This window comes from Bradyrhizobium sp. CCBAU 11430 (genome assembly GCF_028128855.1).
GTDB lineage: Bacteria > Pseudomonadota > Alphaproteobacteria > Rhizobiales > Xanthobacteraceae > Bradyrhizobium > Bradyrhizobium ottawaense.
The window spans coordinates 1-44,718 of sequence record NZ_LBJV01000038.1; the positions used below are offsets into that span (position 1 = coordinate 1).

Consider the following 44,718-nt stretch of genomic DNA (forward strand, 5'->3'; position numbering starts at 1 on the left):
CGCGGCGGCGGCCGCGGGAGCTGCTGGCGGAGCGGCAGCAGGCGCAGCCGCTGCCGGCGTCGCCGCGGGTGCGGCTTGCGTCGCAGCTGCGGGCTTTGCGGCCGGGGTCTGCGACCATGCTGCGCCGGTCATCGCAACCGACATCGCGCTTGCCAAAATCAGTCCTGCCGCCACACGCATGGTGTTGTCCTCGAGATTGATCCCGTTGTTCCGCCGCTGCTTTTCGCCCCCGGCAAAAACCGTCCTGCCCCAAACGATCCTAGCCTAGATGGTGGGCCATCGCCATTGCAACGGCTGTTTGGCATCCCGCCACAATTGTGCCCAGCCGGATTGGGGCGCCGCGCGTCAACTGTCGGCCAGCGTCCTGGCAATGGCCGTCTTGATCCGCGTGTCGGCCGGTTCGACCGCGGACGGAAAGACCTCGACGATGTAGCCGTCGCGGCCGATCAGATATTTGTGGAAGTTCCAGCGCGGAACTTCGCGCGGGCGCGCATCGGCGGCCCATTTGTAGAACGGATGCGCCTTTGCTCCGACGACGTTCACCTTGGCTGCGATCGGAAAGGTAACACCATATTGGTGGTGCGCGGTCTCGGTGATCTCGCTGCTGCCGCCCGGCTCCTGGCCGCCGAAATCGTTGGAGGGCACTCCGATCACGGTGAGCCCGCGCGCACGAAACTCGTTCCAGATCTCCTGCAGGCCGGCATATTGCGGCGTGTAGCCACAGAGCGATGCGGTGTTGACCACCAGCAGCGGCTTGCCAGTGAAGGCGGCAAGGCGGATGTCGTCGCCGGACAAAGCGGGGAAGGAAAAGGCATAGGCCGAGATCCGGCTCATGCCGCCATCGGCGAGTGCGCGCGTTGTCGGCGTGAGCATGCCTGCAAGCGCCGCGGTGAGCACGGTTCTGCGATTCATCATGACGGCGTCCCCCGAAATGATCCGGGCCGGATGTTACTCCGCCGCTGCGACCTGCCTCGTCAACACCGCGTTATCGACGCGTCGTGAAACAGGTCAGTACAGGCGGACGATGAAGTCGGTGCCTTCGCCGGTCTCGCCCTGGTTGATGCCCTGATCCGAGATGATGATCGAGCCGCCGGATGTCAGCATCTCGTTGATCTTCGCCATGGTGTCGGCGGGGATAGAGACGCGGTCGAGGGCCGCGGCCGGGCTGTCCGGCGTGACCACGGGCTTGGCAGCCACAGGCTTGGCGGCGACGGGGATCACCGCAGCGTCACCCTTGCGGCGCGTGAGGCGGCTGTCGTCCTCGCGCGCCGCGGAACGGGCGGAGACCGGCAGCGACACCACCGACCAACGCAGCGCATTGGAGTCGGTCTTGTCGAGCTCGGCGGTGAAGATATGCGTGCCGAGCGGACGGTCGCTCGTGGCGATCGTGATCGGGACCTCGAACAACGGCGCGAAATTCTGCCGTACGTAGAGCTTGGAATCCTTGCGGCTGATGAAGACGGCGATCTGGCCGGCCCGCTTGGGCGCTTCCGGCTTTGCGGCCGCCGCCGGTTCGGCAACGCGGCCGTCATCCTTCTTCGCGTCGGGCGAGGCGGCGAGCGCAGGTGCAGTGGCCGGCGCATCGGGCGTCTTCGCGGAGTCCGCGGCTTCCGTCTTGACCGGCTCGGTCTTGACAGCTTCGACCTTGTCGGTGGCGGGCTTGTCGTCGCTAGCCGGCTTGGCGGCTTCCTCCGATTGAGGCTTGGCCGCGTCGAATGCCTCGGCCGTCCTGGTCTTGTCGGCCGGCACGGCGGCTTCGTCGCGGGCTGACGCATTGCCCGTGGTCACATCCGACATCACGACGTGTCCGACGGACGTGCGCAGCTCGAGCACGCTGTCGGCGCTGGCAGTTTTGGTCTCGGCGCCTTTGGTCAGCGCGGCGCCCTTGTCGGCCTTGTCGCCGGCATTGGTCTGCGGCTCGAGGCTGGCGGCAGGCTGCGGGGGCACGCGCACGGAGGCGAGCAGGGGATGGGAGAAGCTGTGCGGCGTCATCTCGCCGGGCGCGACGATGACGCGCGCGCCCATCCTGGTCCAGTTCCACATCTTCACCGCGAACGCCATCGGCATGCGGATGCAGCCATGCGAGGCCGGATAACCCGGCAGCACGCCGGCATGCATGGCGACACCGGACCAGGTGATCCGCTGCATGTACGGCATCGGCGCGCCGCTATAGATGTTGGAGTGGTGGAATTTGTGCTTCTGGATGACGCTGAACACACCCATCGGCGTCGAATGGCCCTTCATGCCTGTCGACACCGGAGATTCCGCGAACACGCCGTTGGTGTCGTAGACCGTGACCTTCTGCCGGTCGATCGAGACGACGATGACCAGCGGCCCTTGGGGCTTGGTCCCGGCTTCCTTCCCGGCGACAGCTTCCTTCTTGACGGCAGCGCCGCGCTTCTGCGGCTTCTGGCGCGGTATTTCGGGATGCCGGTCCTGCCGGGCGTAATAGGACCCGTCGGAATAATCCGTCCAATAATAAAATGCAGCGCCTGCCTGGCTGGTCGCGCCGATCACACCCGCCGCCGTCAAAATGGCGACCTGCCACAGCCGCGCCGGCTTGGCAGAAAAACCCGACCCGTTCACGCTGTTCATCCTCGAATCCATAATCCAAATCAGAAGTTAGTCTCGCAGAGGGGATACGCGTTCACCAGCAGGGCGGTTCTGCCATCAGCTACATTTGTCCAAGTCGTAGCAAAAAAGCCTCACGGAGCGGTAAACGGCGGCCGCGCCCGTCTGTCCGTCGTCTTCCTGAGCGGCTGCCTCATGCCTACATTGTGGCGACTTGTTAGCGGAGAACTTCATGTCATCTCGTTTCCTCGGTCTTTCTGGCATCCGATTGAAAGGCCTAGCTTTCTTCCTCCTGGCCCTGGTCGTTCCGGCGGCGTCCGCTTCGGCTGCCGACGAGCCCGATCTGATCTTCCGCCGCTCCACCGTGTTCAAATGGATGAGCCCGAACGACAAGCTCGCGACCTATGGTCTCGACGATCCTGAAGTCGAGGGCGTCGCCTGTCATTTCACCGTGCCGGAGAAGGGCGGCTTCAAGGGTTGGCTGGGCCTTGCCGAGGAGGTCTCGGACATCTCGCTGGCCTGCCGCCAGGTCGGCCCGATCAAGTTCAAGAACAAAATGGAGCAGGGCGACGACATGTTCCGTCAGCGCCGCTCGCTGTTCTTCAAGAAGATGCAGATCGTGCGCGGCTGCGACTCCAAGCGCAACGTGCTGGTCTACATGGTCTATTCGGACAGGCTGATCGAGGGCTCGCCGAAGAACTCGACCTCGACCGTGCCGATCATGCCGTGGGGACCGACGGACGCAAACGTCCAGAAGTGCGGCGAGTTCTTCACTCAGTGACGCGCTTGCGTTCACTCAGTGCCGCGCTTGGGTTCACTCAGCGCGGCTGGCCCGCGGTTTGACAAGGTGCGAGCCGGTCAGGCGCACGAGCGCTTGTGGCGCGGCTTCAAAGCCGCGGCCAGACTGCAACGACATTGCGCCGGCTGAGGCGACGCGATTCGATCGTTGATCTCCGCGGTCCGTCCGTTGGTCCGCCTCGCGCGGCATTGCGCGATCTTGCGCCACCATAATGGCCATCCCTCAAGTAAACGCGCCCGGTGATCCGGGCGTCCTGGCTTCGATGGCTTGGGTCGCGGCCGACGTGCCCTCGGTTCGACCCAGCCTTCGTTTGCCGTTCCATTCAGCAGAAAAACGTAAAATGCGTGTGAAGCGGGTAAGGCGCGAGCATGACGGCGGCTGCGTCCGGTGTGGTCGCGCACCGCAGCCGGAACTTGGCAGGCTACTTTGATCTGCGGCGAGACCCATCTGAAATGATTGGTCTTTTCGGAGAATTATGTCGTCGTCCCGGGCCGGACGAAACAATTCTCACCCAAGATGAAACCATTTTGCGCTTTTGGCGCCTCACGCGCGAAACCGCCCATGGTTATCAGATTCCAACGAACGACGGCGCATCGCCGGCCACCGAATTCGGAGACAAGACCATGCGCGCGCTCAGCTTCATCCTTGCCTTCGGTTTCGTGATCGCAGGCTCTTCGTTCGCGGGCGCGCCGGACGGCAATCTTCCCGGTGTCGGCACCTTCCAGTACAGCGGCTCGCCGATCACCCCCACGACGTCGCAGTCGATCGTGGTTGCTGCGCGCTTCTGATCGATAACAAGAAAATCAGCCGATAAAGGCCATCATGATCGTTCGATTTTGCGCCGCTGCGTTCGTGTCCGTTCTGACGATCAATGCCGCCCAGGCGCAGGTGCGCGCTCCCACCAGGTTACCGGATCCCCGCACTGAGTTCGTGCGTCAGTGCGCTCCGCGGATGCTTGGGCGGTGGGAACATCCCGAGGAAGTCTGCGGCTGCCTGCACGATCACGCCGCGGCGGCCGTCGAGGACCGCGATCTGCGCGAAGCGCTGTTGCGCGGCATCAGCGAGACCGGCGTGCCCACCATCGAGACCGACTGGGTGCCGACGTCCAAGCAGGGCGAGATCGGTCCGACCTTCACCAAGATCGCCAAGCCGACCTTGCAGTGCATGTTCGATCCGGCGAAGCAGTAATTATTTCGTCTTCGGACCGTAGCGCGGCACGCAAGCGCTGGTGCGCGCGACGCCCTTGTCGGTCATCTTCGTTCCGCGCACTTCCTTGACCTGTCCGGCGGGGCAGGTTCCGTCGTCCACCTGCACGCGCTGACCTAGCTTGAGATCGACGATGTCCTGCTCGCGTCCGACCGTGACGGCGTGCGCCGTCGTCACGAGCGCGGCGGAGATCAGGACTGAGAGGCAAGCTGCACGGCGGAAAGGCATGGCGAAAGATCCCGGCATTGATACCGCAATGTAAGGACGGGCTCGCGATTCTGATAGTGAACCTTTGTCAGGGCCCCCGGGCGGATCTGTTCCTCGTGCGCAGGGCGGTGCGCGATTCCCGCGCGAGCCGTTCGGCGGAGGCGATGAGCTGTGGAACCGCGTGGCCGGAAAATCCCAGCACGAAGCCAGGCAGAGGGGGCGCGCGCGAATAGGTGTCGGCCAAGAGCCAGCCTTCCGCGCCGGCCGCCTGCTTGGCCCGCGCTGCCACCGAAAGGTCGACCGAGCGATCAAACCGGGCGACCAGATGCAGGCCCTGCGATGGCACTGGTACCGAGAGCGCGCCATCGGATGCGGCTTCCAGCGTTTTGGCCAGCACATCGCGGGCGTCGCGATAGAGTTTTCGCACGCGCTTGAGGTTGGCGGCGAAGGCGCCGGAGTTGAGCATGTCGGCGACCGCACCTTCCATCAGCGTGCCGGGAAAGCGGTCGAGCGCCGCGCGCGCAGCCGTCACGTCCGCGATCAGGCGTTCGGGCAGGGCGCAATAGCCGATGCGCAGGCCGGGAAACAGCGTCTTGGCAAACGTGCCGAGGTAGATCACGCGCTGGAGGCGATCGATGCCGGCGAGCGACATCAGCGGTGCGCCGTCATAGCGAAACTCGCTGTCGTAATCGTCCTCCAGTACGAATGCGCCGGCCTGCCTGGCCCAGTCCAGAAGCTCGAGCCGCCGCGGCATCGACATCTGCACGCCCAGCGGAAACTGATGCGACGGCGTGACATAGGCCGCGCGCGCGTTGGAGCCGGCAGTGCGTCCCTTGGCGACCTGCATCCCGTGCTCGTCGACCGGAACCGGCACGGCGCGATAGCCGCAATGCGCGATGGTTTTTCGCGCGGCGGGGTAACCTGGGTCCTCGCACCAGACCTGGTCGTTGGGCTTGAGGATCGCGCTCAGCACGATGCGCAGCGCATGCAGCGTGCCCGACGTCAGCATGATCTGATCGGGGTCGCAGCGCAGGCCGCGCGCCGACAACAGATGATCGGCGATCGCCGCGCGCAGCTCGCGGCTGCCGCGGGGATCGCCATAGTGAAGGTGCTCAGGCCCGAAGGCGCGCATGCGTCGGCCGACGAAGGCGCGAAAACGCTGCACCGCGCGTTCGTCGATATGGGTGCAGCCGAGCGCGAAGGCGCCTTGCCCAGGCGTTTCGACGATGGCCTTCGGCCTGTCCGGCTCGGCCGTGCGCGCAGGAATGCGCGCGGCGACGAACGTTCCGGAGCCGACGGTCGCCTCGGCGAAGCCGTCGGCGATCAGGCGCTCATAGGCGATGACGACGGCGTTGCGCCGAAACCCGGTCTGCCTGGCCAGCGTTCGCGACGGCGGCAGCGGCTCGCCGGGCTTGACGAGGCCGGAGACGATCATCTCGCACAGCGCCTGATAGAGCCGGTGTGCGGCGGAGGCGCCTGGCGTGACGTGCGGGCCTGTGAGGTCGAGCGGCAGCTCGGTCTTTGTCGGCAAGGAAGGCCTGGCCGGTGAGGGGAGAGAATTGGTCGGAATATTTCGCATGGAATTGGAACTATCGCAGACCAAATGCGCCGCTACAACTGCTTCCAGATTTCTTCCAATCCGAGCAGGAGCGGCCGTGAGCCAGACCGAGACCTCGAATTCCTATCCGACCTCAGTGCGCAACCAGGTGAAGCGCCGGCACGACCGCGGCTTCTACGACCACGCCACGGTTCATCGCATCCTGGATTCCTCGATGCTCTGCCACGTCTCCTACGTGATCGACGGCCAGCCCTATTGCACGCCGACCTTCTTCTGGCGCGAGGGCACCAAGCTGTACTGGCATGGCTCGAGCGCAAGCCGGATGCTGCGCAGCCAGACCAAGGGCGAGCGCGTGTGTCTCACAGTCGCCCATCTCGACAGCCTCGTGCTCGCGCGCTGCGGCTTCAATCACTCCGCCGACTACCGTGCGGTGATGGCGTTCGGCACCGCCTATCTCGTCACCGACCCCGAGGAGAAGGAGCGCGCGGTGATCGCGATGGTCGACCGCTTCTTTCCGGACCGCACGGCGAGCCTGCGGGCCAGCAACACGCAGGAGATCAAGGCGACCTCCTTCATTGCGATGGAGATCGAGGAGGCCTCGGCCAAGGTCCGTGCCAAGGGTGTCGCCGACGACGACGAGGACTATGCGCTGCCGATCTATGCCGAGCGCATCCCGGTGCGCACCGTGCTCGGCGCGCCGGAGCCGTGCCCGCGCCTGCTCGACGGCGTCAGCCGGCCTGCGACGCTGAATGGCTATTCGGAAGGCCGCCTGCTCGAAGATGCATTGCGGGATGCTTATTTTGTGGAGTACCCGAACGGCTGAAATCGGCTAGCTTGCGCGCTCCTTGGGAACCATTGGAATGCCGGGAGTTGCCTGATGAATGCCGGAACGCAGCAGAGGATTCTTGACGCCGTCGATGCCGGCTTCGAGGCCCAGCTCGCCACCACACGCGATTTTGTCGCAATCCCTTCGACCCGCGGGGCGGAGGGGCCGTGCCAGGACATGATCGGCGACCTCCTGCGCGCGCGCGGCTACGAGGTCGACGACTGGCACATCGACGTCGACGATCTCAAGGATCTGCGCGGCTTCGGCCCCATCGAGCATGACTTTTCCAAGGCGCGTTCGGTGGTGGGCACCTACCGTCCGCAAACGAATGGCGGCAAATCGCTGATCCTGCAGGGCCACTGCGACGTCGTGCCCGCAGGCCCCCTGGAACTGTGGGACACGCCGCCGTTCTCGCCCGTCATCAAGGACGGCAAGATGTTCGGCCGCGGTGCCTGCGACATGAAGTCTGGCACCATCGGCGCGCTCTATGCGCTGGATGCGATCAAGGCCGCGGGCTTCAAACCGACGGCACGGATTCACTTTCAATCCGTGATCGAGGAGGAGAGCACCGGCGTCGGCGCGCTGTCGACGCTGCAGCGCGGCTATCGCGCGGACGCCTGCTTCATTCCGGAGCCGACCGGCGGCAAGATGGTGCGTTCGCAGGTCGGCGTGATCTGGTTTCGCCTGCGGGTGAAGGGGCACCCGACCCATGTCGCGTTTGCCGGCTCCGGCGCGAACGCGATCATGGCCGCCTATCATTTGATCCAGGCGCTGCAAAAGCTCGAGATCGAATGGAACGAGCGCGCCAAGGCTGACAGGCACTTCAAGACGCTGAACCATCCCATCAACTTCAACCCCGGCATCATCAAGGGCGGTGATTGGGCCTCCAGCGTGCCGGCCTGGTGCGATGTCGATTGCCGGATCGCGGTGTTGCCGGGCTGGTCGATTGCCGATCACCAGAAGGAGATCACGGCCTGCGTCGCCGCTGCCGCGCGCAACCACCGCTTCCTCGCCAACAATCCGCCGGAGATTGAATGGTCCGGCTTCCTGTCGGAGGGCTATGAACTGACCGACGCGGCGGCACCGGAAGCCGCGTTCGGCAATGCGTTCGACAAGGTTTATGGCGGCATGCCGGAGGATCTCGTCTTCACCGCGCTCACCGACACCCGCTTCTACGGCCTCAACCACGGCATCCCGAGTCTCTGCTTCGGCGCCAGCGGCGGCGAGATGCACGGCTTCAACGAATATGTCGAGCTGGAGTCGCTGAGGAAGACGACCAAGGCGATGGCGCTGTTCATCGCGGAATGGTGCGGGGTGGAGAAGGCGTAAAGGTCTGGTGTCCCGGACGCGGGGCAGCGCGAAGCGGTGCGCCGCCGAGCCGGGACCCATGTTGCGGCAGAGGCGCTGGACCCCGGTTCAGCAGCGCATCGTTGCACGCTGCGCTGTGCCCGGGGAACGTGCCCAACCAATCGTCGTTCGATCTGCTAGATGCTTTAAGCTTAAAAGAAAGACTAGGATGCTGGGCGTCCCGGTGGCAGACTGGCGTCCGGTTTGCTGGACGAGTCCGTGGGAGTGACAATGCGCGATTGGGATGATGCTTACGCCAACTCGGCCCACATCCCCGGCTCGGACAAGATGCCTGGACAATGGGCCGAGCGGGCGGCCGCCTACCGCGCCGGGCTGAAGGATTTTCGCGCCGACATCGCCTATGGCGCCGGCGAGCGTCAGCGCCTCGACCTGATCCTGCCCGACGGCGACAGCAAGGGCCTCGTCGTCTTCGTCCACGGCGGCTACTGGATGCGCTTCGACAAATCGACCTGGACTGATCTGGCCGAAGGCGCGCGCCAGCATGGCTGGACGGTGGCGTTGCCGAGCTACACGCTGACGCCGGCCGCACGCATCTCCAACATCACCGCCGAGATCGCCGCGGCGATCGCCAAGGCGGCTTCGCTCGTCTCCGGGCCGATCCGGCTCGCCGGCCACTCCGCTGGCGGCCATCTCGTCACCCGCATGCTGTGCGACGACAGCCGGCTGGAGCCCGCCGTCTACAACCGTATCGCCGGCGCGCTTTCGATCAGCGGCCTGCATGATTTGCGTCCGCTGCTGAAGACGAAGATGAACGAGACGCTCGGCATGACCATGGAGGAGGCGACGCTCGAAAGCGCGGCGCTGCATCTGCCGCGCGGGCATTCGCCCGTCACCGCCTGGGTCGGCGGCAGCGAGCGGCCGGAATTCATTCGTCAGTCCGACCTGATGGCCAATCTCTGGACCGGCTTCGACGTGCCGACGCGCCTCGTCGTCGATCCCGGGCTGAACCATTTTACCGTGATCGACGGACTGAAGGATCCGTCATCGCCGATCACCGCGCGCCTGATCGGCCTCGACTGAGCAAAGCCGGGGAAGATCGATCGAAAGGGCCTGCCCATGACGTCCAACGATTACGATCCCACGAGAGAAGGCGCCGAGACCGATTTCGCCCGGCGGATGTCCTACGGCGACTACCTCGCGCTGGATGCGATCCTGGGCGCGCAGCATCCGTTGTCGGAAGCGCATGACGAGATGCTGTTCATCATCCAGCATCAGACCACGGAGCTGTGGATGCGCCTCGCCATCCACGAACTCAGTGCCGCACGCCGTGCCATCGCCGGGGACGAGGTGCAGCCCGCCATGAAGATGCTGGCGCGGATGTCGCGGATCTTCGAGCAGCTCAACAACGCCTGGGACGTTCTGCGCACGATGACGCCGAGCGAATACACGCGCTTCCGCTCGCAGCTCGGACAGTCCTCCGGTTTCCAGTCGCGGCAATACCGGCTGATCGAATTCCTGCTCGGCAACCGCAACCACGCCATGCTCAAGCCGCACACGCACGATGTGGAGACGACGAGGCTGCTCGAAGCTGAACTTTCGACGCCCAGCCTCTACGACGAGGTGCTCAGGCTCGCCGACCGCAACGGGCTGAAGATGCCGGCGGCGGTGCTCGCGCGCGACGTCCGCGAGACCCACAGCTTCAACGAAGGCGTGCTGCAGGCCTGGCGCGTCGTCTACGAGGCGCCGGAGACGCATTGGATGCTCTACGAGCTCGCCGAAAAGCTGGTGGATTTCGAGGATTACTTCCGTCGCTGGCGCTTCAACCACGTGACGACGGTCGAGCGCGTCATCGGCTTCAAGCGCGGCACCGGCGGCACTGGTGGCGTCAGCTATCTCAAGCGCATGCTGGAGGTCGAGCTATTCCCCGAACTCTGGCGCGTCCGCACCATTCTGTAGAAATGCCCAAGAAATATCCATGACCAGATATCGCGTCTATGACGACACCAAAGCGCTGTTCCATCTGCCTGAAGGCGTGATCTATCTCGACGGCAACTCGCTCGGCGCGCTGCCGCTGGGGGTGGCCGAGCGCGTCAACCGCGTCATCACGACCGAGTGGGGCAATGAGCTGATCCGCGCCTGGAACAGTGCAGGCTGGTATGCGCAGCCGCGCCATGTCGGCGATCGCATCGCGCGGCTGATCGGCGCGGAAGCCGGCTCGGTGATGGTCGGAGACACGCTGTCGCTCAAGGTCTACCAGGCGCTGGCCGCTGCGCTCGACATGAACGCGTCGCGCAAGATCGTGCTGTCGGACACCGGCAATTTCCCGACCGACCTCTACATGGCCGAAGGCCTGATCGCGACGCTCGGGCGTGGCCATCAATTGCGTCTGGTGGCGCCGGAGGAGATCGAGGCTGCGTTGTCGGAGGAGGTCGCGGTGCTCTACGTCACCGAGATCGACTATCGCACCGGTCGCCGCCACGACATGGCGAAGCTCACGGCAAAGGCGCATGCGCTCGGCATCGTCACGGTCTGGGATCTCGCGCATTCCGCCGGCGCGCTGCCGGTCGATCTCGCCGGGAGCGGCGCCGATTTCGCGGCGGGGTGCACCTACAAATATCTCAACGCCGGCCCCGGCGCGCCGGCCTTCCTCTATGTCGCGCCACGCCACGCCGACAGCGCGCGCGCCGCTCTGTCGGGATGGATGGGGCATGCAAAGCCGTTCGCATTCGAGCTTGGCTATGCGGCCGCAGGTGGCGTCGAACGCATGCGCGTCGGCACACCCCCGGTGCTGGCAATGGCGGCGCTGGAGGCCTCGCTCGACATCTGGGACCGTGTCGATATGGCAGAGGTCCGTGCGCGCTCGCTGGCGCTCGGTGACTTGCTGATCGCCGAAGTCGCGCGCCGCTGCCGGTCTCTGAAGCTGGTGACCCCGCGCGCGCATGAGCACCGCGGCTCCCAAGTCTCCTTCGCCTTCGACGGCGGTTACGCCGCCATGCAGGCGCTGATCGCCCGCGGCGTCATCGGCGATTTCCGCGCGCCTGACATCATGAGGTTCGGGATTACGCCGCTGTATATTGGTGAGACCGAGGTGCTGAAGGCGGCCGAGATCATCGAGGAGGTGATCGCGGGCGAGGTCTGGCGGCGGCCGGAATATCAGGTGGTGAATGCGGTGACGTGAGGGAAGCCGTGGCCCGGACGCGGCGCGGCGCGCCGCACTTGCGGCGTGATGCGCTGCAGAGCCTGGGCCCACGCCGCACCGTGCTCCGTCGCGAGATGGGTCCCGGCTCTGCGGAGCAACGCTGGGGCGTTGCAGCGCGTCCGGGACACGAGAGCGTCGGCGGCCGCGCTATCGGCGCTTATCCCACAACGCCGTCACGATCGCATCCAGCCCGTCCGTCAGCGCCGCCGGTCCCGGTTGCAGAATGATCGGCGACCTGATCTCGACGATACGATCGTCGCGCACGGCGGGGATATCACTCCAGCCCTCGCGCGCGCGGATGCGGGCAGAGACGACCTTCTTGCCGCACCAGGAGGCGAGGATGATTTCGGGCGCTGCCTCGCGAACCGCCTCCGCCGCAACGATGCGATCCTTCGCGGCCTGCTGATGTCTCAGCTCCGGAAAGATGTCCGTTCCGCCCGCGATCTCGATCAACTCCGACACCCAACCGATGCCCGAGATCAACGGATCGTCCCATTCCTCGAAATAAACTCTCGGTCGCGGCAAGGGGCGGGGTGTCGCGGCGATCGCTGCAAGGCGCCGCTCAAGGCCTTGCGCGAGTTCCTCCGCGCGTTTCGCCGCGCCGACCAGCGCACCGAGCGTGCGGATCATCGCCAAAATCCCGGCGACGTCGCGCTGGTTGAAGACGTGGACGTCGATGCCTGCGCGGACGAGATCGGCGACGATGCCGGCCTGGAGATCGGAGAAGGCCAGAACAAGGTCCGGTTCCAGCGCCAGGATCTTTGGAATGTCCGCGGACACGAACGCCGACACCCGCGGCTTCTCGCGCCGCACCTGCGGCGGACGAACCGCGTAGCCGGACACGCCGACGATGCGATCCTGCTCGCCGAGCAGGTACAGCGTTTCGACGGTCTCTTCGGTCAGGCAGACGATGCGGCGGGGCGGGAAGTGGCGCATGGCGTTCCATATGCGCAAGTGCCGGGCGATGTCACGGCGGCCCATGACCTCTGACGTCATTGCTTTGCCGCCCGAAGCAATTCACGTTTGGACAACAATCAATTGGGAGGACTTTTGATGACGCCGCTCGAGAAACTTAAAGCGATGAAGATGCCGTTTGCCGAGCTCAAGGGCGTCGAGTTCGTCGAGGCCGGGAAGGACCGCGTGGTGGCGCGGATGATGGTCCGACCCGATCTCTGCACGCTTCATCACACCATCCATGGCGGCGCTGTGATGGCGCTGGCCGATTCCGTCGGTGCGGCCGCGACCGTGATCAACCTGCCGGAGGACGCCAAGGGCACGACCACGCTGGAGAGCAAGACCAATTTCATCGGCGGGGCCAAGGAGGGAACCACGGTCATCGCCACCGCGACCCCGGTCCATCGGGGCCGGCGGACCCAGGTTTGGACCACCCGGCTGGAGACCGAGGACGGCAAGCTGGTCGCCGTTGTCACCCAGACCCAGCTGGTCCTGTAAGACTACGGGGCGTTGATTTTATTAACGAATTGGTCGTCTCCCGTGCCTCTAAGTTGGGCAGATCCTCTTCTTGTAAAAGATGCTGCGATGCACAATATACGGGGTCTAGGGATTCGAACGCCTCCTCGAGGGACACCAAGAGGAGTTTTAACTTGTCACTCGAAGATTTGGCCCTTGAGGCCACCACCCGCACAATCCACGTTCCGGGCTATGTGCGGACCTTGAGCCAGCAGGAAGAATTGCCGCTCCTGCGCGATCATCTGCTGCGGCTGGATGCCGGAAGCCGGCACGACCGCTTTAACGGCTTTCTCGACGACTCATTCATCGAGCGTTACGCCGCCCGCTGCGCCGAGGACGGCACCGTGATCGTCGCCTATATCGTCGACGGCGTGGTCCGTGGTGCTGCCGAGTTGCATCCGCCGGAAGATGGTTCGCTGCCTGAAGTCGCCTTCAGCGTGGAAGCCACCGCGCGCCGCCAGGGCGTCGGCACGGTCTTGTTCAGCCGCCTGATCGCTGAAGCGCGCTGGAAAGGCTATAAGAGCCTGCGCATCACCACGGGCGCCGAGAATCACGCCATGCGGGCGCTCGCCAGGAAGTTCGGCGCGCATCTGGCTTTCCGCCACGGCGAATCGACTGGCACGATCGACCTCGCCAAGACGCCTGAGGCCGAACTCGCCGATCTCGCGGCCTCGCCGTTCAGGGCCGGCCGCGCATTGCTCAGCTTCAACTCGACCTGCTGGAAGATCATCTCCAGCATGTACGGCCATCGCGCCGCCTGAGTTCAGGAAACTGTCGGGAATCAAAAAGCGGACCGGCAAAACCGGTCCGCTTTCGTATTGGGAGCAGGGGAATGAAGCCCTTTAGGTGCCAGTGCGTGTGGCGGCGCTGAAGCGGCGGACGACGCGGCGTTCGACCACGACCGACCGCTGCGCGCCCTGTTCGCCGGCGATCACGCGCGTGGCGGTGATGCGGCTGTTGGTGCGCGCCTGCTTCTTGACCTCGGCTTGCACGACATCAAGCGGCATCCCCATCAGAGCTGCGGCGATCTCGGCCTGCTGCTCATGGTCGTCGGTGATGCCGACGGCGGCGAAGATCGCCTCGTCCAGGGTGGGCGGATCATGGCGGACGCGCCGCGTGCCATATTTGGTATTCCAGTCTGCGCTCATAACGGCCTCGTTTTGATGCCGGGATACCTAGTGCCGCAAATGTTGCATTGCAATATGAAATTAGTGTGGCATCTCAGCTATGCACCGGTCGGGTGTCAGGGCGGTGATGCGACTCCGGCATCGATCTCAATCCGTTGTTGCGGCCAGCGCTTCAGGGCGGCATGCCCGGCCTCGGTGAGCCCGTAGATTCCCCGGTCGGCCCGTTCGAACCAGCCATACACATTGTTAAGCAAGATCTTGCCGGCGTCAGGGCAGCGCTCGCGCAACTCGCGCACGGGCCGCGGCCCGTCGGCGAGCGCCGAGGCGCAGGCCAGAGCCTGCTGCCGATAGGCCGTCATGATCGGTGCGCGGGTGCTGCCGCCGAGCACGGGATCGCCCTGGCGGCGCTGGTGCTCCGCGACGAGACGCGACCGTACCTTCGGCTCGCGGCGGGGCGCCGCGGTCGGCGGCTTCACCAGCACCTCGACCTGGCCGCGATCGGTCACGCCGAGCATGCCGAAGCCGAGGCGGCGGCAGAGATTGCGATAGCGCGCATCGCTTTCACGCCCCTTGCCCCGGATCGACATCTTTGCCGCAATCCAGACCTCGTCGCCGGCCGGCGCGCGGTCGACCGCCTGGAGGATCAGCTCGAGATTGAAGGCGAGCTTGAGCTCGCCGATCACCACCACGGGCGGATCGCCGGCGCTGAGGCCCACGAGATCGCAGCCGCCGATCTCGCCCTTTACGGTGAAGCCGAGCTCTTCGAGGAAGCGTTTGACGGGCAGGTAAAGCGCGGTTTCCAAAGAACGTGTCCGAAGCTTGCGTTTCGATCGGAGAATCAGTTGCGGGCAGTCTAGCCCGGATCGGACACGGCCAGAGGGCCACGTTTCAGCCTACGAGCCGATCATAGTCGGCGTGGGAGCCGATCCAGAACCAGACGTAGGCGTCGTTCGTCTCGACCGCCAACGCTCTATAGCGAAGGCCGACTCTAGCCGACCAAAATCGTCCGACTTTCTTGAATTGCAGCGATGGGTGGGTGGGATCGCTTTTCAAGAGCGCGAAATTCGCGTTTGCCAATTTCCTAACATTAGCAGGCAAGGCCGCGTAAGCTTTCCAAAATCTTGGCGAAGCCGCGTGTTTCACAAGTCGCGCGTCTGCCCTGTGCGGTAGGCGTTCAGCGCTTCCTCGGCGAACGCATCGAGCCTTCCTGCTTGAGCGTCGCGCTCCAGGGCTTGATCAAAGCGCTGTGCATCAAACTGCTCGAACCACGCGCGAAAGCGTGCCAGTTCGCTTGGCGTCAGCAGCTCTACCGCTTTCTCAATATCTTCGGTCGTCATGACTTAAATATAGCAATTTCTGCTTGCTACGAAAAGACGGGCCGAACCTCTTCGATTAAACCCGCCCGCCGACCGGGATCAGCGCGCCGGTGATGCCGCTCGCGGCGTCGCTGGCGAGGAACAGGATCACCTCGGCGAGTTCCCGCGGCGTTACCCATTTGGAGAAGTCTGCTTTCGGCATGTCGGCGCGGTTGGCGGCGGTGTCGATGATCGACGGCAGCACCGCGTTCACGGTGACCTTGCCTTTCCACTCGTTGGCCAGCGACTCGGTGAGGCGATGCACGCCCGCCTTCGACGCCGCATAGGGCCCCATGCCGGAGCCTGCCTGGATCGCGCCCATGGCGCCGATATTGACGATGCGGCCGGCCCTGGACGTTGCGAGATGCGGCAGCGCCGCGCGCGAGGCGTTGAGCGCGGTCAGGACGTTCAGTGCGTACATGCGCTGCCAGGTCTTGACGTCGCCATCGCCCACGGTCTCGAAGGCGAAGCCGCCGGCGATGTTGATCAGCGCATCGAGCCTGCCGAAATGCTTGGCCGCCGCATCAATTGCCGTCTTCGCCTGGGGCGCCTCGGACAGGTCGACGCCGCCGATCTCGATGCTCTCGGGCGTTGCGGGAATCTGCGATGGCGCGTGATCGATGCCGGCCACGCGCGCGCCGCGCGATCGTGCGATCTCCGCAACCACCTTGCCGAGCGCGCCGTGTGCGCCTGTCACGATCAGGACCTTGTCTTGCATCATCGTTCTCCGGGCACGGCTGTCTATGATTGCAGGTAGCGCGCCTGCAGCGCGGTCCGCTCCGCCGTGCCGAGCTTGAGGGCGTCGCGCAAATAGGTTTCGAGATCGCCATATTCACTGCCGATGGCTTCGAATGCAGCGGCAAGGTACGAGGCTTCGACGCTGCCGATGGCATTGCGTACGTCCTCCGGCAGGTCGAAGGCGGCCGTCGCATCGCGTTTGTAATGCCGGTTGGTGAGCAGGTAGTCCTCGGCAATGATTTCATCGGGTACGCCGAGCGCATGCAGGATCAGCGCGCTGGCGAAGCCGGTGCGGTCCTTGCCCGCAGTGCAATGGATCACCAGCGGCGCGCGATCTTCGAGGAGATGGCCGAACAGGTTGCGAAAGCTGTTCGTGTGGTGGCGAACGTAGTTGCGATAGGATTCGCGCATGAGCTCCAGCGCGACCGGTGCAGTCAGCGTGCCGCTTGCGAGTTCGGTACGCAGCGCAGCCACGACGCTCGGTTCGATCGGCAGCGAATGCACCGTGATCTCGCTGACGACGCAGACGCCGGCCGCGCGCTCCTCAACCCCACGGAAATCGAAAGCGCTCCGCACCCCGAGCGCCCTGACGATCTCGATATCGGCGGCGGTGAGCTGGCCGAGATGGTTGGAGCGGAAGATGTGCCGCCAGCGCGTGGTGCGGCCGTCGTTGGTCGGGTAGCCGCCGAGATCGCGAAAATTGCTGGCGCCTTGCAGGGCGAGGTGACGGGCAGGGGAATCTGACATGGGATCGGCTTCGGTTATGGTTCCATTGGGCGCACGAGGGGGCGTCCTTGAAAGCTATTACAGGGGGCGATCATGGGCCGGCACAAGGCCATTCTTTTGACGACCGCCATGCTGGCAGCTGGAATGACCAGTGCCGCTGTGCCGATGGTACGCAGTTCGTCGTCGGGTTTTATGACGACGACAAGCGCGCCTTTCTCCAGATCGACGGCGAGCCGGTCACGCTCGCCAAGCGGCTGTCGGTCGCCGGAAAACGCTATTCGGGGGCGGGTATCACGCTGACCATCGGAAGGACCGCGGGCACCACGGTCAAGCATCTGAAGCGGCCGGTGACGGCCTGCGCGGTGATCTGAACGGCGTGGTTCACGCGAGCATCAAAAAGGGCCGAAACATCGCTGTTTCGACCCTTTTCGAGCTGCCGCCGGGCGCCTGCGAGACGCGGCGGTTTCAAACCGACCATAGGCATTAGCGATCCCATTTCGGCTTGGCGTCGTCGACCGCGTCCTGGTGGTACCAGCTGTCGCTGCAGATCGAGACATTCGCCGGAAGCGAAGCGTGATCGGCAGGAAGGCGGGTCTCGCCATAGCGGCGTCCCGCGAGAGCCGCGCGGCCCCCGACCGGGAATTGGTAGATCGTTGCCGATCCGTGACTCAGACCATTGTTCATCATTGCGATTTCTCCTTGGTCGAAGCGCCTTGGCCTCCATGGTGCGCCCGACTCGTTCGATTGTGGTTATTGGAATCCCCATATCGGCCGCGCATCCCGAAATGCAAAGTGCTGAAAACGAAATCAGTTTCCGCCTAATTTGTAGGCATGCGGCCTGCTGCATCCCCTAAGGCACCGTTTCGGTGGCCAACGACTGGGCCATTCCAAAGGTTGCTAGGCGGGGGTGTGGAGCTTTGCGAAAATTGCTGGACGTTGATGCGCGTTTCATCGGCAACCTCCGGCGCGGGCCGTCCTGCTTCAGAATCGGGCGCTTTTCACGGGATTTTTGCGGTGCAGCTACACGCAAAGGTGCGCGGCTATGACGCACGACGAGGTCGACATCGCCTCGACGCCGGGCCGGGGACAGTCCCGGTGGAGAACCTCCCGCGCTGCGGCCTTTTGGCACGTTAAATGCTTGTAAAGGGCCGGCCGATGATGGCCGGGTACAAAACGTTCGGGGGCCGCCAGGCCCCCAACCTTTCGCATCATCTACAGAGAGGCTCAATGACCAAGTATAAGCTCGAGTACATCTGGCTCGACGGATATACGCCGACTCCGAACCTGCGCGGCAAAACTCAGATCAAGGAATTCGCGTCGTTCCCGACGCTTGAGCAGCTTCCGCTCTGGGGCTTCGATGGCTCCTCCACCCAGCAGGCCGAAGGCCACAGCTCCGATTGCGTGCTGAAGCCGGTCGCCGTCTTCCCGGACGCCGCGCGCACCAACGGCGTGCTCGTGATGTGCGAAGTCATGATGCCCGATGGCAAGACCCCGCACGCCTCCAACAAGCGCGCCACCATTCTCGACGACGCCGGCGCCTGGTTCGGCTTCGAGCAGGAATACTTCTTCTACAAGGACGGCCGTCCGCTCGGCTTCCCGACCTCGGGTTATCCGGCGCCGCAGGGCCCGTACTACACCGGCGTCGGCTTCTCGAACGTCGGCGACGTCGCCCGCAAGATCGTCGAAGAGCACCTCGACCTTTGCCTCGCTGCCGGCATCAACCATGAAGGCATCAACGCGGAAGTCGCCAAGGGCCAGTGGGAATTCCAGATCTTCGGCAAGGGCTCCAAGAAGGCCGCTGACGAAATGTGGATGGCCCGCTATCTGATGCTGCGCCTCACCGAGAAGTACGGCATCGACATCGAATTCCACTGCAAGCCGCTCGGCGACACCGACTGGAACGGCTCCGGCATGCACGCCAACTTCTCGACCGAGTATATGCGCAACGTCGGCGGCAAGGAGTATTTCGAGGCCCTGATGGCCGCCTTCGACAAGAACCTGATGGACCACATCGCCGTCTACGGCCCGGACAATGACAAGCGTCTGACCGGCAAGCACGAGACCGCGCCGTGGAACAAGTTCAGCTACGGCGTTGCCGACCGCGGCGCTTCGATCCGCGTGCCGCACTCCTTCGTCAACAATGGCTACAAAGGCTATCTGGAAGACCGTCGTCCGAACTCGCAAGGCGACCCATACCAGATCGCTTCGCAGATCCTGAAGACGATCGCCTCCGTGCCGGCCGACAAGAAGGCTGCGGCCTAAGATCCTCCCGGCCCGGGCTGGGGGCTGGCCCGGGTTGGCTCTCAATCCGCCGGAGCTGAAAGGCTCCGGCGGATTTTTAGCATCTTGATGACAGCCATTCCCGTGACGCAGCAGGGCTGCGTCGCGTGAAGCCTGTCCATATCGGCCCAAAGCGGGATAGAGTGCCCGCAGGATGCGCGCAGGGCCGGGGACGGCTGGTGTTTGAAGGCTTCTACAAGGTGAAATTTCAGCTCGGCGACGCCGTCGGCCGGAGCGTGATGCATGCCGGCAACGGCAAGATGCTGGGCGGCAACTCGGCCTTCGCCCATATCGGCACCTACGAGAAGACCGACAGCGGCGTCGACGTCGTGATCAGCACCGTCCGCCATAACCCCGATCCGAACTACCGCGCCATGGCAGGCACCGACGATGCGACCTTGCTCGCCAAGGGCTGGGCGGATGGCGACCTCTATCGCTTCAAGGGTGAGCTGAAGGAGCTGCCCGGCATTCCCTTCCAGTCGGTGATGACGCCGATCACGGAAGACGAGGTGCCGATCGCCGGTGGCGTCGGCGAAGCCGGCATCGCGGACGGCCTCTACTCAATCCATCTGCGCATGCTCGACGGTCTGGACGGCGGCCTCACCGGCGTGATGCTGCTCAACCGGGGCCGCATCCTCGGCGGCGATGCGGCATTCTACTATCTCGGCAGCTACACCGCCGCGAACGGGCGCTGGAAGGGCCAGATACTCAACCAGGAGCACACGCCGGCCAAGGACGACCCGATCTTCGGCGGCCACGAGGTCGGTATCGGCTTCTCCGGCAGCTACGATGCGGAGCAGGCGGTGCTGGAGGCGACTGCGCTTGCCGGCAAGCGCAGCCTGCGCCTGACCGCCGCGCTCAAGCTGATGCATCGCGCCTGATCGCGACGGAAATCGCTCATGGAAATCCTTCGCATGCTTTCGACGCTCGGCCTGATGGGTGCGATGCGCAGCCTGTCGTCCGCGTACGAAGCCGCAACCGGCGTCCGCATCGACGCCGACTTCGCGCCGACCCTCGCTCTGCTGAAGCGCCTGCGCGACGGCGAGGCCGCCGATCTCGTGATCCTCACGCGCGAGGGGCTGGACGAGATGATCGCGGAGGGCCGCGTGCTCTCAGAGAGCGCCGCCGATCTGGCGCGCTCCTATGTCGGCATTGCCGTGCGGGCAGGGCAGGCGCATCCCGATATCGGAAGCGAAGCGGCGCTGCGCAGGACGCTGCTCGCAGCGCGGTCCATCGCCTATTCGCGGCTGGGCGCGAGCGGCGTCTACTTCGCCCAGCTGATCGTGCGGATGGGGATCGCAGCCGAGATCAACGCAAAGGCGACCATCGTCGAGCAGGGCTTTACAGCCGAGCGTCTCGTCAGCGGCGAGGCCGACCTCGCCGTGCAGCAGATCAGCGAGCTGAAGCAGGTCGGCGGCATCGAGGTGGTGGGACCGATCCCGCACGAGCTGCAGACACCGGCGGTGTTCTCCGCCGGCCGCATGGCAGGGGCGAAGCACGCCGACGCCGCGGACCGTCTGCTGCGCTATCTGGCATCGCCCGAGGTCGTACCCGTCCTGCGCCAATCGGGACTCGAGCCTTGAATTTGCCGGGGCGGGGACGCAACGTGACGACCATGCGGACTTGTCTCCTTGCCATCGTCCTCGTGCTTGCCGCGCCGTTGGCGGCGCGCGCGCAATCGGCCGATCTGGTGTTGTGCGACCGGGTCGCGGCCGATCCCAGCGATCCCGACAAGCCGGCTGACGTGAAGGGCGTCGCGGAGATCGCGTCTTCCGACGTCGCGACGGCGATCAGGTTCTGCAAGCAGGCCGCGCCGTCCTCGCGCCGCGCGATGTTCGCACTCGGCCGCGCTTACGCGGCCAACCGGCAGACGGCGGAGGCGATCGCTGCCTGGCGCAAGGCCGCCGACAAGGGATCGAGCGCGGCGATGGTCGAGCTCGGTGTTGCCTATGGCACCGGCTCCGGCATCGCCAAGGACGAGGCGCAGGCGCGAAAACTGTTCGAGAAGGCGGCGCAATCAGGCAACCCCCGCGGCGTCAGCAACCTCGCTGCGCTCGGCGGCGCAGGGGGCGCCGCGCCGGCCGATCCCGCGCAGGCGCGCGCGCTGCTCGGCAAGGCTGCCGAGACCAATGCGGAGGCGCAGTACCAGCTCGGCCTGATGCTTTCCGAAGGCACGGGCGGTGCGAAGGACGACGTCGCGGCGCGTGCGCTGTTCGAGAAAGCGGCGGCGCAAAATCATCCCGGCGCGCTGGAGCGGATGGGGGCCTTCGCACAGGAAGGCCGCGGCGGCGCAAAGGACAAGGACGCCGCGAAGACCTATTACGAGCGCGCCGCCGCGCTCGGCGACGAGGACGCCAAGAAGGCGCTGGAGCGGCTGCGCTGCCCCTATGCGATCAAGGACAAGCAGGGCAAGCTCGTCACCACGCTGTGTTTCTGAGCAGAGCCGCACGCGACGGAACCTCAATCGCGTGGACGCCGTTGATCTCAAGACACAACGGAGCGCGATCATGATCCGTAAACTGGCGTCGGGCGAATACCGCCTCTATTCACGCAAGGTGAATCCGAAGACCGGCAAGCGTCGTAACCTCGGGACCTTCCGGAGTCGCGCGGCCGCCGAGAAGCACGAGCGCGAGGTGCAGTATTTCAAGCGTCACTGAAGCGGGACGCCGTCCGCCGGAACAAAAATGTCGAAAACAACCCCATGCACAGTAGGCGGGGCCTTGAAATCGCAGCGGAATTACGCGCGATGGATTTTGCGAAACCCGCTTTGACCCGTCGGGCAAAACAGGAGCATGATGGCATTGTGGCGGGGAGGCGCCCCGCAAGGGCCCTGCGCGAAAAAGCCGGATGGCCTGGCTGGGGCAGCAGTGCTAGGTAGCCCACGATTCTTTTCCGATTTTGCGGGTTCATTGCGTTGCTGGACGGGCTCTACAAGGTTGAATACGGCGTCAACGATGCGTTCGGGCGCAGCATCATGTGCCTGCACGACGGCAAGATGCTGGGCGGTAATTCGGCCTTCGCGCATCTCGGCACCTATGTCGAGCGCGATGGCGAGATCATTGCCGAGGTGATCACCGAGCGGCATAACGAGGATCCCCATTACAAGCCGCTGATGGGCGCCGACGTCGCCAGGATCGGCGCGCGCGGGCGGCTGCACGGCAACCAGATCCGTCTTGCCGGCGGCGCGGATACCATGCCGGGCGCCGGTTTCTGGGCCAATCTGACTAGGCTCGACGATGGAGCGCTGCCGCCCCGCGGCACGATCGGGCAGGGCGGCATCGCCAACGGGCTCTACGGGATGGGTCTGCGCGCGCTAGACGGTGTCGATGCAGGGCTCTCCGGTGTCATGCTGCTGATCGACGGCCGCATCCTCGGCGGCGATGCGTTCTTCTACTATCTCGGCTCCTATTCCTCGGCGGACGGCCGCTGGAAGGGCGAGATGCTCAACCAGGAGCACACGCCGGCGAAGGGCGAGAACCCCGTGTTTGGCGGCTATGAGGTCGGGATCGGCTTCTCCGGGACCTGCAACGAGGATAGCGGCGAGCTCGAAGGCATCGCGCTTGCCGGCAAGCGCAGCTTGCGGCTGGCGGCTTCGCTGAGGTTGATGAGAAGGGCTTAGGACGTTTGCCGGGCGGATGTCCGGTTGCTGAGGTGAAGCGGCCCTCGACGCGTCGGCGCGGCGATGTCAGCTAGTGACCCGAAGCAGACGTCGCGGCCGATTGGGTGTCACCATCGATTCCCTCAATCGCTTCCTACCGGCCGTGCGGCGGTCGAGCACATCAATTTTCGACTGAATTTCGCTGGCCTGACGCGGAATGAGGTGCGACACTCGCGTCGCGCGGTTTTTGTCACGCAGTAGGCCAGCATGGCTGACATCCCGGCCACTCGCTATGTTAAAAGTGACGACGTCCATATTGCCTATCAGGTGATTGGTGACGGTCCGCGCGACCTGCTGTTCGTCCCGGGTTTTGTCTCCAATCTTGAGGCGCTCTGGCAATCGCCGGCGCGCACCGCCTTTTTCTGCAGGCTTGCAAGGTTTGCGCGGATCATCATGTTCGATAAACGCGGCACCGGAATGTCCGATCGCGGCTCCCAGATATTCACGCTTGAACAGCGGATGCACGACGTGCAGGCAGTGTTGGACCAGGTCGGCTCCCGACGGGCCACCTTGTTCGGAATATCAGAGGGCGGTCCGATGTCGTTGCTCTATGCGGCGACCTATCCCGAGCGCACGTCGGCTCTGGTGCTTTACGGCACCTATGCACGACGCTCGTGGGCGCCTGACTATACATTCGCATGGACAGATGCGCAGTGGAGCACTTTCCTGGATGACATAGAGCACCACTGGGGCACGACTGATGCAATGAGTTTGCTGATGTGGGCGCCCAGCGTTGCCGGGAACAAGCACGCAGTCGAGCAAATTGCTGCCTACTTCAGGGCCTCGGCAAGCCCAGGCGCGGCATCTGCAATCATGCGTATGAACCGGGACATCGATGTCAGAGATATCCTGCCTGTCACGCGCGTACCGACGTTGATTTTGCATCGCACCGACGACCGCGTCATCGACGTAAAGCATGCCCGCTACATGAGCCAGCGGATTCCGCGCGCCAAACTGATTGAGCTCAACGGCGAGGACCATATGGTCTGGGTTGGCAATCAGGATGCAATTCTTGACGAGGTCGAAGAGTTCGTCACCGGGCATCGGCAAACAGCGGAGCCCGACAGGGTGCTTGCGACTGTGCTGTTCGTCGACATTGCGGGATCGACGGAACGCGCCGCCGCACTCGGCGACGGCGCCTGGCACGTGCTGCTCGATGCGTTCTATGCCAAAGCGCGGGGCGCGCTCGGCCAGTATCGAGGGCGCGAAATCAACACCGCCGGCGACGGGTTTCTTGCCACGTTCGACGGCCCGGCCCGCGCCGTGCGTTGCGCCAGCGCAATCCGTGATGCGGTGCGCCCGCTCGATCTGAAGATCCGTTGCGGTTTGCATACCGGCGAATGCGAATTCGTCGCTCACGACATTGTCGGCATTGCTGTACATATTGGCGCGCGTGTAGCGGCGCTAGCTGCCCCGGGTGAAGTTCTGGTCTCGCAAACGGTCCGCGATCTCGTGGCAGGATCCGGATTGGCCTTCGAAGAGAAAGGTACTCACCTGCTCAAGGGAGTCCCCGACCGTTGGCGTCTGTTCCGCGCCGTAACGGGCGAGCGCTTCGGTTGACGGCCTCTTTCATATTAGGCCAAGTCTGCGATGTCGCTTGTTGGCCCAAAGCCACCATGCAGCTCCGCCGGCTTCGATGTCGCCTTCCAACCGCAAACCGGACACAACGAACCGACGCGTGCGTGCCTCAAATCACCCCCGCCATCCGCAGCGCCACCCCGGCCGCGCATGAGCCCGCAAGCACGGTCAGCATCCCCAGCTTGAACCGGAAGATCGCAGTTGCTGCCGCGATTGCCAGCACCAGTGCGGGCAGATCGACGCTCGTCAGCACCGGCCTGTCGAAATCCAGCGGAAACGCATGCACCGGCACCGTCTCGCGGAACAGCGTGTGCAACGCGAACCAGATCGAGAGGTTGAGGATCACGCCGACGACGGCGGCGGTGATTGCGCTGAGCGCGCCGGCGAGGCCCGTGTTGCCGCGGAGCCGCTCGATATAGGGCGCGCCGACGAAGATCCAGAGGAAGCAGGGCGTGAAGGTGACCCAGGTCGCGAGCAGTCCGCCATACGTCGCAGCCAACAACGGCGACAGGCCGCCCGGATCGCGGAACGCGGCCATGAAGCCCACGAACTGGAGCACCATGATCAGCGGGCCCGGCGTGGTCTCGGCCATGCCGAGGCCGTCGAGCATCTCGTGCGGCTTCAGCCAATGATAGTGCTCGACCGCCTGTTGGGCGACATAGGCCAGCACGGCATAAGCGCCGCCGAAAGTCACCAGCGACATTTTGGAGAAGAACAGCGCGATCTGGCTGAACACGTTGCCTTGCCCGAGCGCGAGCAGCAACACGACCACCGGCACGAGCCAGAGCGCCAGCCAGAACGCGCCGACGCCGATCGCGCGCGCGGTGTTGGGACGCACATGCTCGGGCACGGCTTCGCCGAGCATGCTGTCGATCAATGCCGTGCTGTCGCCATGGCCGTGACCGGCGGGGGCGAATTCGCCACGGCCGCTCCGCGCGCCAGCGTAGCCGATAAGGCCGGCGGCGATGATGATGATCGGGAAGGGGACGGCGAAGAAGAAGATCGCGACGAAGGCGATTGCCGCCAGCGCGATCATGACGCGGTTCTTCAACGCGCGCTTGCCGACGCGCACCACGGCCTCGACGACGATGGCGAGCACGGCGGCCTTCAGCCCGAAGAACAGCGCCTCGACGAAGCTGACATTGCCGTAGATGGCGTAGATGTAGCTGAGGCCCATGATGGCGATGATGCCGGGCAGGATGAACAGGCCGCCCGCCATCAGTCCGCCGGCGGTGCGATGCATCAGCCAGCCGACATAGGTCGCGAGCTGCTGGGCCTCCGGTCCCGGCAGCAGCATGCAGTAGTTCAGCGCATGCAGGAAGCGGCCTTCGGAGATCCATTTCTTCTCCTCGACCAGGATGCGGTGCATCACCGCGATCTGGCCCGCAGGCCCGCCGAAGCTCAGGCAGGCGACGCGGAGCCAGACGCGAAAGGCTTCACCGAAGCTGATGCCGTGACCGGCATCAGCCCCAGCTTGAACGTTACGGGTGTCCATTAAGCCTTCACCTTGTTGGTCGGCCAGTTGTGGGTCTCGGTGGTGGCGTCGCGGCACCAGCGGTAGAAGGCGTCGTACAGCGTCATGCCGGCCTCGAGCTGCGCGAGGTCGTCGTCATACATCCGCGACAGCCCGAGCGAGGCCGCGAGCAGGCCGGGCGCCTCCGGCGCGAGGTCGGGCCGCGCGGTGTCGGCGCCGCGCACCAGCGTGGCCAGCCGCAGCAAAGGCGGCGTTGCAATGCCGAACTCCTCGATCATCACGTCGAAAGTGCAGAGCTCGCCGCGGTGGCTCCAGAACACGTTCTCGATGTCGAAGGGGGCAGCATTGAATCGCTCGCCGACGGCGACCACCTCGGACGGCGCCACGTACAGGAACACCGCATTGGGATCGACGAAGCGGCGGATCAGCCAGGGGCAGGCGATGCGGTCGACCTTGGGTCGGGCCCGCGTGACCCAGACGGTGCGGCCCTTGGCATCGCGTGGCGGCAGCTTGCGGGCGTCGACCAGCGGCAGCTTGGCCGCCTTCCAGCCCTCGAAGCCGCCCTCCAGCGTCTCGGCCTCCACGCCGAGCTGGCGGAGCCAGGCCGCCGTGCCCTGCGCGAGCTTCTCACCGCGGAAGCACGAGACGACGGCCCGGCGGCCGGCGAAGTCGCCGCCCCAGTCCGTCACATTGTCGTGGCTGAGCTTGATGGAGCCGGGGATCAGCCGTCGGTCGGCGGCAAAATCCTCGTCGGTGCGCACATCGATCAGGGCAGGGCCGTTCGCCGTGCCGATCAGCCGTGCCAATTTGTCAGATGATATGGTCGTGAACGTAGACATGATGCGTCCTCGCATAAATCGAACGGGACGCGATACTTGGGCATGTCGCCTCGTGGGGAGATCGCTCAAATCCCCATGGCGCGGATTACAGCGAAACTAAGAAGCACTGTCAATCCGTGGGATGATTGGACCTTCGAAAAGTGATGCACGGCGACTATACTGTCCGCCAACAGAGCTGAATCTCCTGGAGAATTCGATGCATTCCCATTCCATCGAACAATGGACCCACGACCACGCCTTCCTCGGCCAGAAGCACGACGAGAACGAGCGGCGCACCTGGTTCGTGGTCGTCCTGACGCTGGTCATGATGGTCGGGGAGATCGTGGCGGGCTCGCTGTTCGGCTCGATGGCGCTGCTGGCCGACGGCTGGCACATGGGCACGCATGCCGCCGCGCTCGGGATCGCCGCCTTCGCCTATCGATTCGCGCGGCGGCACCTGGGGAATGCGCATTTCACCTTCGGCACCGGCAAGTTCGGCGATCTCGCCGCCTTCGCCAGCGCAATCATCCTCGGCCTGATCGCGGTCGAGATTTCCTATGAGAGCGTGCTGCGGCTGATCAATCCGGTGCCGATCGTCTATGGCGAGGCGATCGCGGTGGCCGCCCTCGGACTGTGCGTCAATCTCGCCAGCGCGTGGCTGCTGCGCGACAGCCACGATCATCACCATCACGGCCACAGCCATGCACATGACGCCCACGACCATGATCACCACGGCCATCACCATCATCACGACAACAATCTTCGCGCGGCCTATGTCCATGTCATGGCCGATGCCGCGACCTCGGTGCTGGCGATCGCAGCTCTTGCTGTCGCCATGTATTCGGGATGGGTCTGGGCCGATCCGGCGGTCGGCCTGATCGGCAGCGTGGTGATCGCGAGCTGGGCGTTCGGACTGATCAAGACGTCAGGCGCGGTGCTGCTCGACGTGCGCGCCGACGAGAAGCTGGAGCGGGTGATCCGGGCGCGCATGGAGGTCGGCGACGACCGCGTCACCGACCTGCATCTCTGGCAGGTCGGCCCCGGCCATTGTGCCGTCCTGCTCTCGGTGGTGTCCGACAAGCCGAAGCAGCCGGCGGTCTACAAGCGGCGGCTCGCCGGATTGAAGGGCCTCAGCCACATCACGGTGGAGGTCGAGACATGCCCGCATTGACGTGAACCGCGCAAGCGGAATTCCGCGGCGCGGCCGGGGTTGATCCTCGGTCGCAGCCCGCATAGCTCTACCGGAGGAACAATGATGCCCAGGATCACGTTCGCTGTCGCCATCGCTGCACTCGCTTTGTCCGGTTCCGCGGCGCTGGCGCAATCGGAAAAGGCCGGCGTCGAGAAGCTCTATGTGCTCAACTGCGGCGAGGGCACCGCAGGCGATATCTCGCGCTGGACGCCAGGCTTGAACGAAGGCAAGACGATGGACTTCGTCGACACCTGCTATCTCGTCAAGCACAGCAAGGGCTGGTTCCTGTGGGACACCGGCATCGCCGATTCCGTCGCAAGCATGCCCAATGGTCTCGTGCCCGCCGATCCCAAGGCCGTCACCTCGCGCCGGCCGAAGACGCTTGCCGCCCAGATCGAACAGCTTGGGCTGAAGCCCGATGACGTCAAGGCGATGGCGGTCTCGCACACGCACCCGGACCACACCGGCAATGTCGAGCTGTTCCCGCAGGCGACGCTCTACGTGCAGAAGGCAGAATATGATTGGCCCGGCGCCAACAACGAGCCGCGCTTCAAGCCCTCGCACCCGGTGGAGCTGCTCACAGGCGACAAGGACGTCTTCGGCGACGGCAGCGTGACCATCCTGTCGACGCCCGGCCACACGCCCGGACACCAGTCGCTGCTGGTGAAACTGCCGAAGACCGGCGCGGTGGTGCTGTCGGGCGACGCCGTCCATTTTAAGGATAATTGGGACAACCGCCGCGTCCCCAGCATGAACGTCAACAAGGACCAGAGCGCAGCCTCGATGCAGAAGATCGCCGACACGCTGGCCAAGGAGAAGGCGCAGCTCTGGATCAACCACGACAAGGCCCAGCGCGACAGTCAGAAAATGGCGCCGGAGTTTTACGATTAGCCGGCTTAGGTTTTTGGTGCCGTCACTGTGGGCGGGCTCGCGTCCGGCGTCTTCTTGGGCTTGAGGGTGCCGGCGTAGAATGAGATCAGCCAGATCAAGAGGAGGGCGAGGAGGTAGACGCCCCAGGCCTGCGGCGGGGTGGTGGCCCAGCGCAGGAGGCTTTTGAATGTGCGGGGCGGGCCAGCGTCCTCGGTCATGGCCCGCTTGTGCTTGAAACCTCGGGCATGGTCAATCGGGCCGCGGCTTGGTGCGAACCAGGAACAGCGCCGCCAGCGCCGACAGGCTGAGCGCGGACGAGACGATCAGCACCTTGGCGCCCATGAGGTCGATCAGCAGGCCGAAGGTCAGCGGCGCCACCGCCTGCGCCATGCGTGCCGGCGCGCCGATGATGCCGAGACGGTAGCCGAAATCCTTCGGGCCGAAAATCGACAGCGGCAGCGTGCCGCGCGCGATCGTCAAGATGCCGTTGCCCGAGCCGTGGAACAGCGCGAACGCGCTCGCCGCGGCGCCGCCGAAGATCGCAACGATCACCGCGCCGATCGGGTGGGTGAGGCAGGCGAGCCGGGTCGACCACAACGGATGGAAGCGGCTGAGGAAGCCGGCCTCCAGGATGCGCGCGCCGACTTGCGCCGGGCCGATCAGCGCGCCGGCCGCGATCGCCTCGACCGGCGTTGCGCCCGTCGTCTCGAGGATGCGGGGGAAATGCGCGGCCATCGCGCCGGTGACGGTCCAGACCGCCGCGAAGATGAAGGCGAGCAGGATCATGGTGCGGTCGAGCGGCAGATGCGGTTTTTCCGCCGTGGCCGCCGCCTGCTTGGCGCCCTTGATCGTCGGCAGCACGAAGAAATTGAGCGGCAGGCCGATCAGGATGTTGGCGGCCGCCCAGGCAAAGCAGGTCTCGCGCCAGCCGATATGCGACAGGCCCCAGGCCGTGAGCGGCCAGCCGACGGTGGAGGCGAAGCCCGCCATCAGCGTGATACCCGTGATGGGCCTGCGCGCCTCGGTGCCGTAAATGCGCCCCAGGGCGGCGAAGGCGGCGTCGTAGAGCCCCATCGCCATTCCGATTCCGAGCACGAGCCAGGCGATCACCATCACCGGGACGGAATGCGCGAAGCCAAGCAGCGCGAGGCCGGCGGCAATCGTCAGGTTCGAAGCCGACAGCACCTGCCGGCCGCCGACAAGATCGATCTGACGCCCGATGCGCGGGCCGAGCATCGCCGAGATCACCAGCGAGGCCGAGAACGCGCCAAAGATCCAGTTGGAGGAGACGCCGAGGTCGCGCGCCATGGGATCGGCGATCAGCGCCGGCAGATAATAGCTGGACGCCCAGGCCAGGGTCTGCGTGGTCCCGAGCGCCAGGATGATCGGAAGCTGGCGCTGGCTCATAGTCTTGTATTTCTGGTCGGCAGGGACATCGGTTCCATTTGCAGCCGGCACGACAGTGCGTCAACAGCGGTTGCGGCATATTCGACCTGCTGCAGGCGGGCGCCTTGGTTGCATGACGTTCGCGCGTGGCCTTCCGCTCGTCACGAATGCACGCCATAATGGCGTATGCAATTGACCTCGCGCCTTGCGCTGATGAACTGGCTGACCGGCCAGGGGCTCACGGGCCTTCCCGAAATCGACCTGCTCCGCGGCTTCTGCGAGCGCTGCCGCGCCGAAGGGCTGGAGCTGTCGCGTGCGCTGGTCGTGATCGACACGCTGCATCCGATCTACGAGGGCCGCGGCTTCCGCTGGAGCGACCGTCCCAGCAACGAGAGCGACGCGTTCGAATACGGCTCGACCGCCGAGGGCGACGCCGCCGCAAGCTGGCGCCGCTCGGTGTTCTTCCACATGCTGGAGCACGGCCACGACGAGATGGTGATCGATCTGGCCGACGCGCCGTCGATGGATTTCTCGCAGATCGGCGAGCTCGCCGAAAAGGGCCACAAGCACTATCTCGCCTTCGTGCACCGCTTCGGCGAGAACGGCGCGCTCGGCCTGATGGACTGCCTCTATTCCTGCTGGACCACGCGCCGCGACAGCGGCTTCAGCGAGGGTGAGCTGGAGGCGCTGCGCGATCTCGTCCCGGTGCTGGGGCTCGCGATCAAATCGGCGCAGCAGGTCGACATCGCGCGCACGCTCGGGCGCGTCTATCTCGGCCGCGACGCCTCCGAGCAGGTGCTGCGCGGCCGCATCTCGCGCGGCGTCACCGAGCGCATCAACGCCGTGCTCTGGTACTCCGATCTGCGCGGCTCGACCGGAATCAGCGAGAGCATCGGCCCCGACGAGATCATCCCGTTCCTCAACGATTATGCGCAGGCCGTGATCGACGCGATCCACGAGGCCGGCGGCGACGTGCTCAAGCTGATCGGCGACGGCGTGCTCGCGATGTTCTGGGGTGAGGACATGGCGGATGCGCGGCGCGCTGCGCTCCGCGCCGAGCATCTGTTCCGCAAGAACGTCGCGGCGCTGAACCGGCGGCGGGAGGCCGACGGCCGTCCCACCACGTCGGCCTATATCGGCCTGCATGTCGGCGAGGTCTTCTACGGCAATATCGGCAGCGAGGACCGGCTCGATTTCACGGTTGTCGGGCCGACGGTGAACGAAGTCAGCCGCATCGCCTCGATGAGCCGCTCGGTCGACCGCGAGCTGCTGGCATCGGCGGAATTCTACAAGGGCCTGGATGCCGCCGGCCGGCGCTATCTCGTGTCCACCGGCCGCTACGCGCTACGCGGCATCGGCCGCGCGCAGGATCTCTACACGCTCGATCCCGAGGTCGATGCCAGCGAGCCTGTGACGGGGAGCTACGAGCGATATCTGGCGAATTAGCCCGGCTGCAGCAAACACACACCGTCAGTGCGAGCGCAGCGAAGCAATCCAGGGTCTTTCTACGGAGGGATTCTGGATTGCTTCGTCGCGAAGAGCTCCTCGCAATGTCGGCGTAACTAGCAGCGCACCGCCACCTCATCCCCCACCATGTCCGGCTGCCGGTCCAGCGCCACGGCCGGCGACAGCCAGATCACCAGCGCCTGCACGCCGAATACGGCGGCCGCGAGATAAAGGCAGGCTTCCGCGCTCCAGAGGCCGCCGACGATCGCGCCCAGCGCCGAGCCGAGCGGGCGGGCACCGTAGCTCATGATGTTGATGGCGGAGACGCGGCCCAAGAGGCGCGGCGGCGTCACCGACTGGCGCAGCGTCGTGGTCGAGATCACCCACAGGATCGGCCCGACGCCGAGCAGGAAGAAGCTCAACGCCGCGAGCCAGGGCGAGGGGATCAGTACCGTCAGCGCCATCACAACAGCTGCAACGAAACCCGTGACCGGGCCGAGGCCGACGACGGTGCCGAACGCGAGCCGCTGCATCACGCGCGTTGCGAACAGCGCGCCGATCACCATGCCGACGCCGTACATGGTCAGCACCGTGCCGACGCCGGCGGCGGTGAGGCCGAGATGGCGCACGGCATAGGGCACGAACACCGCGATCTGCAGGAACCAGCCGGTGTTGAAGATGAACTGGGTGATGAACACCGGCCGCAGCAGCGGATGGTGGAATACGAAGGCCGCGCCTTCGCGAATGTCCTGGAGCGGATGGCGCCGCGGGGCGGGGGCACGCGCGGGTTCAAAGATGCCCGAGAGCAGCACGACAGCGATGGCCGAGAGCGCCGCGGCAAAGCCGAAGGCCGGGCTGGCGCCCCACCATCCCACCAGTGCGCCGCCGAGGGCGGGTCCGCTTGCGAAGGCGACGGTTCGCGCCAGCTCGATGCGCGCATTCGCCGCCGGCAGGAGGTCGGAGCTGACCAAGGACGGCACCAGCGCCGGCGCGGCCACGCTGTAGACCACTGTGCCGCACACGGCTGCGAAGCCGAGCAGCGCCAGCAGCGGAAGATTGAGGGCGCCGAGCGCGAGCAGCAGCACGATTGTCCCGAGGGCCACCGCCCGCAGCGCCTCGGCCCCGGCCATCAGCGAGCGACGCGAGATGCGGTCGGCGAGCAGGCCGGCCGGGATCGCGAACAGCACGAAGGGCAGGGTCAGTGCGGTCTGCAACAGGCCGGTCTGGCCTTCGGCGACCCCGAGCGTGAGCACGGCGACGATGGGAGCTGCGGCCAACGCGATCTGCTCGGCTGACTGCGCCGCGAGGTTGGACCAGGCGAGGCGGCCAAAGGTGTCGGGGAGGCGAGGCGGGTTTGACATGGCTCATTTCCTGCAAAGTCGGGTAGGCGCCAGTATCCGGCGCCAACGGCCGTCAAACCCACCCGCTTCCCGACACGGCGGCGAATAACGGCAGGAACGGGAACCCATGCCGCTAGATGCAGTTGCAAATGAGTTGCAATAAGACTCGATTTCGGTATTCTCGCCCCATGGATGCCCGATCGCCTGATTTGAGTCCCGACGCCGCCGGCTGGCGCGCTGATGCGCCCGTCACCAAAAGTCTCGCCGAGGTCAACGCCACGGTCGCCGTTCCGGCCGCTGGCCGCTGGTGGCGCCGGCTGCTCGCCTTTGTCGGCCCAGGCTATCTGGTCTCAGTCGGCTACATGGACCCCGGCAATTGGGCGACCGACCTCGCCGGTGGCTCCAAATTCGGCTACACGCTGCTGTCGGTCATCCTGCTTTCGAATTTGATGGCGATCCTGCTGCAGTCGCTGGCGGCACGGCTCGGCATCGTCACCGACCGCGACCTTGCGCAGGCCTGCCGCGCCACCTATTCGCCGGCGGTGAATTTGCTGCTCTGGCTGGCCTGCGAGGCGGCGATCATCGCCTGCGATCTCGCAGAGGTCATCGGCACGGCGATCGCGCTCAAACTCCTGTTCGGCATTCCCCTGATCGGCGGCGCGCTGCTCGCGGCGCTCGATGCCTTCCTGCTGCTGCTCCTGATGAACCGCGGCTTCCGTTTCCTTGAAGCCTTCGTCATCGCGCTGCTGGCGGTGATCGCGGTCTGCTTCGCGGTCCAGATCGTGGCTGCGGCGCCGCCGGTGGCGGAGGTCCTGCACGGCTTCATGCCGAAGAGCGAGATTTTCACCAACCCGGAAATGCTCTACATCGCGATCGGCATCATCGGCGCGACGGTGATGCCGCATAATCTCTATTTGCATTCCTCGATCGTGCAGACGCGCGCCTATGAGCGCAACGACACCGGCCGGCGCGAGGCGATCAAATGGGCGACGACGGACTCGACCATCGCCCTGATGCTGGCGCTGTTCATCAATGCCGCGATCCTGGTGGTCGCAGCCGCAACCTTCCACAAGAGCGGCCATTCCGACGTTGCCGAGATCGGCCAGGCCTTCGAGCTGCTATCGCCGCTGCTCGGCCTCGGCATCGCCTCGACGCTGTTCGCGGTGGCGCTGCTCGCCTCCGGCCTCAACTCGACGGTGACGGCGACGCTCGCCGGCCAGATCGTGATGGAAGGCTTTCTCGACCTGCGTCTGCCGAGCTGGGCGCGCCGCCTGCTCACGCGTGGCATCGCCATCGTTCCGGTGATCGTTGTTACGGCGATCTATGGCGAGCGCGGCACGGCGGATCTGCTGGTGTTCAGCCAGGTCGTGCTGTCGATGCAGTTGCCCTTTGCGGTGATCCCGCTGGTCCGCTTCGTCTCCGACCGTCGCAAGATGGGGCAGTTCGCGATTCCGGGATATATCGCGGCGATCGCGTGGATCGTCGCGGGCGTCATCGTGATTTTGAACGTGAAGCTGCTGGTGGATACGCTGTTCGGGTGAGGGCGGCGGCTATCTGTCCGGCCCGTTCAAGTGAGCCTTGCCCGGACGGCCCCCCGATCAGGCAGCGAGCATGACCTTTGCGAAAGCGAGCGTCTGCCCGGTTTGATGTGTTGGCTGGCGACGTTGCTTCCGTTTCGCGCGCAGGGGTTGCAAAACCTGGCGTCGGAACTCGATTTGGCAAACTGTCACTTTTCAATCTGTGCGGCGCGCGTATACTAGTTGCAATTGCTGACCGGGCGTACAATAATAACCCCTGTTTCAGCATTGATTTTGCTTCCGGCGGGATGATCGGCGGGTCCTGCGCCGGACCAAGAGCGGCCACTGCAAATCTCCGGGCTCATCTATCGGTTGTGCGCGAATATAGTTGGCGCACGAAATTTTTGGTTTGATCGTTTGGATTGATCGACAGCTTGTTTTTCTGCTGAGCGGGTTCGCGCCCCGAAGGGGCGATGTTCAAGCCAGAACGCGTTGGTAATTTCGTTCAAGTCATTGATGAGTGTGTGCTGCCGTGACCAGGTGTCCCGCTTGTTCAGCCCGTATTTCCCGCGAGCATCGCTTCTGCTCTCAATGTGGCGCGAGTCTCAATCGTAACGCGGAGGAGCCGGGCGCCCCGGAGCGCGATGCGCACGTCGTCCAGCTGCACCATCATCTTCCCGTTCGCTCGCAGATGCTGACTGAAAACAAGCAGGTCAGCGTGCTGTTCGTCGACGTCTGCAACTCGACCTCCCTTTTGCAGCATGTCGACCCCGAGGAAGCCCGCGCCTATCTCGGCAGGGCACTGGACCGGCTGGCTGAGGCGGTCGAGACCTATGGCGGCACGGTGAGCCAGTTGCTCGGCGACGGCCTCGTCGCCTTGTTCGGCGCGCCCGTGGCGCAGGAAGACCACGCCCTGCGGGCGTGCCTTGCCGCTCTCAAGATGCAGAGAGCATCCATTCCGGCCCATGACGTCGGAGGCGTTGTGAGCCCGACGCTGCGCATCGGTATCAATTCGGGCGAGGTGCTGGTCGGTATCGTCGGACAATACCGGTGGTCCCATTACGGCGCGGACGGAAAGACAATCCATCTCGCCTCGCGGCTTGAGAAGATGGCGCCGCCCGGAGGCATCCTGATCAGCGCCGCGACGCAGCGGCTGGTCGCGCAGCAGATCGACACGCGTACGGCCGGCGTGCGGATCGTGCGCGGACTGGATGATCCGATCGAAGTGCATGAAGTCGTGGTCGAGACCGAAAGTTCGGCGGCAGCGCCGTTGACGCGGAAACAGCGCTGGGCGCCTCTGATCGGACGCGAAGACACGTTGAGGATCCTGGAAGGGGCCCTGGAGACCGTTCAAAGGTCCGGAATGCGAACCGTCGGGTTGTGCGGCGATGCCGGGATCGGCAAGTCGCGCCTGATCGTCGACTGGATGGACAGCCTCGCGCGGGAGGGGGTTGAAGTCTGCTTTTCCCAGGCGAGAGGATATGCGAGCACGCGGGCCTACAGCACCGCCACCGATCTGACCGCAAGTTTGGTCGGGCTTCCGCAAACCAGCGCGGCGGACATTCGGCATTCCGCCAAGCAGACGTTGATCGCGAAATGGCCCGATGACGGCGCCGAGCATCTGGCGGCGGTCAATGATCTCTTGGGACTTGCGGCGCCGGATGAGGCCTGGCTGGCGCTGAACCCGGCGCAACGACGGCGCCGGATCGGCGAGGCGCTGCTCTGGCTCGTGCGCAGACGCGTGCGGTCCGGCGCGTTCCTGCTCGTGCTCGAGGACGTCTTCCTGGCCGACCGCGAGAGCCGGCGGCTGTTCGAGGGCCTGCTTCCCAAACTTCAGGCGCTGCCGGTCCTGATTTGCGTCACCTATCGCCCGGATTTCGACCATCAGTGGCGTCGAGCATCCTGGTTTTCCGAGCGCGTGATCGAGCCGCTGGGCGACGGAGAAATGCTCCAGCTCGCGCGCGCCTGTCTCGGCGATGATCCGTCCGTGCTCGGCGTCATGACCGAACTGGTCGCGCGTGCCGACGGCAATCCCTTCTTCCTGGAGCAACTGGTCTTCACGCTGATCGATGACGGGTCGTTGGAAGGGACCCCGGGCGCCTACCGTTTGCAGAGGCCTTTCGGAGAGCTGCGCGTGCCGGGCTCCATTGCGGCGGTGATCGGGGCGCGGGTCGACAGGCTGCCCGAAGCCGCAAAATCGGCGCTCGAAGCTGCGGCCATCCTGGGCGATCCCATCACGCACGATTTGGTTGCGGCGATGCAGGCCGTGGACCTCGAGCGCGCCGAAGAACTGCTAGGCCTTTGTGTCGCGTCCGGATTGCTGACGAGTCCGGATCAGGCGAGGGGCTCGCACGGATCGCACGCCTTCGCGTTCCGCCATGCGCTGGTCCGTGACGTCGTGCTCGGGGTGCTCACGCGCGCCAGGCTCAAGGCACTTCATCGCCAGGCCTTCCTGGCGCTGCACGCCCAGCCCGGGGCCGCCGATGTCGATGCCGCGCCGGCACTGGCGCATCATGCCTTCGGGGGCGAGGAATGGGAGCAGGCGGCAAGATTCGCCGTCAAGTCGATGGCTCGTGCCATCTCGCGCTCGGCCAATCAGGAGGCCGTCCAACTGCTGGAGAAGGGCATCCAGGCGGCACGGCGCGTCGAGGGCGCGACGACCGCCCAGACCCTGGAGCTCGCGCTTCGGCTGGAGGCCATTGGCGCAATGCTGGCTCTCGGGCAGATCGACGAGATCTTCGACAACATGGAGCGGGCTGAAGCCATCGCCGTGCAACTGAACGATCAGCGTGCAAGGGCGGCGGTTTCGACCGAGACGGCGGTGTTTCTGTGGATGCGCGGACGTTTCGAGCAAGGTCTGGGCTACGCTTCGCAGGGACTGGAAGCGGCTCGCCTCGCACAGCGTCGTCACATGATGATGGCGGCGCATCAGACCCGCCTCATGCATCTGCATGCGCTCGGGCGGTACGCGGACGCGGCGGCCGAAGGTCACATCCTGCTGTCGGACTACGAACCGGAATTGTCGGCGCATTATGTCCAGTCCGGCTGGGCTGCGATTCCGATCATCAACCTGTACGCATTTCATGCCAGCACGCTGTGGCGCCTCGGGGATGGCGGCGCCGCGGACGATTTCTGCGCCAAGAGCTATGAGATTCTGTCGAACATCGATCACCCATATTCCCGTCTGTTGATCGACACGGTCCAATCGCAGATCTGGGTCGAACGCGAGGAGCTCGACCGTGCCGAGTCCCTGATGCGCACGGGTGTGCAGCAATGCATGACGCACAACGTGCCGACGATGCTGTCCGTGTGCACCGGCGTTCTCGGCAGCGCGCTGGCGCGCAATGGCAAGGCTGCCGAAGCGGTGCCCATGCTGGAGAAGGGGTTCGCCGATCGCATCTACGAGGCGGCCGGCCCCTATGGCAGGACGTTCATGCGCGTGAGCCTGGGTGTCGCCTATCGCAAGCTCGGACGACTGGACGATGCGATCGCTGTCGGACGCAAGGCGGTCGAGCAGGCCGCCGAGGAATACGGACACCAGACCGAAGCCCTGTACGAGCTCGCCGAAACGCTGCGGCAGGCCGGCGATCAGGCCGGGGCCGAAGCGCATTTCAAGCGAACCGCCGAGGCGGCGGAGCGTCTGGGCATGCCTCACTACCGGAAACGGGCCGCTGCGGCGCTCGCAGATCGGCGGAAGGACGGGTACGCAGCATGAAAATCTCAGCTGGCACTCCTGATGCAATGCCGCCGGGGCTCCGCAGCCTCTCCTATGGGATCTTCTGTTGGGCCAATCGCCGTCCGAGGGCATTGCGAGCCGTCGGTGCCCTGTTTCGGCTTTGGCCGTTCGCGGGCGGCTGGTTCGGCATGGCGGCACGCGCCAGTGCGGTCAAGGGTGTGCTGACCAGGCCGCAGAGTTTCTCGAACTCCGCTCATGCGGCCAATCTGGCCGCCGGCGATTACCTGATTGGCATGGATCCGGGTCCTACCTACCACGACGACAGGCGTCTGCTCGATGACCGGTTGGCTTTGCTGGCTGCGAGCCTGCCGGCCGCGGCCGATCAGGAGGTTCAGCGACGCGTCCAGCAGCTTGGGCAGCTCGGGACGAACAAGTCGTTCGACCTCATTGACGATTACCTGATGTGGATCGTGTTTCGAGCAATGGATCCACTGTTCGGGGCGGCAACGGGCAAGGTGGTGGCGGGCGCGCATGGCAACGTCAACGATCCCGGGCTGCAACGGCAATATCTCCTGGAAATCAGGTACGTCGCAGGCCAGCTGCTTGCCGGAAGCACTGCGACGCTGAGGGTTCAGCGACGGGCGGAACTCTGCTCGGATGCGTTGCGGGCACGTATCGCCGCCGTGAGCCGCGACATCGAACAGGCTTGGGGTGTCCAGAGCACCGCCAGCACCATCACGCGGAATGCCGCCGGTCTTGCCTGGATTTCGCATCCGGTCACGGTGCAGTCGGGGGCACTGGCCGTGCAGGAGTTGCTCGGGCGCTCCAGGGTTCACCGGGCCTTGCGGGCCGAAGCCCAGCGGCTCGGGCCGGCCGGCGTTTGGCAAGACGCCAAGTTCCGCGATCTGGTGCGCGAGCACATGCTCGAGCTCATGCGCTTTCGACCCATCTTTCCGCTGCTCGCGCGCGACGTGCCGCGCGATACGGAATTCGAGACCGGGGCGCGGCACAACGCGCCGTGCTCCGCTGGCGGCAAGATGGCGATCTGGTCGATCGCCGCCCTGTTCGATTCCAGGGTGGTCAAGAAGAGCGGTCGGTTCTGTCCCGCCCGCAATTGGGGGCCGCACCAGGATTTGCGCTGGCTGATGTTCGGATACGGCACCCGCCAATGTCCCGCCAAGGATTACGCGGTCGAGATCCTGACGAGTGCGCTGATTGGTCTGCTGATCCTGCCCGAGTTGCGGCTCACGCGGGGCGAGGGCAAGGCCATCGCCTATGACGGCCCGCTGATGTCTCGCATGCGCGTGAACTTCGTCTGACGGATTGGAAGGACAATCCATGCTCAAAATGGTCCGGCAGCAGATGATCTGCATCATTGCGCCAGGCTGGCGCGGCGCGGTGGATTTTTCGGACTCCGGAGACATGCAGTCCGCGCTGAATGCACTTCTTCAGGACGTTGCGGTCATTCAGTTCGCGTCCATCGCCCTGTTGCCGGCGCGCACGGACGCACAGGAGCAGGCGCCGTCGCTGATGCTCGAGCTTGCCGTCGAGGAAGGCATCGATCCCAAGGACATGCTGTACAGGCTGGTCCATCATCCCAGCGGCGCGATGTGGTCGCTCTTCAGCTCCTATTGGCCCGGCGGCGGGCCTCCGCTGGTGAGCGCGCGCAACGGGCAATTGTTCGACAAGCTGATCGGGTGGCTCAGTCTCGCCGATGGCGGCTTCGTCGGTCCTCGCGACAGAACGGCCCGGCAGATCAAAAAGGAGCACGATCTCCTGATATGGACCCGGGATGAGGGACGCAAGTTGAGAGCCATGTACGGCGATGATCGTGCATCGTTCGCGCTTGCGCTGGCGCAGCGGGCATTCCAGGACCCGCGCTTCGACTGGGCGATGCAGCCTGCGCCGCGCTCCTATTGGCGCGGGAGGGGTGCGAGCATCTCCGCAAAGGTCGGCTATGGGCTCGTGGTTTTCGGCTTGTGGCTGGCCCTCGTCTGGCTCCTGGGCGCGCTGCCGCGCGGGCTGTTCGGCGCCATCACCTGGTTCGTCGGCGCATCCTATCCCCCGGTGCAGTCCGTGGTGGACGTCATCAGCAGTGTGAGCATGTGGATCGTGTGGGCGAGCATCAGGGCACTGCTCGCCTTTGTCGGGCTGCTGTTCCTGGGATGGCTGCTCCTGGTCGCGCTGCCGGCCCTGTTCGCGCCGTGGCGGCGCTGGGTGGACAGCGTCCGCCGCGAACTCGAACGACCGACCGAGACGTGGTCGTCATTCTCCACCCGTGTTGTCGGCTGGATCGTGGTCGTCCCGTTGCTCCTCGCCATCGTGGCGTGTGCGGTGGTCTTCGTCTTCTATCCCAAGCCGATCATGGAAGGGATCGAGGCTTTGACCGCGCGGGTTCCGGGATGGGAGCTCGCCCTCTTCGGCGTGCTCGCGATCGTCGCGCTGCTCTGCATCGGGTCCTTTTTCTCCTGGATCAATCGCCGGTTTGCGACCTTGAGCAAGTGGTTCTTTCATCCCTACGAAGACGATGTCGCCCGGGCCCAGCAGGTTCATCCGTCAATCGACCAGTGCGAAGCGCTGTTGGCCAGTGGGACCGCGCACATGGTCAGCCTGACCGATATCCGCAGCCCGAACGGCTGGAGCGCCTGGTGGATCCGCGTGTCCCTGCGCGTCGTGACGTTCTTTGGGCGGGTGTTCTTCACCGAGGGGCGGCTCGGTGATGCACCGGGTATCCATTTTGGCCATTGGCACATTATCGAGGACGGTCGGCGCTTTCTATTCTGCTCGAACTATGACGGCAATTTCGGCGGTTACCTCGACGATTTCATCAACGGCGCGACGATAGGGACGACGTTGGCCTGGCGATGGACGACGCTGAGGCCGCGGGGATCGGCGGCGGTCGGGCAGCCGGACATCAAGGTGCCGCGCGATTTTCCGCCGACGCGTTTCGTGCTTTTTCGCGGCGTGAAGTGCGAGTTGAAATTCAAGTCCTACGCCCGCGACAGCATGCTTCCGCACATGTATCGCTTCGATGCGTGCAACGCGACGATCGAGGAGATCGACCTCGCGACCGGGCTGCGCGACGCCCTGTTCGGCGAGCGCAACGACAGGAACGACGACTTCATCATGAGGGCGATCGAAACATGAAGGCCTCGCATCTTTCCGAACAGCTCGCGGACATTCAGGGAATGCTCGGAAGCGGTTATGGCTGGTTGAAGACCAGCCGCTTCTGGCTGCTGACGATCAAGTCTGGCCGCGAGGACGATGCGCGAGCGTGGCTCGCAGAGCTCGTCGACAAGAAACTGGTCGTCAGTGCCGCCGATGTCAGGAAATCGAGGAAGCATCCCGTCGACGATGCCGTCGCGATCGCTTTCAGCTATTTGGGACTGGCAAAGCTCGGATGCGACGAGACTGCTGCGCATCCGTTCCCGTCCCCGTTCAGCAGCGGCATGGGCTGCGACCTGCGCGCGTTGCTGTTGAGGGACAGTCCGCGAGAATGGCGCTGGTCCGATGTTGAAGGCGGTGCCGGCGGCCCCGTGCATGTCCTGGTTGGCGAATGGAGAATGCGACGGAGCGCTGCCGAGATGGCGAGCGCGCCGGAGAAGTCGGCAGAACTGGATCCTGATCCTGATGTGTTCGATGTCATCAAGGTCGACAACGATCCCTGCGCCTTCCAGCAAAAGGCGGGCGACGAGGAAGAAAGATTGTATGAGTCCTTCGGGTTTCGCGATGGCCTCGCGCAGCCCGTGATCAGCGAGCTCAGGGAAGAGCGCGGCGCCGAGCGCAAGAAGATCAGGCGGGATGCCGGCATCCTGTACGAGGACCGCGTCGTCGCTCCGGGCGAATTCATCCTGGGCTATCGCAACGAATACGACGAGCTGACCTATTGCCCCAACGTCAAGCGATGGCCCGGCGACGCCACGTATACGAGCGGCCGCTTCGCGCTGAACGGGACCTATCTCGCGGTTCGCCAGATCGAGCAGGATGTCGACGCGTTCGCGAAATTTGAAGCGGTGTACGGCGAGGCTGTCTGCGAGAAGATGATGGGCCGTCGAAGGGATGGAAAGCCATTGTCGTGGCAGGGCAGTCCCGGCGTTCCGATTTCGGATTCGGAAGCCGATGCATTTCGCTTTCGTGTCGACGACGCGAACGGGTTTGGCTGTCCGAAGGGAGCCCATATCCGCCGGGTCAATCCGAGGGATACGCTCGGCATCGACGTGCAATCGAGCATCAAGTCGGTCAAGCTGCACCGGCTGCTGCGCCGGGGGCGGCCCTATCGCGAGGAGGTTGCGAACGAAAAGCCGCGCAAGGGCATTTTCTTCATCGCCTGCAACGCCGATCTCGAGCGGCAGTTCGAGTTCATCTACCAGCGCTGGTTGCGAAATCCCCGGTTCGTCTGCCTTAACGACCAGGACGACCCTCTCGTCGGCAAGCCCGCTGCCACCAGGAGCTTCTCCATGCCGGGATTGGCAAGCGGCGAGGAAGTGTCCCTGGCCGCGTTTACGCAGACGCTGGGGGGAGGCTATTTCTTCCTTCCCGGCATCTCTGCGCTCAAATTCATCCTCGGCTGCGAGGGCAGTTCGAAGGCGGTCGGCTCAGAGGCCGTCGTAGCCTTGGCGCCCTGAAAGCCGGCGCGGGACCGGACGGGGCAACGTGAGGTCAATCCTGCGGCTCGGACGCCGCGTCGCCCTGTGCGTCGACGCGCAGCCAGCCCGAGGGCGCGAGGCGCTGCTGCGGCAGGAAGCGGGCCTTGTAGTCCATCTTCTTCGAGCCCTCGATCCAGTAGCCGAGATAGACGTAAGGCAGCCCCTGCCGGCGGGCGCGGGCGATGTGGTCGAGGATCATGAAGGTGCCCATCGAGCGGCTGACCTGGCCCGGCTCGAAGAACGAATAGACCATCGACAGGCCGTCGCTGAGCACGTCGGTCAGCGCGACCGCGATCAGCTCCTCGCCACGGCCGGTGATGCCGCTGTCGGGGCCGCGCTTGCGGTATTCGATGATGCGGGTCTCGACATGGCTGTCCTCGACCATCATGGCGTAGTCGAGCACGGTCATGTCGGCCATGCCGCCATGGCGGTGGCGGGCGTCGAGATAGGCGCGGAACACCGAATATTGCTCGGAGGTCGGCACCGCGCTGCGCTGCTCGCCGATGATGTCGGAGTTGCGCGCCATCACCTTGCGGAAGTTGCGGGAGGGGCGGAACTCGTTGGCGACGACCCGGACCGAGACGCAGGCGCGACACTGGTCGCAGGCCGGCCGGTAGGCGATCGACTGGCTGCGGCGGAAGCCGCCATGGGTCAGGAGGTCGTTGAGGTCACCGGCGCGCTCTCCCACGAGGTGCGTGAACACCTTGCGCTCATGCCGACCCGGCAGATACGGGCAGGGGGACGGCGCCGTAAGGTAAAATTGGGGGGTATCGCGCGAGTGCTGGGTCAAGGGACGTCGTGGGCCTCCGAAGTGAGTATCAGCATCGCGCTACGGAAGCCCCCGGTCAATTGGTCAGCTTGGCAAGTCAGGTCAGCAGTCAGCTTAGAGGATCCCGGTTAGTAGGCCGTTGATCACCAGGTCCTCGCGGCCTGCGGCACCGGCGCGCGGACGGAATTGTTGATCACGACCGTTCCCAGCACGAAATCCTGCAGCAGGCGCCGGCGGCCGTTGAACAGGCCGAGCAGCACCACGAAGGGCGTCAGGAACGAGACCGACACCCAGAACAGCACGGCATGGGTGGCGCCCAGCACGAAATAGCCGGGTGCGCCGTACCAGGTGCGCAGCTCCAGATCCATCACCCGCATCCCGATCGTCGCGGAGGAGGGACCACCGATACAAGCGCCGTAATAGACGATCGCCCAGATCACGGAGGCCGGCCAGGCCAGCCAGAACAGCGCCCAGCCGATGCCGAGCGTGACCACGCCAAACAATGCGATGAAGATGTAGCCGAGGATCACAGGCACCGAGATCACGACCATGTCGATCAGGAAGGCAAACACGCGCCGCGTCGCAACGCCACGGAACAGCTCCGGGTGCAGATAGGGGTCGTAGGCGTGCGGCTGCGCCCCGCCGTCATTGCGCCAGGCTCCTGAATTGCCCGAGTCGTACGACATGATCCGTCCTCCCAAGGGGGAAACAGAGGGAAAAACCCTCGAGGCAGGACATGGGAACAGGCTTTCCCCCTGCCAAGGGCGCAGGCGCATTAACAAGCCGAAATATTCCGGCGATTCGGGGGCGGGGGAGGGCACGATGTTGGCGCCGCAAACACCGGTGTCGTCCCGGACAAGCGAAGCGCAGATCCGGGATCCATAACCACAGGGAGGAGTTTGGCGAAGACCGTTAGATAATTTCGCCGGTACGAATACGGCGGATCACAGTTAGATCACGCGGTATGGGTCCCTGCGT

Annotated in this window: 45 protein-coding genes and 1 pseudogene; 26 read left to right on the top strand and 20 right to left on the bottom strand. The window is 64.9% G+C overall.

Annotated features, from left to right (window positions below; all coding sequences use genetic code 11):
• The 3 genes and pseudogenes from XI04_RS10005 to XI04_RS10015 form a co-directional block, all read right to left on the bottom strand.
• Positions 1-180, bottom strand: a pseudogene (locus XI04_RS10005) (polysaccharide deacetylase family protein); the annotation flags it as partial.
• A 165-nt stretch (positions 181-345) separates the two neighbouring features.
• The gene (locus tag XI04_RS10010) at positions 346-915 is read right to left on the bottom strand and encodes a glutathione peroxidase (RefSeq protein WP_271609750.1); all 570 of its coding nucleotides are present in this window, start codon (positions 913-915) and stop codon (positions 346-348) included.
• Positions 916-1,008: 93 nt separating this feature from the next.
• Positions 1,009-2,595 (bottom strand): L,D-transpeptidase, encoded by a 1,587-nt coding sequence (locus tag XI04_RS10015; RefSeq protein ID WP_271609749.1) that lies wholly within the window; start codon positions 2,593-2,595, stop codon positions 1,009-1,011.
• 208 nt (positions 2,596-2,803) lie between these two features.
• Between XI04_RS10015 and XI04_RS10020 the strand changes: the two genes are divergently transcribed.
• The 3 genes from XI04_RS10020 to XI04_RS10030 all read left to right on the top strand — a co-directional run bounded on the left by XI04_RS10020 (position 2,804) and on the right by XI04_RS10030 (position 4,558).
• On the top strand, positions 2,804-3,352 hold the full coding sequence (locus XI04_RS10020; RefSeq protein WP_271609748.1) for a CreA family protein: 549 nt from the start codon (positions 2,804-2,806) through the stop codon (positions 3,350-3,352).
• Between the two features lie 386 nt (positions 3,353-3,738).
• On the top strand, positions 3,739-4,158 hold the full coding sequence (locus XI04_RS10025; protein ID WP_271623650.1) for a hypothetical protein: 420 nt from the start codon (positions 3,739-3,741) through the stop codon (positions 4,156-4,158).
• Between the two features lie 34 nt (positions 4,159-4,192).
• Positions 4,193-4,558 carry a hypothetical protein gene (locus XI04_RS10030; protein ID WP_028144962.1) on the top strand — a complete coding sequence of 122 codons (366 nt, stop codon included), beginning with the start codon at positions 4,193-4,195 and terminating at the stop codon, positions 4,556-4,558.
• Here the strand turns inward: XI04_RS10030 and XI04_RS10035 are convergent, their stop codons facing one another.
• Both XI04_RS10035 and pdxR read right to left on the bottom strand, forming a co-directional pair.
• Positions 4,559-4,804 (bottom strand): DUF6719 family protein, encoded by a 246-nt coding sequence (locus XI04_RS10035; RefSeq protein WP_028144961.1) that lies wholly within the window; start codon positions 4,802-4,804, stop codon positions 4,559-4,561.
• A gap of 67 nt (positions 4,805-4,871) precedes the next feature.
• Positions 4,872-6,362 carry a MocR-like pyridoxine biosynthesis transcription factor PdxR gene (gene pdxR, locus XI04_RS10040; RefSeq protein WP_271609746.1) on the bottom strand — a complete coding sequence of 497 codons (1,491 nt, stop codon included), beginning with the start codon at positions 6,360-6,362 and terminating at the stop codon, positions 4,872-4,874.
• Between the two features lie 76 nt (positions 6,363-6,438).
• Here pdxR and XI04_RS10045 point away from each other — a divergent pair, with 76 nt between their 5' ends.
• The 5 genes from XI04_RS10045 to kynU all read left to right on the top strand — a co-directional run bounded on the left by XI04_RS10045 (position 6,439) and on the right by kynU (position 11,653).
• Positions 6,439-7,164 carry a pyridoxamine 5'-phosphate oxidase family protein gene (locus XI04_RS10045; RefSeq protein WP_028144959.1) on the top strand — a complete coding sequence of 242 codons (726 nt, stop codon included), beginning with the start codon at positions 6,439-6,441 and terminating at the stop codon, positions 7,162-7,164.
• 54 nt (positions 7,165-7,218) lie between these two features.
• Complete coding sequence (locus XI04_RS10050) at positions 7,219-8,496, top strand: ArgE/DapE family deacylase (protein ID WP_271609745.1); 1,278 nt, start codon at positions 7,219-7,221, stop codon at positions 8,494-8,496.
• 249 nt (positions 8,497-8,745) lie between these two features.
• Positions 8,746-9,555: an alpha/beta hydrolase gene (locus XI04_RS10055; protein ID WP_271609744.1), complete on the top strand. Its 810-nt coding sequence runs from the start codon at positions 8,746-8,748 to the stop codon at positions 9,553-9,555.
• Between the two features lie 36 nt (positions 9,556-9,591).
• Positions 9,592-10,431 (top strand): tryptophan 2,3-dioxygenase, encoded by an 840-nt coding sequence (kynA, locus tag XI04_RS10060; protein ID WP_028144956.1) that lies wholly within the window; start codon positions 9,592-9,594, stop codon positions 10,429-10,431.
• Between the two features lie 19 nt (positions 10,432-10,450).
• Entirely contained in the window at positions 10,451-11,653 is a 1,203-nt protein-coding gene (gene kynU / locus XI04_RS10065; RefSeq protein ID WP_028144955.1) for a kynureninase, read from the top strand.
• Positions 11,654-11,821: 168 nt separating this feature from the next.
• On the opposite strand, the gene XI04_RS10070 is transcribed toward kynU, so the two are convergent.
• Positions 11,822-12,610, bottom strand: a complete 789-nt coding sequence (locus tag XI04_RS10070; RefSeq protein WP_271609752.1) for a cobalamin-binding protein — start codon at positions 12,608-12,610, stop codon at positions 11,822-11,824.
• A 117-nt stretch (positions 12,611-12,727) separates the two neighbouring features.
• Here XI04_RS10070 and XI04_RS10075 point away from each other — a divergent pair, with 117 nt between their 5' ends.
• Both XI04_RS10075 and XI04_RS10080 read left to right on the top strand, forming a co-directional pair.
• The gene (locus tag XI04_RS10075; RefSeq protein WP_028144953.1) at positions 12,728-13,126 is read left to right on the top strand and encodes a PaaI family thioesterase; all 399 of its coding nucleotides are present in this window, start codon (positions 12,728-12,730) and stop codon (positions 13,124-13,126) included.
• Positions 13,127-13,293: 167 nt separating this feature from the next.
• On the top strand, positions 13,294-13,905 hold the full coding sequence (locus XI04_RS10080; RefSeq protein WP_028144952.1) for a GNAT family N-acetyltransferase: 612 nt from the start codon (positions 13,294-13,296) through the stop codon (positions 13,903-13,905).
• 81 nt (positions 13,906-13,986) lie between these two features.
• Here the strand turns inward: XI04_RS10080 and XI04_RS10085 are convergent, their stop codons facing one another.
• From XI04_RS10085 to XI04_RS10110, 6 genes are all read right to left on the bottom strand, one after another.
• Positions 13,987-14,292: a hypothetical protein gene (locus XI04_RS10085; protein WP_028144951.1), complete on the bottom strand. Its 306-nt coding sequence runs from the start codon at positions 14,290-14,292 to the stop codon at positions 13,987-13,989.
• A gap of 95 nt (positions 14,293-14,387) precedes the next feature.
• Complete coding sequence (locus XI04_RS10090; RefSeq protein ID WP_104463135.1) at positions 14,388-15,074, bottom strand: DUF2161 domain-containing phosphodiesterase; 687 nt, start codon at positions 15,072-15,074, stop codon at positions 14,388-14,390.
• A gap of 85 nt (positions 15,075-15,159) precedes the next feature.
• On the bottom strand, positions 15,160-15,414 hold the full coding sequence (locus XI04_RS10095) for a ParE family toxin-like protein (protein ID WP_271609743.1): 255 nt from the start codon (positions 15,412-15,414) through the stop codon (positions 15,160-15,162).
• Positions 15,411-15,608 (bottom strand): hypothetical protein, encoded by a 198-nt coding sequence (locus XI04_RS10100; protein WP_028144949.1) that lies wholly within the window; start codon positions 15,606-15,608, stop codon positions 15,411-15,413. Before XI04_RS10100 ends, XI04_RS10095 begins: the two co-directional genes overlap by 4 nt.
• A 55-nt stretch (positions 15,609-15,663) precedes the next feature.
• The gene (locus XI04_RS10105) at positions 15,664-16,344 is read right to left on the bottom strand and encodes an SDR family oxidoreductase (RefSeq protein WP_212429134.1); all 681 of its coding nucleotides are present in this window, start codon (positions 16,342-16,344) and stop codon (positions 15,664-15,666) included.
• Between the two features lie 23 nt (positions 16,345-16,367).
• The gene (locus XI04_RS10110; RefSeq protein ID WP_038946570.1) at positions 16,368-17,111 is read right to left on the bottom strand and encodes a tyrosine-protein phosphatase; all 744 of its coding nucleotides are present in this window, start codon (positions 17,109-17,111) and stop codon (positions 16,368-16,370) included.
• 47 nt (positions 17,112-17,158) lie between these two features.
• Here XI04_RS10110 and XI04_RS10115 point away from each other — a divergent pair, with 47 nt between their 5' ends.
• Positions 17,159-17,461 carry an MliC family protein gene (locus XI04_RS10115; protein WP_249162520.1) on the top strand — a complete coding sequence of 101 codons (303 nt, stop codon included), beginning with the start codon at positions 17,159-17,161 and terminating at the stop codon, positions 17,459-17,461.
• Positions 17,462-17,573: 112 nt separating this feature from the next.
• On the opposite strand, the gene XI04_RS10120 is transcribed toward XI04_RS10115, so the two are convergent.
• Positions 17,574-17,777, bottom strand: coding sequence for a DUF2735 domain-containing protein (locus XI04_RS10120; protein ID WP_028144945.1), 204 nt, complete (start codon positions 17,775-17,777; stop codon positions 17,574-17,576).
• Positions 17,778-18,317: 540 nt separating this feature from the next.
• Here XI04_RS10120 and XI04_RS10125 point away from each other — a divergent pair.
• From XI04_RS10125 to XI04_RS10155, 7 genes are all read left to right on the top strand, one after another.
• Positions 18,318-19,352 carry a glutamine synthetase beta-grasp domain-containing protein gene (locus tag XI04_RS10125; RefSeq protein WP_038946572.1) on the top strand — a complete coding sequence of 345 codons (1,035 nt, stop codon included), beginning with the start codon at positions 18,318-18,320 and terminating at the stop codon, positions 19,350-19,352.
• Between the two features lie 197 nt (positions 19,353-19,549).
• Positions 19,550-20,251, top strand: a complete 702-nt coding sequence (locus tag XI04_RS10130) for a GrlR family regulatory protein (RefSeq protein WP_038946573.1) — start codon at positions 19,550-19,552, stop codon at positions 20,249-20,251.
• Positions 20,252-20,269: 18 nt separating this feature from the next.
• Complete coding sequence (locus XI04_RS10135; RefSeq protein ID WP_028144942.1) at positions 20,270-20,953, top strand: substrate-binding domain-containing protein; 684 nt, start codon at positions 20,270-20,272, stop codon at positions 20,951-20,953.
• A gap of 32 nt (positions 20,954-20,985) precedes the next feature.
• Positions 20,986-21,807, top strand: coding sequence for a tetratricopeptide repeat protein (locus XI04_RS10140; RefSeq protein WP_038946574.1), 822 nt, complete (start codon positions 20,986-20,988; stop codon positions 21,805-21,807).
• Between the two features lie 70 nt (positions 21,808-21,877).
• Positions 21,878-22,027: a hypothetical protein gene (locus tag XI04_RS10145; protein ID WP_007591825.1), complete on the top strand. Its 150-nt coding sequence runs from the start codon at positions 21,878-21,880 to the stop codon at positions 22,025-22,027.
• 257 nt (positions 22,028-22,284) lie between these two features.
• The gene (locus tag XI04_RS10150) at positions 22,285-22,989 is read left to right on the top strand and encodes a hypothetical protein (RefSeq protein WP_028144940.1); all 705 of its coding nucleotides are present in this window, start codon (positions 22,285-22,287) and stop codon (positions 22,987-22,989) included.
• 246 nt (positions 22,990-23,235) lie between these two features.
• Positions 23,236-24,588 carry an adenylate/guanylate cyclase domain-containing protein gene (locus XI04_RS10155; protein ID WP_097668960.1) on the top strand — a complete coding sequence of 451 codons (1,353 nt, stop codon included), beginning with the start codon at positions 23,236-23,238 and terminating at the stop codon, positions 24,586-24,588.
• A gap of 127 nt (positions 24,589-24,715) precedes the next feature.
• Here the strand turns inward: XI04_RS10155 and chrA are convergent, their stop codons facing one another.
• Positions 24,716-26,101: a chromate efflux transporter gene (chrA, locus tag XI04_RS10160; RefSeq protein WP_271591060.1), complete on the bottom strand. Its 1,386-nt coding sequence runs from the start codon at positions 26,099-26,101 to the stop codon at positions 24,716-24,718.
• On the bottom strand, positions 26,101-26,919 hold the full coding sequence (locus XI04_RS10165) for a chromate resistance protein ChrB domain-containing protein (protein WP_028144262.1): 819 nt from the start codon (positions 26,917-26,919) through the stop codon (positions 26,101-26,103). Before XI04_RS10165 ends, chrA begins: the two co-directional genes overlap by 1 nt.
• Before the next feature lie 196 nt (positions 26,920-27,115).
• On the opposite strand from XI04_RS10165, the gene dmeF reads away from it, so the two are divergent.
• Entirely contained in the window at positions 27,116-28,069 is a 954-nt protein-coding gene (gene dmeF, locus XI04_RS10170; RefSeq protein ID WP_028144263.1) for a CDF family Co(II)/Ni(II) efflux transporter DmeF, read from the top strand.
• A gap of 81 nt (positions 28,070-28,150) precedes the next feature.
• Positions 28,151-28,981 carry an N-acyl homoserine lactonase family protein gene (locus XI04_RS10175; RefSeq protein ID WP_271623651.1) on the top strand — a complete coding sequence of 277 codons (831 nt, stop codon included), beginning with the start codon at positions 28,151-28,153 and terminating at the stop codon, positions 28,979-28,981.
• A gap of 5 nt (positions 28,982-28,986) precedes the next feature.
• On the opposite strand, the gene XI04_RS10180 is transcribed toward XI04_RS10175, so the two are convergent.
• Both XI04_RS10180 and XI04_RS10185 read right to left on the bottom strand, forming a co-directional pair.
• Positions 28,987-29,178: a hypothetical protein gene (locus tag XI04_RS10180; RefSeq protein ID WP_028144265.1), complete on the bottom strand. Its 192-nt coding sequence runs from the start codon at positions 29,176-29,178 to the stop codon at positions 28,987-28,989.
• Positions 29,179-29,209: 31 nt separating this feature from the next.
• Positions 29,210-30,367 (bottom strand): MFS transporter, encoded by a 1,158-nt coding sequence (locus XI04_RS10185; protein WP_271611018.1) that lies wholly within the window; start codon positions 30,365-30,367, stop codon positions 29,210-29,212.
• Between the two features lie 165 nt (positions 30,368-30,532).
• Between XI04_RS10185 and XI04_RS10190 the strand changes: the two genes are divergently transcribed.
• A complete protein-coding gene (locus XI04_RS10190) occupies positions 30,533-31,792 on the top strand; it encodes an adenylate/guanylate cyclase domain-containing protein (protein WP_028144267.1) in 1,260 nt (419 codons plus the stop codon).
• 116 nt (positions 31,793-31,908) lie between these two features.
• Here the strand turns inward: XI04_RS10190 and XI04_RS10195 are convergent, their stop codons facing one another.
• Positions 31,909-33,153, bottom strand: a complete 1,245-nt coding sequence (locus XI04_RS10195; protein ID WP_028144268.1) for an MFS transporter — start codon at positions 33,151-33,153, stop codon at positions 31,909-31,911.
• 167 nt (positions 33,154-33,320) lie between these two features.
• Here XI04_RS10195 and XI04_RS10200 point away from each other — a divergent pair, with 167 nt between their 5' ends.
• From XI04_RS10200 to XI04_RS10220, 5 genes are all read left to right on the top strand, one after another.
• Positions 33,321-34,673, top strand: a complete 1,353-nt coding sequence (locus XI04_RS10200; RefSeq protein ID WP_038950904.1) for an Nramp family divalent metal transporter — start codon at positions 33,321-33,323, stop codon at positions 34,671-34,673.
• 667 nt (positions 34,674-35,340) lie between these two features.
• A complete protein-coding gene (locus XI04_RS10205) occupies positions 35,341-38,364 on the top strand; it encodes an adenylate/guanylate cyclase domain-containing protein (RefSeq protein ID WP_246554606.1) in 3,024 nt (1,007 codons plus the stop codon).
• 149 nt (positions 38,365-38,513) lie between these two features.
• The gene (locus XI04_RS10210) at positions 38,514-39,644 is read left to right on the top strand and encodes a cytochrome P450 (protein ID WP_240536456.1); all 1,131 of its coding nucleotides are present in this window, start codon (positions 38,514-38,516) and stop codon (positions 39,642-39,644) included.
• Between the two features lie 19 nt (positions 39,645-39,663).
• Positions 39,664-41,472 carry a hypothetical protein gene (locus tag XI04_RS10215; protein WP_038972477.1) on the top strand — a complete coding sequence of 603 codons (1,809 nt, stop codon included), beginning with the start codon at positions 39,664-39,666 and terminating at the stop codon, positions 41,470-41,472.
• The gene (locus XI04_RS10220; protein WP_028144273.1) at positions 41,469-42,950 is read left to right on the top strand and encodes a Dyp-type peroxidase; all 1,482 of its coding nucleotides are present in this window, start codon (positions 41,469-41,471) and stop codon (positions 42,948-42,950) included. Before XI04_RS10215 ends, XI04_RS10220 begins: the two co-directional genes overlap by 4 nt.
• A 34-nt stretch (positions 42,951-42,984) precedes the next feature.
• Here XI04_RS10220 and XI04_RS10225 read toward each other — a convergent pair whose 3' ends face one another.
• A complete protein-coding gene (locus XI04_RS10225; protein ID WP_028144274.1) occupies positions 42,985-43,761 on the bottom strand; it encodes an arginyltransferase in 777 nt (258 codons plus the stop codon).
• Positions 43,762-43,883: 122 nt separating this feature from the next.
• Positions 43,884-44,426 carry an RDD family protein gene (locus XI04_RS10230; protein ID WP_038950910.1) on the bottom strand — a complete coding sequence of 181 codons (543 nt, stop codon included), beginning with the start codon at positions 44,424-44,426 and terminating at the stop codon, positions 43,884-43,886.
• Positions 44,427-44,718: the final 292 nt, after the last annotated feature.

Bases quoted from the DNA above. Each gene is read 5' to 3' on its own strand.
- XI04_RS10010 (WP_271609750.1), bottom strand. From the start codon at position 915: ATGATGAATCGCAGAACCGTGCTCACCGCGGCGCTTGCAGGCATGCTC.
- XI04_RS10015 (WP_271609749.1), bottom strand. From the start codon at position 2,595: ATGAACAGCGTGAACGGGTCGGGTTTTTCTGCCAAGCCGGCGCGGCTG.
- XI04_RS10020 (WP_271609748.1), top strand. From the start codon at position 2,804: ATGTCATCTCGTTTCCTCGGTCTTTCTGGCATCCGATTGAAAGGCCTA.
- XI04_RS10025 (WP_271623650.1), top strand. From the start codon at position 3,739: ATGACGGCGGCTGCGTCCGGTGTGGTCGCGCACCGCAGCCGGAACTTG.
- XI04_RS10030 (WP_028144962.1), top strand. From the start codon at position 4,193: ATGATCGTTCGATTTTGCGCCGCTGCGTTCGTGTCCGTTCTGACGATC.
- XI04_RS10035 (WP_028144961.1), bottom strand. From the start codon at position 4,804: ATGCCTTTCCGCCGTGCAGCTTGCCTCTCAGTCCTGATCTCCGCCGCG.
- pdxR (WP_271609746.1), bottom strand. From the start codon at position 6,362: ATGCGAAATATTCCGACCAATTCTCTCCCCTCACCGGCCAGGCCTTCC.
- XI04_RS10050 (WP_271609745.1), top strand. From the start codon at position 7,219: ATGAATGCCGGAACGCAGCAGAGGATTCTTGACGCCGTCGATGCCGGC.
- XI04_RS10055 (WP_271609744.1), top strand. From the start codon at position 8,746: ATGCGCGATTGGGATGATGCTTACGCCAACTCGGCCCACATCCCCGGC.
- kynA (WP_028144956.1), top strand. From the start codon at position 9,592: ATGACGTCCAACGATTACGATCCCACGAGAGAAGGCGCCGAGACCGAT.
- kynU (WP_028144955.1), top strand. From the start codon at position 10,451: ATGACCAGATATCGCGTCTATGACGACACCAAAGCGCTGTTCCATCTG.
- XI04_RS10070 (WP_271609752.1), bottom strand. From the start codon at position 12,610: ATGCGCCACTTCCCGCCCCGCCGCATCGTCTGCCTGACCGAAGAGACC.
- XI04_RS10075 (WP_028144953.1), top strand. From the start codon at position 12,728: ATGACGCCGCTCGAGAAACTTAAAGCGATGAAGATGCCGTTTGCCGAG.
- XI04_RS10085 (WP_028144951.1), bottom strand. From the start codon at position 14,292: ATGAGCGCAGACTGGAATACCAAATATGGCACGCGGCGCGTCCGCCAT.
- XI04_RS10100 (WP_028144949.1), bottom strand. From the start codon at position 15,608: ATGACGACCGAAGATATTGAGAAAGCGGTAGAGCTGCTGACGCCAAGC.
- XI04_RS10105 (WP_212429134.1), bottom strand. From the start codon at position 16,344: ATGCAAGACAAGGTCCTGATCGTGACAGGCGCACACGGCGCGCTCGGC.
- XI04_RS10110 (WP_038946570.1), bottom strand. From the start codon at position 17,111: ATGTCAGATTCCCCTGCCCGTCACCTCGCCCTGCAAGGCGCCAGCAAT.
- XI04_RS10120 (WP_028144945.1), bottom strand. From the start codon at position 17,777: ATGATGAACAATGGTCTGAGTCACGGATCGGCAACGATCTACCAATTC.
- XI04_RS10125 (WP_038946572.1), top strand. From the start codon at position 18,318: ATGACCAAGTATAAGCTCGAGTACATCTGGCTCGACGGATATACGCCG.
- XI04_RS10135 (WP_028144942.1), top strand. From the start codon at position 20,270: ATGGAAATCCTTCGCATGCTTTCGACGCTCGGCCTGATGGGTGCGATG.
- XI04_RS10140 (WP_038946574.1), top strand. From the start codon at position 20,986: ATGCGGACTTGTCTCCTTGCCATCGTCCTCGTGCTTGCCGCGCCGTTG.
- XI04_RS10145 (WP_007591825.1), top strand. From the start codon at position 21,878: ATGATCCGTAAACTGGCGTCGGGCGAATACCGCCTCTATTCACGCAAG.
- XI04_RS10155 (WP_097668960.1), top strand. From the start codon at position 23,236: ATGGCTGACATCCCGGCCACTCGCTATGTTAAAAGTGACGACGTCCAT.
- chrA (WP_271591060.1), bottom strand. From the start codon at position 26,101: ATGGACACCCGTAACGTTCAAGCTGGGGCTGATGCCGGTCACGGCATC.
- XI04_RS10165 (WP_028144262.1), bottom strand. From the start codon at position 26,919: ATGTCTACGTTCACGACCATATCATCTGACAAATTGGCACGGCTGATC.
- dmeF (WP_028144263.1), top strand. From the start codon at position 27,116: ATGCATTCCCATTCCATCGAACAATGGACCCACGACCACGCCTTCCTC.
- XI04_RS10175 (WP_271623651.1), top strand. From the start codon at position 28,151: ATGATGCCCAGGATCACGTTCGCTGTCGCCATCGCTGCACTCGCTTTG.
- XI04_RS10180 (WP_028144265.1), bottom strand. From the start codon at position 29,178: ATGACCGAGGACGCTGGCCCGCCCCGCACATTCAAAAGCCTCCTGCGC.
- XI04_RS10185 (WP_271611018.1), bottom strand. From the start codon at position 30,367: ATGAGCCAGCGCCAGCTTCCGATCATCCTGGCGCTCGGGACCACGCAG.
- XI04_RS10190 (WP_028144267.1), top strand. From the start codon at position 30,533: ATGCAATTGACCTCGCGCCTTGCGCTGATGAACTGGCTGACCGGCCAG.
- XI04_RS10195 (WP_028144268.1), bottom strand. From the start codon at position 33,153: ATGTCAAACCCGCCTCGCCTCCCCGACACCTTTGGCCGCCTCGCCTGG.
- XI04_RS10200 (WP_038950904.1), top strand. From the start codon at position 33,321: ATGGATGCCCGATCGCCTGATTTGAGTCCCGACGCCGCCGGCTGGCGC.
- XI04_RS10205 (WP_246554606.1), top strand. From the start codon at position 35,341: ATGCTGACTGAAAACAAGCAGGTCAGCGTGCTGTTCGTCGACGTCTGC.
- XI04_RS10210 (WP_240536456.1), top strand. From the start codon at position 38,514: ATGGCGGCACGCGCCAGTGCGGTCAAGGGTGTGCTGACCAGGCCGCAG.
- XI04_RS10215 (WP_038972477.1), top strand. From the start codon at position 39,664: ATGCTCAAAATGGTCCGGCAGCAGATGATCTGCATCATTGCGCCAGGC.
- XI04_RS10220 (WP_028144273.1), top strand. From the start codon at position 41,469: ATGAAGGCCTCGCATCTTTCCGAACAGCTCGCGGACATTCAGGGAATG.
- XI04_RS10230 (WP_038950910.1), bottom strand. From the start codon at position 44,426: ATGTCGTACGACTCGGGCAATTCAGGAGCCTGGCGCAATGACGGCGGG.